The sequence below is a fragment of the Mesorhizobium sp. L-8-10 genome (genome assembly GCF_016756635.1).
Lineage (GTDB): Bacteria > Pseudomonadota > Alphaproteobacteria > Rhizobiales > Rhizobiaceae.
In genome coordinates this window covers 2,775,344-2,832,431 of the sequence record NZ_AP023263.1, presented here as the reverse complement: position 1 = coordinate 2,832,431, position 57,088 = coordinate 2,775,344, and the positions used below count along the sequence as shown (strand labels likewise).

At 62.9% G+C, this 57,088-nt stretch carries 51 protein-coding genes and 1 pseudogene (1 of these 52 only partly in view); 25 read left to right on the top strand and 27 right to left on the bottom strand.

All coding sequences use genetic code 11. The features are described 5' to 3' along the window. Positions 1-122 precede the first annotated feature (122 nt). Positions 123-794 carry a GntR family transcriptional regulator gene (locus JN280_RS13200; protein ID WP_202312749.1) on the bottom strand — a complete coding sequence of 224 codons (672 nt, stop codon included), beginning with the start codon at positions 792-794 and terminating at the stop codon, positions 123-125. Between the two features lie 87 nt (positions 795-881). Here JN280_RS13200 and JN280_RS13195 point away from each other — a divergent pair, with 87 nt between their 5' ends. From JN280_RS13195 to JN280_RS39410, 3 genes and pseudogenes are all read left to right on the top strand, one after another. After that, entirely contained in the window at positions 882-2,045 is a 1,164-nt protein-coding gene (locus JN280_RS13195; RefSeq protein ID WP_244743277.1) for a pyridoxal phosphate-dependent aminotransferase, read from the top strand. A gap of 26 nt (positions 2,046-2,071) precedes the next feature. Beyond that, positions 2,072-3,079, top strand: a complete 1,008-nt coding sequence (locus JN280_RS13190; protein WP_202312748.1) for a dipeptidase — start codon at positions 2,072-2,074, stop codon at positions 3,077-3,079. A 126-nt stretch (positions 3,080-3,205) separates the two neighbouring features. Further along, positions 3,206-3,448, top strand: a pseudogene (locus tag JN280_RS39410) (aldo/keto reductase); the annotation flags it as partial. A 181-nt stretch (positions 3,449-3,629) separates the two neighbouring features. On the opposite strand, the gene JN280_RS13185 reads toward JN280_RS39410, so the two are convergent. Then, positions 3,630-4,226, bottom strand: coding sequence for a TetR/AcrR family transcriptional regulator (locus tag JN280_RS13185; protein WP_202312747.1), 597 nt, complete (start codon positions 4,224-4,226; stop codon positions 3,630-3,632). 155 nt (positions 4,227-4,381) lie between these two features. Between JN280_RS13185 and JN280_RS13180 the strand changes: the two genes are divergently transcribed. Both JN280_RS13180 and JN280_RS13175 read left to right on the top strand, forming a co-directional pair. Continuing rightward, positions 4,382-5,239, top strand: coding sequence for a class I SAM-dependent methyltransferase (locus JN280_RS13180; RefSeq protein ID WP_202312746.1), 858 nt, complete (start codon positions 4,382-4,384; stop codon positions 5,237-5,239). Between the two features lie 160 nt (positions 5,240-5,399). Then, positions 5,400-6,596 (top strand): MFS transporter, encoded by a 1,197-nt coding sequence (locus tag JN280_RS13175; RefSeq protein WP_202312744.1) that lies wholly within the window; start codon positions 5,400-5,402, stop codon positions 6,594-6,596. A 430-nt stretch (positions 6,597-7,026) separates the two neighbouring features. Here JN280_RS13175 and acuI read toward each other — a convergent pair whose 3' ends face one another. From acuI to JN280_RS13145, 6 genes are all read right to left on the bottom strand, one after another. Further along, complete coding sequence (acuI, locus tag JN280_RS13170) at positions 7,027-8,019, bottom strand: acrylyl-CoA reductase (NADPH) (protein ID WP_202312742.1); 993 nt, start codon at positions 8,017-8,019, stop codon at positions 7,027-7,029. A gap of 34 nt (positions 8,020-8,053) precedes the next feature. Further along, positions 8,054-9,133 carry a quaternary amine ABC transporter ATP-binding protein gene (locus tag JN280_RS13165; RefSeq protein WP_202312741.1) on the bottom strand — a complete coding sequence of 360 codons (1,080 nt, stop codon included), beginning with the start codon at positions 9,131-9,133 and terminating at the stop codon, positions 8,054-8,056. Next, on the bottom strand, positions 9,126-10,013 hold the full coding sequence (locus tag JN280_RS13160) for an ABC transporter permease (RefSeq protein ID WP_202312740.1): 888 nt from the start codon (positions 10,011-10,013) through the stop codon (positions 9,126-9,128). Before JN280_RS13160 ends, JN280_RS13165 begins: the two co-directional genes overlap by 8 nt. A gap of 88 nt (positions 10,014-10,101) precedes the next feature. Continuing rightward, the gene (locus tag JN280_RS13155) at positions 10,102-11,103 is read right to left on the bottom strand and encodes an ABC transporter substrate-binding protein (RefSeq protein ID WP_202312739.1); all 1,002 of its coding nucleotides are present in this window, start codon (positions 11,101-11,103) and stop codon (positions 10,102-10,104) included. Between the two features lie 117 nt (positions 11,104-11,220). Continuing rightward, on the bottom strand, positions 11,221-13,734 hold the full coding sequence (locus JN280_RS13150; RefSeq protein ID WP_202312738.1) for a CoA transferase: 2,514 nt from the start codon (positions 13,732-13,734) through the stop codon (positions 11,221-11,223). Positions 13,735-13,758: 24 nt separating this feature from the next. Then, positions 13,759-15,447: a GMC family oxidoreductase gene (locus JN280_RS13145; RefSeq protein WP_202312737.1), complete on the bottom strand. Its 1,689-nt coding sequence runs from the start codon at positions 15,445-15,447 to the stop codon at positions 13,759-13,761. A 161-nt stretch (positions 15,448-15,608) separates the two neighbouring features. Between JN280_RS13145 and JN280_RS13140 the strand changes: the two genes are divergently transcribed. Next, positions 15,609-16,535 (top strand): LysR family transcriptional regulator, encoded by a 927-nt coding sequence (locus JN280_RS13140; RefSeq protein WP_202312736.1) that lies wholly within the window; start codon positions 15,609-15,611, stop codon positions 16,533-16,535. Positions 16,536-17,038: 503 nt separating this feature from the next. Here JN280_RS13140 and JN280_RS13135 read toward each other — a convergent pair. Beyond that, positions 17,039-18,220: a Fic family protein gene (locus tag JN280_RS13135; RefSeq protein ID WP_202312735.1), complete on the bottom strand. Its 1,182-nt coding sequence runs from the start codon at positions 18,218-18,220 to the stop codon at positions 17,039-17,041. A gap of 790 nt (positions 18,221-19,010) precedes the next feature. Between JN280_RS13135 and JN280_RS13130 the strand changes: the two genes are divergently transcribed. Together JN280_RS13130 and JN280_RS13125 are read left to right on the top strand one after the other, a co-directional pair. Continuing rightward, positions 19,011-20,393: an aspartate aminotransferase family protein gene (locus JN280_RS13130; protein WP_202312734.1), complete on the top strand. Its 1,383-nt coding sequence runs from the start codon at positions 19,011-19,013 to the stop codon at positions 20,391-20,393. A 38-nt stretch (positions 20,394-20,431) separates the two neighbouring features. Continuing rightward, a complete protein-coding gene (locus tag JN280_RS13125; RefSeq protein ID WP_202312733.1) occupies positions 20,432-21,817 on the top strand; it encodes a glutamine synthetase family protein in 1,386 nt (461 codons plus the stop codon). A 20-nt stretch (positions 21,818-21,837) separates the two neighbouring features. Here JN280_RS13125 and JN280_RS13120 read toward each other — a convergent pair whose 3' ends face one another. From JN280_RS13120 to JN280_RS13105, 4 genes are all read right to left on the bottom strand, one after another. Further along, positions 21,838-23,115, bottom strand: a complete 1,278-nt coding sequence (locus JN280_RS13120) for a glycerate kinase type-2 family protein (RefSeq protein WP_202312732.1) — start codon at positions 23,113-23,115, stop codon at positions 21,838-21,840. 400 nt (positions 23,116-23,515) lie between these two features. Then, positions 23,516-24,019, bottom strand: a complete 504-nt coding sequence (locus JN280_RS13115) for a heme-degrading domain-containing protein (protein ID WP_202312731.1) — start codon at positions 24,017-24,019, stop codon at positions 23,516-23,518. Between the two features lie 132 nt (positions 24,020-24,151). Continuing rightward, positions 24,152-25,474, bottom strand: a complete 1,323-nt coding sequence (gene guaD / locus JN280_RS13110; protein WP_202312730.1) for a guanine deaminase — start codon at positions 25,472-25,474, stop codon at positions 24,152-24,154. A 141-nt stretch (positions 25,475-25,615) separates the two neighbouring features. Further along, positions 25,616-26,836 carry a urate hydroxylase PuuD gene (locus tag JN280_RS13105; protein WP_202312729.1) on the bottom strand — a complete coding sequence of 407 codons (1,221 nt, stop codon included), beginning with the start codon at positions 26,834-26,836 and terminating at the stop codon, positions 25,616-25,618. A gap of 136 nt (positions 26,837-26,972) precedes the next feature. On the opposite strand from JN280_RS13105, the gene JN280_RS13100 reads away from it, so the two are divergent. After that, a complete protein-coding gene (locus tag JN280_RS13100; RefSeq protein ID WP_202312728.1) occupies positions 26,973-27,893 on the top strand; it encodes a LysR family transcriptional regulator in 921 nt (306 codons plus the stop codon). Between the two features lie 12 nt (positions 27,894-27,905). On the opposite strand, the gene JN280_RS13095 is transcribed toward JN280_RS13100, so the two are convergent. Beyond that, positions 27,906-28,826 (bottom strand): methylenetetrahydrofolate reductase, encoded by a 921-nt coding sequence (locus JN280_RS13095; RefSeq protein WP_202312726.1) that lies wholly within the window; start codon positions 28,824-28,826, stop codon positions 27,906-27,908. Positions 28,827-29,337: 511 nt separating this feature from the next. Between JN280_RS13095 and JN280_RS13090 the strand changes: the two genes are divergently transcribed. Genes JN280_RS13090 through JN280_RS13065 form a run of 6 tightly spaced genes read left to right on the top strand, consistent with a single transcriptional unit; the run spans position 29,338 to position 34,524 of the window. Beyond that, positions 29,338-30,297, top strand: a complete 960-nt coding sequence (locus JN280_RS13090; RefSeq protein ID WP_202312725.1) for a VOC family protein — start codon at positions 29,338-29,340, stop codon at positions 30,295-30,297. A gap of 4 nt (positions 30,298-30,301) precedes the next feature. After that, positions 30,302-31,030 carry a PIG-L deacetylase family protein gene (locus tag JN280_RS13085; protein WP_202312724.1) on the top strand — a complete coding sequence of 243 codons (729 nt, stop codon included), beginning with the start codon at positions 30,302-30,304 and terminating at the stop codon, positions 31,028-31,030. Further along, on the top strand, positions 31,030-31,701 hold the full coding sequence (locus JN280_RS13080; protein WP_202312723.1) for a 4-carboxy-4-hydroxy-2-oxoadipate aldolase/oxaloacetate decarboxylase: 672 nt from the start codon (positions 31,030-31,032) through the stop codon (positions 31,699-31,701). Before JN280_RS13085 ends, JN280_RS13080 begins: the two co-directional genes overlap by 1 nt. Then, positions 31,694-32,767, top strand: coding sequence for a 4-oxalomesaconate tautomerase (locus JN280_RS13075; protein ID WP_202312722.1), 1,074 nt, complete (start codon positions 31,694-31,696; stop codon positions 32,765-32,767). Before JN280_RS13080 ends, JN280_RS13075 begins: the two co-directional genes overlap by 8 nt. A gap of 36 nt (positions 32,768-32,803) precedes the next feature. Beyond that, on the top strand, positions 32,804-33,652 hold the full coding sequence (purU, locus tag JN280_RS13070; RefSeq protein WP_202312721.1) for a formyltetrahydrofolate deformylase: 849 nt from the start codon (positions 32,804-32,806) through the stop codon (positions 33,650-33,652). Between the two features lie 8 nt (positions 33,653-33,660). Further along, entirely contained in the window at positions 33,661-34,524 is an 864-nt protein-coding gene (locus JN280_RS13065) for an NAD(P)-dependent oxidoreductase (protein ID WP_202312720.1), read from the top strand. 54 nt (positions 34,525-34,578) lie between these two features. Here the strand turns inward: JN280_RS13065 and JN280_RS13060 are convergent, their stop codons facing one another. The 4 genes from JN280_RS13060 to JN280_RS13045 are packed head-to-tail and all read right to left on the bottom strand — an operon-like array spanning position 34,579 to position 36,826. Next, on the bottom strand, positions 34,579-34,902 hold the full coding sequence (locus JN280_RS13060; protein WP_202312719.1) for a YciI family protein: 324 nt from the start codon (positions 34,900-34,902) through the stop codon (positions 34,579-34,581). A 5-nt stretch (positions 34,903-34,907) separates the two neighbouring features. Further along, positions 34,908-35,750 (bottom strand): class III extradiol dioxygenase family protein, encoded by an 843-nt coding sequence (locus tag JN280_RS13055; RefSeq protein WP_202312718.1) that lies wholly within the window; start codon positions 35,748-35,750, stop codon positions 34,908-34,910. Further along, on the bottom strand, positions 35,743-36,096 hold the full coding sequence (locus JN280_RS13050; RefSeq protein ID WP_202312717.1) for an extradiol ring-cleavage dioxygenase: 354 nt from the start codon (positions 36,094-36,096) through the stop codon (positions 35,743-35,745). The genes JN280_RS13055 and JN280_RS13050 overlap by 8 nt, the downstream gene beginning before the upstream one ends. Next, positions 36,089-36,826, bottom strand: a complete 738-nt coding sequence (locus JN280_RS13045; protein WP_244743275.1) for an alpha/beta fold hydrolase — start codon at positions 36,824-36,826, stop codon at positions 36,089-36,091. Before JN280_RS13045 ends, JN280_RS13050 begins: the two co-directional genes overlap by 8 nt. A gap of 178 nt (positions 36,827-37,004) precedes the next feature. Between JN280_RS13045 and JN280_RS13040 the strand changes: the two genes are divergently transcribed. Further along, positions 37,005-37,739 (top strand): GntR family transcriptional regulator, encoded by a 735-nt coding sequence (locus JN280_RS13040; RefSeq protein ID WP_202312716.1) that lies wholly within the window; start codon positions 37,005-37,007, stop codon positions 37,737-37,739. Positions 37,740-37,894: 155 nt separating this feature from the next. Beyond that, positions 37,895-39,310: a vanillate/3-O-methylgallate O-demethylase gene (gene ligM / locus JN280_RS13035; RefSeq protein WP_202312715.1), complete on the top strand. Its 1,416-nt coding sequence runs from the start codon at positions 37,895-37,897 to the stop codon at positions 39,308-39,310. A 93-nt stretch (positions 39,311-39,403) separates the two neighbouring features. On the opposite strand, the gene JN280_RS13030 is transcribed toward ligM, so the two are convergent. The 9 genes from JN280_RS13030 to uraH all read right to left on the bottom strand — a co-directional run bounded on the left by JN280_RS13030 (position 39,404) and on the right by uraH (position 49,948). Continuing rightward, positions 39,404-40,102, bottom strand: coding sequence for an ABC transporter ATP-binding protein (locus JN280_RS13030; RefSeq protein WP_202312714.1), 699 nt, complete (start codon positions 40,100-40,102; stop codon positions 39,404-39,406). Next, the gene (locus tag JN280_RS13025) at positions 40,102-40,848 is read right to left on the bottom strand and encodes an ABC transporter ATP-binding protein (RefSeq protein WP_202312713.1); all 747 of its coding nucleotides are present in this window, start codon (positions 40,846-40,848) and stop codon (positions 40,102-40,104) included. The genes JN280_RS13030 and JN280_RS13025 overlap by 1 nt, the downstream gene beginning before the upstream one ends. After that, on the bottom strand, positions 40,845-41,876 hold the full coding sequence (locus JN280_RS13020; protein WP_202312712.1) for a branched-chain amino acid ABC transporter permease: 1,032 nt from the start codon (positions 41,874-41,876) through the stop codon (positions 40,845-40,847). The genes JN280_RS13025 and JN280_RS13020 overlap by 4 nt, the downstream gene beginning before the upstream one ends. Next, positions 41,873-42,733: a branched-chain amino acid ABC transporter permease gene (locus JN280_RS13015; RefSeq protein ID WP_202312711.1), complete on the bottom strand. Its 861-nt coding sequence runs from the start codon at positions 42,731-42,733 to the stop codon at positions 41,873-41,875. Before JN280_RS13015 ends, JN280_RS13020 begins: the two co-directional genes overlap by 4 nt. Positions 42,734-42,808: 75 nt before the next feature. Continuing rightward, positions 42,809-43,978 carry an ABC transporter substrate-binding protein gene (locus JN280_RS13010; RefSeq protein WP_202312709.1) on the bottom strand — a complete coding sequence of 390 codons (1,170 nt, stop codon included), beginning with the start codon at positions 43,976-43,978 and terminating at the stop codon, positions 42,809-42,811. Between the two features lie 605 nt (positions 43,979-44,583). Then, positions 44,584-45,564 (bottom strand): xanthine dehydrogenase accessory protein XdhC, encoded by a 981-nt coding sequence (xdhC, locus tag JN280_RS13005; RefSeq protein ID WP_202312707.1) that lies wholly within the window; start codon positions 45,562-45,564, stop codon positions 44,584-44,586. A gap of 177 nt (positions 45,565-45,741) precedes the next feature. After that, positions 45,742-48,087, bottom strand: coding sequence for a xanthine dehydrogenase molybdopterin binding subunit (gene xdhB, locus JN280_RS13000; RefSeq protein WP_202312706.1), 2,346 nt, complete (start codon positions 48,085-48,087; stop codon positions 45,742-45,744). An 11-nt stretch (positions 48,088-48,098) separates the two neighbouring features. Then, positions 48,099-49,580, bottom strand: a complete 1,482-nt coding sequence (xdhA, locus tag JN280_RS12995) for a xanthine dehydrogenase small subunit (RefSeq protein WP_202312705.1) — start codon at positions 49,578-49,580, stop codon at positions 48,099-48,101. A 2-nt stretch (positions 49,581-49,582) separates the two neighbouring features. Further along, the gene (gene uraH, locus JN280_RS12990) at positions 49,583-49,948 is read right to left on the bottom strand and encodes a hydroxyisourate hydrolase (RefSeq protein WP_202312704.1); all 366 of its coding nucleotides are present in this window, start codon (positions 49,946-49,948) and stop codon (positions 49,583-49,585) included. A 184-nt stretch (positions 49,949-50,132) separates the two neighbouring features. On the opposite strand from uraH, the gene puuE reads away from it, so the two are divergent. The 8 genes from puuE to JN280_RS12950 all read left to right on the top strand — a co-directional run. Continuing rightward, positions 50,133-51,566 carry an allantoinase PuuE gene (gene puuE / locus JN280_RS12985; RefSeq protein ID WP_202312703.1) on the top strand — a complete coding sequence of 478 codons (1,434 nt, stop codon included), beginning with the start codon at positions 50,133-50,135 and terminating at the stop codon, positions 51,564-51,566. An 11-nt stretch (positions 51,567-51,577) separates the two neighbouring features. Continuing rightward, positions 51,578-52,411 (top strand): bifunctional allantoicase/(S)-ureidoglycine aminohydrolase, encoded by an 834-nt coding sequence (locus JN280_RS12980; protein ID WP_202312702.1) that lies wholly within the window; start codon positions 51,578-51,580, stop codon positions 52,409-52,411. Positions 52,412-52,494: 83 nt separating this feature from the next. After that, positions 52,495-52,995, top strand: coding sequence for an ureidoglycolate lyase (locus tag JN280_RS12975; RefSeq protein ID WP_202312701.1), 501 nt, complete (start codon positions 52,495-52,497; stop codon positions 52,993-52,995). 3 nt (positions 52,996-52,998) lie between these two features. After that, entirely contained in the window at positions 52,999-53,592 is a 594-nt protein-coding gene (locus tag JN280_RS12970) for a nucleoside deaminase (protein ID WP_202312700.1), read from the top strand. Between the two features lie 47 nt (positions 53,593-53,639). Then, positions 53,640-53,945, top strand: coding sequence for a type II toxin-antitoxin system MqsR family toxin (locus JN280_RS12965; RefSeq protein WP_202312698.1), 306 nt, complete (start codon positions 53,640-53,642; stop codon positions 53,943-53,945). 2 nt (positions 53,946-53,947) lie between these two features. Further along, complete coding sequence (locus tag JN280_RS12960; RefSeq protein ID WP_202312696.1) at positions 53,948-54,370, top strand: type II toxin-antitoxin system MqsA family antitoxin; 423 nt, start codon at positions 53,948-53,950, stop codon at positions 54,368-54,370. 482 nt (positions 54,371-54,852) lie between these two features. Next, entirely contained in the window at positions 54,853-56,442 is a 1,590-nt protein-coding gene (locus tag JN280_RS12955) for an ABC transporter substrate-binding protein (RefSeq protein WP_202312694.1), read from the top strand. Positions 56,443-56,456: 14 nt separating this feature from the next. Beyond that, positions 56,457-57,088, top strand: partial view of an ABC transporter permease gene (locus JN280_RS12950; protein WP_202312692.1) — the 5' portion only. It continues 328 nt past the right edge of the window; only the first 632 of its 960 coding nucleotides appear in the window; the start codon lies at positions 56,457-56,459; its stop codon lies off the right edge, out of view.

Sequence of the window (57,088 nt, the reverse complement as noted above, 5' to 3'; positions counted from 1 at the left end):
CCGTCCCGGGACCTTGCCATGCTCCCGCGCATGGAGGCCGCAGGAGGGATTTCGGCTCTCCCTGGATCACACCTCGACCATGGAGCTTTCATGCCCCCTGGAGCTCTGACGCGGGGCTACGATCAGGAGGACCGGAGCCGTGTCCCCAGGTGCTCGCGCAAGTAGCTCTCCAGCGTCCTGCCGGCTTCGAGAATATGGGTCGATGTCAGACGCATCGCCACCTCGATATCGCGTCGGTAGCAGGCGTCGAGGATGGCTTCGTGCTCGCTCGACGAGCGATCAATGTAATCGAGGTGCAGCAGGGTGAAGCGCAGGTAGCGGTCGGCGATGTCGTGCAGGCTGCCGATATGAGCGATCAGACGCGGCCGGCCGGCCGGTGCGTAGAGTGTGCAGTGAAATGCTTTGTTCAAGGGCCCGAAGTCCTGGATCGGAGCGGTGTCGATCTGCTTCTGGATGGACGCTGCCTGATCGATCTGCGCATTCGACAGATGCGGCACCGCGAGCCGGATCGCCAGAACTTCGGCGGCTTCGCGCATCTCGAAATTCTCGCGCAATTCCTCGATATCGATCGGCGCGACGATGGCACCTCGGTTTGGAATGAGCTGCACGAGACCTTCGGCGCTCAGCGTGCGCAACGCCTCCCGGATCGGCATGCGACTGGAAGCATAGTTCGCGGCCAGTTCCTCCTGGCGCAGCGCGCTCCCCGGAGCCAGCGCACCGGTGATGATCGCCTCACGAATCTGATTGACGACATGCTGGGCGCGGTCGCCGCGCTGGAGCGGTTTCGTGGTCATGGCGCGTCATTAGCAAATGGAGTGTTGACGGGCAATGATAAGGATTGTTATCTGTTTTAACTATTTGGATCCAATATGGAGAATAAGATGACAGCATCCCGCCTTGCCGCGATCCCAGGGATCGGCGTGGACAAGATGGGCAATGCCGCGGATGCGGATGGCCGGCCCGAGATGCTGCGGCTGGAGAACCTCGATACCGACATCGCTCCGCCGAGGGCGGCCATCGAGGCCACGCTGGAGGCAGTCGGCCGCGATGATGCCAACAGCTACCTGCCGTTTCTTGGTATCCACGCGTTGCGCGGCGCGGCAGCCGAACGCGTGTCGCGAACGACGGGGGTGGACTACGACCCCGATGCGCAATGCATCGTTTCGGCCGGCGGGCTGTCGGGCGTGCTGAACACGTTGCTGGCCCTGATCGAACCCGGGGACGAGGTGGTTATCACCGATCCCGCCTATGCGGGGCTGCTGAACCGGATCCGCCTGTCCGGGGGCGTGCCGCGTCTGGTGCGGTTGGTTGTGACCCACGATCGCTGGCGGCTCGATCTCGATGCGCTGCGCGATGCGGTCTCACCCAGGACAAAAGTCATCCTGACGATGAGTCCCTCAATGCCGAGCGGGATCGTCCATACACGGGCGGAATGGCAGGCCATAACCGAAGCCGCCGAGCGCGCCGACGCCTGGATCCTGCACGACGCGGCGATGGAGCGCATCCTGTTCACCGACGATCCGGTGCTGCACCCTGCCTCATTCGACGGCATGTCCGAACGAGTGATCACCGTGGGGGCAGTGTCCAAGGAATACCGGATGATCGGCTGGCGGGTCGGCTGGATCGTCGGACCGAAGCGGATTATGAACGACATCGGTTTGGTCAGTCTCACCAACGTCGTGTGTCAAGTCGGCATCGCCATGCCTGGGGCCGCCGCCGCACTGATCGCCGAGGATGACGGGGTTGCGGCGGCGACGGCCGAGTGGAAAACCCGTCGCGACATCATCGTGAAAGAGATGCGTGACCTTCCGGTTGTCGTCCCCGATGGGGGTTGGTCGCTGCTGATCGACACGGTGGCACTGGGGATGCGGCCCGATTTGGCCGCAGAGCGGCTGTTCCGCCATGGCGCGATCGCCGCCACGCCGATGATCGGCTGGGGACAGGAGGATTGCGCCGGGCGCTATCTGCGCTTTGTCTTCGCCAATGAGCCGGTCGCGCGGCTGGAGGGTCTGCGCGAACGCATCCGACAGTCCTGGTCTCTGTAGGCGCAGGAATGAAGGGAAAACCTCATATGAGCAAAACCCTTGACGAGCGCTTCCCCTGGCTTGCCGGGCAGCCCGTCATCGACGGGCTCTGGCCCTGGTCGCGGCCCTTCCTGCCGGCGGGCGCCGATTTCGCGCAACAGATCGCGCGCTATCGTGCAGCGGGTTTTGCCCATGTCTCGCTGACCATCGCCAGCGGACAGGAGAACGAGCAGGACGCGCTGGCAAACCTTGGCGAGCTTTCGCGCCTTTTGCGCGCTGCGGACATTCCTCTTGCGCGATCGGCCGAGGCCATCCGGGCTTGCCACGCCGTGGGGCAGATCTCGGCGTCGTTCCATTTCCAGTCGGCAACGCCCTTCTCGCGCGGGCTGGATCTGGTCGATGCCTTCTTCACCGCCGGGATCGACCGCGCCATCCTGGCCTATAACGAGGCGAACATCTTCGCCGATGGCTGCCACGAGCCGCGCAACGCGGGGCTGAGCGCCCGCGGCGCCGAGCTGGTGCGGCGGATGGACAGGGTGGGGATGCGGGTCGACCTCACCCATTGCGGCGAGCGGACGACCTGGGACGTGCTGGAGCTGGACCTGTCCCGCCCGCCGATCTTTTCGCATTCCAACGCCCGGGCGATCTACGAGCACGAGCGCAACATCACCGATGCACAGATCCGCGCCATGGCCGAAGTCGGGGGGTATATCGGCGTGAACGGCGTCGGCTTCTTCCTCGGGGTCAAGGGGTGGGCAATCCTGCCCGAGATCGCACGTCATCTGGCCCACATCGCCGGGATCGCCGGGGCCGATCGTCTCGGTCTCGGATTCGATTTCATGTATCTGGAAGGCAGCGACTACGGCTTCTACCACAGCCAGAAGGCGCGCTGGCCGCGCGGCTATCCGACCCCGCCCTGGAGTTTCTTCGAACCCGATCAACTGGGTGAGCTGGTTGGCGAATTGGAACGGACGGGTTTTTCGCAGGCCGAGATCCGCGGAATCCTTGGCGAGAACTACCTTCGGTTGGCCATGCCCGCAGGGCTCGCGTCATGAGCGGCAAAAGCACCGCTCGCGTCGCAGAGGCGGCCCGCACCGCGGCTCTCGCGATCGAGATCCTGGCGATGCCCGCGAGCACCTGCACTACCGAAGAGGCGACACGGGTCTGCGGTTGCGTCGTCTGGCAAGGTGCTGGGGCTTGGCCTTTCCGGAGCGGGAACTGACATCATCCGCCGCGCCCACCCCGTCCATCCGATTTCCGCTCTCCGGAGCGAATATTCGCTCTGGACCCGCGATCCCGAAGGCGAAAGCCTCGACACCGCCGTGAACTCGGCATCGGTTTTGCGCCGTTCAGCCCGCTCGGCCGCGGCTTCCTGATGGGCAAGATCCAGAACCCGGAAGATTTCGGCCGCCGACGACTTCCGCTGAACGCTTCCTCGTTCCAGCGCCGAGAACATCGGCGCTGACCTGAACAGTTGCGGTGCTTGATAGTCTCGGTTTCGCCTCTGATGACTTGACGAGCACCCCTCCTCCCGCGCCAGGCTTTTTCGCGAATGTGTGTGCACTCTTCCGTTCATTTCGATGGGCGCTTGCGACCTATTGCCGTTTAACGGCCGGCGTCATCGGGTGGGGCGAGCGCCGTACGTACCCCATCGAAGGCCAAATTCTGGAACACCCGATCGACCTCTTGCGGAGGGAACCTGGTATCTCCGTCAAGCCACCAATGCATGACCTCGAAGAACGCCCCGGTAACGAAGCGCGTGGCGATCTCAAGCCTCACTCCATCTTTGCCACCGTCTGCGATACCGACCAGTTCGCGGCGTATTTGCGCGCTGATCCAGTCGCGGATCTCTTTCGGTATTTCGCGCTTTGTCCCGCCCATCAGACCCCGATGCATCTCCCGCGTTGCATGCGCATGCGCAAAAGCCGGGCCACTGAAGGAGAAGCCCTCGGTGTTTTGCATCGAATCACGCGTGGCGCCGCGCGCCTGCAGGCTCGTCATATGCTCGTCGATCGTTGCCCTTCTCAGGCACTCCTTGTCGGGATAATGCGTGTAGAAGGTCGAGCGTCCGACATCGGCCTCCCTGCAGATATCCTCGACGGTGACCGCTCCGTATCCCTTCTCGGCAGCCAGTTTAAGCAGTGCCTGTTGCAGGCGGCTGCGGGTCCTGGCGACACGACGATCGATCGAGCCGGCGGTCACTGACGGGGTCCTTTTTTGGTCACAAGACACCAGCCTGTCCAGTACTGGGCACCGTGGTGCGAAACGGCCAGTAAAATGGATACTGGACACGCCGTCCAGTATCTTATGCTGCTGCTGACAGTTCGAAGCGGGACTGGCCAACGGGAGACAATGCAATGCACCAAGGCCCTTTCGAGAAATTTCACGGAAGGCGTCCGCTGTGGACGGTCGTCGTTCTCAAATTGGTTCTGGTAATCACGGCACTTGCCCTGCTGGGCCAGGCAAATGCGATCTTCTCCCTGGGAATTCCTGTTCTGGTGCTTCATGTCGGCGCACTCGCCGCCATCGCCATCTTGGTGATTTGGCCCCGTGCCCACGGTTCACTGGCCGTCGCAACCGAAAAATCGATCCCCGGAGCGGCGAAGACACCGCATATTGGCATCCTGCTCCACTCCGCCGCCCTCTATGACACTCTGGCCTGGATTCTCACCTACGGTCGCGAGCGCGCTTTCCGCGAAAAGATGCTGAGTTTCGCAAGGCTGAAGCCAGGAGAAGCAGTCCTCGATGTCGGCTGCGGCACAGGCACCGCGGCGCTGCTCGCCAAGCAGAGGGTTGGACCGGCGGGACGCGTGGACGGGGTCGATGCGTCAGCCGAAATGGTCGCGCGCGCCACGGCAAAATCCCGTCGAGCTGGGCTCTCGGTCAGCTTCACGAACGCGACCGCCCAGCAACTGCCTTACGAGGACGGGGAATTCGACGTCGTCCTCAGTACCCTGATGTTGCATCATCTGCCGAAGACAGGCCGCGCGGAATTCGGCAGGGAAGCGTTCCGGGTTCTGAAGCCGGGCGGCCGCATGCTGATCGTCGATTTTGCAAAGCCACCGCGCCAGAAACGCATTTTCCGCCTCCACCGACACGGCCACGTCGACCTGGACAAGGTCGCGGCCGATCTTGGCCAGCACGGCTTCAAGATCGTCGAGCAAGGTGACGTCGGAGCCAAGCGGCTCCGTTACCTGGTCGCGCAGCCGAGGTGAGGCGCGATCCCGAGTTTGAGATAGCAAAGAACGGACAGAAAGAGGGTCAGCTTGAAAACCGGAAGGGCGTTCCCGATCCGATCGGTGCTGCAGGTCGGCCCCTGAAGCGCTTGACAGCGCCGGGCAAAGGAAGACGCTGGCGAGAAGGAAGTGAGAGCCAGTGCAAAGCGGCCATCCCGCCACATATCTCTTCGCAGCCCGCGCTTTGCGTGACTTCGGCGATGGCTTCGTGGCCATCCTGTTGCCGGTCTATTTGCTCACTCTCGGATTTTCCCCGCTGCAAGTCGGCATCATCGCGACAGTATCTCTCCTTGGCTCTGCGCTGTTGACGATTGCGGTAGGGTTTCTCGGCGCGCGCTACGATCTCCGCTGGTTGCTTCTGGCCGGCGCGAGCCTGATGACTGCCACGGGCGTCGCCGTCTCCCTGGTCCACGATTACTTGCTGCTGCTGGTGATCGCATTTGCCGGCACAATCAATCCATCGGCCGGCAGCGTTAGTGTCTTCGTGCCGCTGGAACACGCCGCGCTCGCCCGCGAAGTCACCGATGCGGAGCGAACGAGGATGTTTGCGCGCTACAGCCTCATCGGAGCGTTCGCCGGTGCCGCCGGCGCGCTCGCGGCGGCCCTGCCCGATCTAACAAGCACCATAGGGCTCGGACGCCTGACCGCGATCAAGCTTATGTTCGTGCTATACGCGTTCTTGGGCATCGCCGGTGGCCATCTTTATGCTCGCATACCGATGCGTATGGTCGGTTCCGAAGCCGCCAACGCAGTCGCCCTCGGTCCCTCGCGCGCCATCGTCTTGAGGCTGGCGGCACTCTTCAGCCTCGACGCCTTCGCCGGCGGCTTCGTCGTCCAGTCGCTGCTCGCCCTGTGGCTGTTCGAGCGTTTCAATCTGTCGCTCGCGCAAGCCGGGGTGTTCTTCTTCTGGTCGGGCGTGCTGTCGGCGTTCTCGTTTCCTGTCGCCGCATGGCTGTCACGGCACATCGGCCTCATCAACACCATGGTGTTCACCCACATTCCATCGAGCATTGCCCTTCTACTGGCGGCATTCGCGCCCAACTTGCCCCTGGCACTCGCCCTGCTGCTGATCCGGGCGGCGCTCTCGCAGATGGATGTGCCGACACGCTCGTCCTATGTGATGGCCGTTGTCACGGAGGCGGAGCGGGCTGCGGCCGCGAGCTTCACATCCGTGCCACGCAGTCTGGCCGCAGCGGCCAGCCCCGCTCTGGCGGGGGCCCTCTTTGCCGCCTCATATCGATCGTGGCCCCTCGTCATCTGCGCCACGCTGAAGATCGCCTACGACCTTCTGCTGTTGCTGCAGTTCCGGCAACTTAAACCACCTGAGGAACGCTGATCAAAGGCCCTTCACCACCTGTGGCCGGCCAGAAGTTTCGAAGCTGTATTCTCGAGTCAGCATGTGATTTGAACATATCGAATCTTCATCGCAACGCTTCGTACAGGATCGTGGTTTCCGCGGCTGTGGCGTGCTGTGGAGTGGTTGCGGGGGCAGGATTTAATCATTACTTGCGCCCACCCCAAACATCTAATGATATACTGAAATTTCTCCCCGCCGGTAACCGCAGTGGACTATTTCGCACGGCGGCGTAGCGTAAATGCCTTCCAGAAGGAGTGGCCGCTTTGGGACCGAACGTGGAAATTACTACCATTTAGATGTCCCGTGACTTTGTCCCTTTCGGCTGCCTCTCGGTGCCGTTCTATCGCGGCCGACGCGCTGGCCCTTAGAGCAATTCATCGCTTTTCGGAATTGACTTTGCCTATGGTTCTCAACCAAGCTGCGGATTGACCGGCACTAAAATGCGACCGCGCACCTTGCCCTCAAGGAATCGCGGTGCCATTGCGATAACATCGGCGAGCTGGACTTCCGTTGTCATAGCGTCAAGTCTTGCCATGTCGAGTTCCTGCGCGAGTCGTTGCCAGGCGATCAGCCTCTCGGGCTTTGGACACATGACGCTGTCGATCCCGATCAGCGTCACAGCGCGCAAGATGAAGGGCGCGACCGTGGTGGGCAGCTCCATCCCGCCAACCAGTCCGCATGCGGCGACGACACCGCGATAGCGCATCGAAGCCAGCACATTGGCGAGCACCACTCCCCCTGCCACGTCAATCGCTCCCGCCCAACGCTCCTTCGACAAAGGTCGACCGACCTGCGTGAACTCAGCCCGGTCTATGATGGTCGTGGCGCCAAGGCCGGTGAGATAATCCGCCTCGGCCATCCGTCCGGTAACGGCAGCAACACTGTAGCCACGCGCGGCCAAAAGCATGGTTGCAATACTGCCGACACCACCGGCCGCGCCGGTTACCACCACCTCTCCGCCGTCCGGCATCACACCGTTGCGTTCCAGCGCCATGACACACAGCATTGCCGTGTAGCCAGCGGTCCCTATCGCCATGGCGTTCCGGAGGCTGACCCCTTCTGGTAAAGGCACCAGCCAGTCTCCACTCACGCGCGCCCTTGCCGCCAGTCCACCCCAATGCCGTTCGCCAACACCCCAGCCGTTCAGCACGACCCAATCGCCCAGTTCAAAGGCGGAATGGGAACTTTCGGCGATGACGCCCGCAAAATCGATCCCAGGCACCATCGGAAAACTGCGCACCACCGGCGACGCGCCGGTGATCGCGAGAGCGTCCTTGTAGTTCAGGGTCGACCACGCGACCTCCACCAGCACGTCGCCCTGGGGCAGTTGCGGGGTATCAATTGCAGAAAGACCTGCGACCTGCCCGCTGTCGGACTTTTCGATAAGGACGGCGTCAAACATCTGAGACTCCCATTCTTGGATTTCCCTGTTTTGCCTACGCGACTTTCTTCGCGTCGGGCGTTGAGCAGGCCACTTGCGAATTGACCATGGCGTTAACCGCCTGAGGGAGCGTCAAGACACCTATGGCCTGACCGGCGGCGTCGACAACGGCAATCTCGTTTTCCCCAGCCGAAGTCATCGCCCTTGCCGCATCCTCCAACTTCGCACCAGTTGGCACCGAAATCTTCAGCTCACGGGACGAAGCATTCAGCGCGGTGGCGACTGTCTCGACATTGATGACGCGGGCGCGGTTCACTTCCCGAACGAAGCTGGCGATGTAATCGTCGGCCGGGTTCATCACGATGTCCTGCCCTGTGCCCTGCTGCACGACTTCCCCATCCCGCAAAATCGCAATGCGGTCACCGAGCCTCAGCGCCTCGTCAAGATCGTGGGTGATGAACACGATCGTCTTCTTGATCTCCTTCTGCAGGTCGAGGAGCACGGTCTGCATGTCGACGCGAATGAGCGGGTCCAGCGCGGAAAACGCCTCGTCCATCAGCAGGATCGGCGCATCGTTCGCCAGCGCACGGGCAAGACCGACACGCTGTTGCATGCCGCCCGACAACTGATTGGGATATTTGCTCTCGAAACCCTTGAGTCCGACACGTTCGATCCATCGCATGGCGCAGTCGACCTGCCGGCTACGAGGTGCCCCTTGTATCTCCAGGCCATAGAGGGCGTTTTCGAGAACAGTGCGGTGCGGAAGAAGCGCAAACTTCTGGAACACCATGGCGGTTTGATGCCGACGGAACTCACGCAACTGCACGGCGTCCATCTTGACCACATCCTCGCCGCCGATGACGACTTCACCTGATGTTGGATCAATAAGGCGATTGATGTGACGGATAAGAGTGGACTTTCCCGATCCAGAAAGGCCCATGATCACCTGAATACCGCCAGCAGGCATGGAGATGTTGATGTCTTTCAGGCCAAGGACATGGCCATGTTTTGCGTTCAGTTCCGTCTTCGTAACACCTTGCTCAACGAGCTTGACGTAATCCGGACCGTTGGGGCCAAAGATTTTGTAGAGTTTTTTGATTTCGATGCCGGAGCCACCGATTTTTTTGTTACCCATGTACAACCTCCCGGTGCTTTTGCAGGCGCGCGCCGAAAGCCTGGCTGACGCGGTCGAAGATGATCGCGATGCCGACGATGGCAAGGCCGTTGAAGATGCCGAGCGTGAAATACTGATTGGAGATCGCCTTCAGAACCGGCTGGCCGAGGCCCTGCACGCCGATCATCGAGGCGATGACCACCATGGCGAGCGCCATCATGATCGTCTGGTTGATTCCAGCCATGATGGTCGGCAGGGCAAGCGGCATCTGAACATTCTTCAGTTTCTGCCAGCTCGACGAGCCGAAGGCGTCGGCCGCTTCCAGCACGTCTTTGTCGACGAGGCGGATACCGAGATTGGTGAGACGGATCATCGGCGGGATGGCGTAGATGACGACAGCGATGAGGCCGGGCACCTTTCCGATGCCGAGCAGCATCACGACCGGGATCAGATAGACGAAACTCGGCATGGTCTGCATGACGTCGAGGATCGGGTTGATCACGTTCTGCACCCTGTTCGACCGGGACATTGCGATACCGATGGGAATACCGACAACAATCGACAGTACCGTGCAGACGAAGATCATCGAAACCGTCTTCATCGTATCGTCCCACATATCGAAATAGCCGATCATGAGCAGCGTCGCGACTGTACCGGCAACGATCTTCCAATTGCGGCTGGCGAACCAGGCGACAGCAGCGATCAATAGGAGGATAATCGGCCAGGGCGTCTTCGTCATGAAGCGTTCCGACCAGATCAGGAAGTGCTGTAGCGGCTCGAACATTGCTTCAAGACCATCACCATAGGCACGCGTGAAGCCGCGGAACCCTTCGTCGATCGCCTTCTTGAGATCGCGCAAAGACGCATCATTCATGTGCGGAAAGCTGAATAGCCAATCCAAAATCTATCCTCCTCGATAACGGCAAGCGCATCCTTTGACGCGCTGTTCATTGCCGGCGCGATACGCGCCAGCAACGTCTTGAACGAGATCAGAGCGCCGCCTTGATCTTCTCGGCTGCCTCAGGCGACACCCACTCCTTCCACATGGCCTCGTTCTCTTCGAGGAAGTGCTTTGCGCCGTCGTCGCCGCTTGCCTGGTTGTCGGTCATCCAGGCCATGAGCTTGTTGACCGTATCGTTCGACCAGGCGCGCTTGTTGAGGTAGCCCATGACATCCTCGCCGGCGCGTTCGGAGAACGCCTTGGTGACGAGCGTCTGGACCGTATCCTTCGGCCAGTCGTTTTTCTTCGGGTCCGGGCAATCGGCGACCGTATTGCAGCGCTTCCACTCGGTAGCGTCGTAAGGCACGCCGTATTCGACCTTCACCATCTCGTACTTGCCAAGAAGCGCGGTCGGTGCCCAGTAGTAGCCGACCCAGCCTTCCTTGCGCTCGTAGGCCTTGGCGATGGAGCCGTCTAGACCGGCCGCCGAACCGATATCGACCAGCGTGAAGTTAGCCGCCTCGCCGCCATAGGCTTTGTAGAGCTGCGAGGTGACGACCGTGCCGCCCCAGCCCTGCGGGCCATTGTGAATGGCACCCTTCGATTTGTCTTCGGGATCCGGGAACAGTTCCGGATGCTTGAGGACATCATCGATCGTCTTGATGTCCGGATGAGCGTCAGCAAGGTATTTGGGCATCCACCAGCCCTGCACCGCACCATCGGTCAGGACGGTCGACGCGACGACGAGCTTTCCATCCGTAACGCCGGCGTTGACGACTTCAGGCAGGAGATCGACCCATCCCTCGGGCGCGATGTCAGGCTGCCCCTTCTCGGTCATGGATGTGATTGTCGGGACCGTGTCGCCCTGTATGACTTCCGCGTTGCATCCGTAACCTTCGTTCAGGATGAACTTGTCCAGACTGGCGAGCACTTCCGCGCTCTGCCAGTTCATGCTCGCGATCGTCACGTCGCCGCAATCCGCTGCCTGCGCCGAATTACCGAGGGTCAGCATCGCCGCTGCAAGGCATGTCGAGGCAAAGAGTTCTTTCATGGCACTTCCTCCCTATGTGTGATGTTGAAATTCCAAGCCAGCCAACGCCATCGCGTACCTCGGCGGGCAGCGGGCGGCTCCGGTATCCTCCTCAGAACCCGAAGCCGCCGTTTCCTGTTAGCTCGGCAGATACTCCGCACTCCATGTCTCGCTGACCGTGCCGGAAGCAATCAGCCGGTCGATCTCGGCATCGGTGTAGTTCAACGACCGGAGGACGGCGCGCGTGCATGTTCCGTACTTCTCCGCTGGTGCGACAGCGGTGACCTTGCCGACAGACGGACGGATGGCGAAGGGATCGAGCTGGGTGATGGTGTGCCCGCTCGGATGGTCCGGGAAAATCGAGAAGGAATAGCTGCCACGGTCGGTCCCGGGCGTACCGTCGGCAATGCGGGCACTCTGGCTCCTGATCGTTTCGATATTCTCGCAGAGCGATACGCCGATATCAGCTTCCTGTAGCCGCTGTTGCCAGGTTTCCGCGGGCGCGGTCATGAAGGCCCTCGAGAGATAGGCCTCGCGATCGGATGCCGCCATCTCCGGTATTCCCCTCAGACCCTCGACCTTGGCGAAGCGCGGCAGGTCGGCTTCCGAAGCGCACAGCAGCAGATGATCGCCGGACGACGTTTCGTAGAGCCGCGACAGGGCATCATACCCCTTGGTTTCACGCCCGGACGGCTCGTCGAAGGGGCCGCGCCCAGCATAGTCGTAGCAGAACGGTATCTGCGCGAGGCCGGTCAGCGCCGAAAGCGAGGTGCGCGGTCGACCAACAACCCCGGTTCTGGATTTTTGATAGAGAGCCGCGGCAACGCCGAGCGCCGCACCGAAGCCGCACATGACATCGATGGTGCCGACATGGGCATGCTCCTCCGGCGTTTCCATCGAGCCGCCGAAGCGCAACATGATGCCGGTCGCCGACTGCACAAGGTCGTCATAGCCAAGATAGTCGGTGCGCGGGCCGGTACGCACGCCACCGAAGCAATCGAGCTGGCAGAAGATCGCCCGCGGATTGAGCGCCTTAAGGCCTTCGGCATCGAGTCCCATCGTCTTGACCTGACGGTCGGTAGCGTTCCAGACGACGACGTCGACCGAGCGCACCAGTTCCTCGAAGACAACACGGCCATCGGGCGAACCGATATTCAGCAGCACGGACTGCTTGCCACGCATGTGCGACATGCCGAAGATCACCGTGTTCCAGCAATCGTAGAGCGGCTTGGCCGGATCGATCTTGATCACTTCCGCCCCAAAGCGGGCGAGATAGGCGACGGAATGCGGACCGGCGATCACGTTGCAGAGATCGAGCACCCTGACACCGTCCAGCCAGCCGCCGGGCGCTTCGGCCGTGGGAGCCGGCAAGGGAGGGCGCTCCATACCGGCGAGCAGCATCAGCGCGTCCTTGGCCGTTCCCCAGCGCCGTGGACTTGGCGTCAGCGTGGCTTCGGCGCTTTCCTGCAGCCATGTCATCGGCCCTGGCTGCGTCATGCGGCCGAGAAATGGATCGTCCACCTCGATCATCAGGCCGGCGGCCTTGGCATGATCGTCGGCGATCCACTCCTTCAGCCAGCGCTGCGGCGCGCCCGGAAACAGTCCTTCCCCGAAGATGCGTTCCCATTCATCCGCCGTCTTCGTCAGGAAGACCTCCTTCATGCGCGCCGCGATCTTGTCGGCCCAGAATTTCGGAAGCGGATAGACGCCGAGCGATACATCCGACGACCACTCAGAAACCGGCAGATAGGTGTCTTCCTCCTCGCGCAGCCCTTCGGCCACCAGTTCATCGTAAAGGCCGAGCGCTTTCAGGCAGCGCTTTGCATGGTTCTTGTGGCTGGGGCAAACGACGTAAAACATCCGCCTGTCGGCACACATATAGCTTCGATAGAAAGGATCGAGGAACTCCTGAAGATCGTCGTAGGACATATCCATCGACAGGCCCTCACTGCGCCGCCGCTCGATTTCCCGTTCGCGCTGGGTCTGGTAGCGCAGCGGATAGCCGTCGATCAGGATTGAGTTGTAGGAAAGACCCTCCATGACGGCGCTTGCCAGCGGCACCTCGATGTGGTCGCCGTGCCCGGTGCGCTCACGCGCCTGAAGCGCCAGCACCGTCGCGGACGCCGCAAGCATGGTGCCGTAGGCGGAAGAGAGCGGTAGCGGCGAGAAGGACGGATTGATTCCCATCAGGACGCGGTTGAGGCCCATATCCGTGAAGACGCCGGAGGAGGCTGCGATCACCGTCTCAAAAGCACGCCAATCCCGTCGAAGTTGGTCGTTGGAAGCAAAGCCAGGGATCGACAGGGTAATCAAAGCCGGCCGTGCCTTGCGCAACGCCGCGAAATCGATTCCAAGCCGGGCAAGCACACCGGGCCGGAAATTCTCGATGACGATATCGGCCTCGGCCACCAGCGCCTTGGCCTGCTCCACCCCTTCGTCGGTCTTGAGGTCGATTGCGACGATCAGCTTGTTGCGATTGAGGATCGCATTGGCGGGATTGTCCCAGAGTGGACCGTCGGGCGGATCGACATGCACGACAGTCGCGCCGAGATCGCCGAGGATCATGGCGACGGCCGGGCCGGCAATATATTGCCCGAAATCAACCACCCGGACGCCGGAAAGCGGAAGCGCGGAACGCGCGATCGATGTCATTGCTGTTATCTCCCCAAGAATTTTCTATGCGCGCGCATCGGCGACGATCCAGCCGGCCGCTTTTTCCGCGATCATCAGGGTTGGTGCATTTGTGTTGCCACTGGTTATTTTCGGCATGATGCCCGCATCGACAACGCGCAGGCCTTCGATGCCCCGTACCCTGAGCCGGCTGTCCACCACGGCCATGGGGTCGTCGTCACAGCCCATCTTCGTCGTCCCGACGGGGTGAAAGATGGTGTTGGCGATATCGCCCGCGAGCCGCGCCAGCTCCTCATCGCTCTGGAATTGAAGACCAGGCTTCCATTCCTCCGGTCGGTACTTCGCCAGTGCCGGCTGCGACACGATCTTGCGCACCTGCCGCAAGCTTTCGGCGGCGATGCGGCGATCCTCTTCCGTGCTGAGATAGTTCGGCGCAATCGCCGGAGCGTCCGCGGCCTTGTTGGAGCGAATGCGCACGCTTCCGACGCTGGTCGGGTTGAGATTGCAGACGCTCGCGGTGAAGGCGGGTATGCTATGCAGCGGCTCGCCGAAGGCGTCGAGACTGAGCGGCTGAACGTGATATTCCAGATTGGCATGGGCCTGGCTGTCGTCCGAACGGGTAATAGCGCCGAGCTGCGAGGGCGACATGCTCATCGGGCCGCTGCGTTTCAACACATATTCAAGCCCGATCATCGCCTTGCCGAAAAGGCTGTTGGCTAGCGTGTTCAACGTCTTCGCATTGCCGACCTTGAAGACCGCGCGGATTTGTAGATGGTCCTGAAGATTTTCCCCGACGCCAGGCAGGTCGTGAGCGACCTCGACACCATGACGCTTCAGGAGGCCGCCCGGTCCGATGCCCGACAATTGCAGGATCTGCGGCGAGCCGATCGCACCGGCGGAAAGAATGACTTCCCTGCGCGCACGGACCTGGACACCCCGCCCCTGCCGCTGAAGCATAACGCCAACGCAACGCTTGCGACCGGAACCCTCGGTTTCAAGAACCAGCCGTTCGACATGCGATTGCGTCCAAATCGTCAGGTTCGGACGTCTCTTTACCGGGCGAAGGAAAGCCTTCGACGTATTCCAGCGCCAGCCGGAACGCTGGTTGACTTCGAAGTAGCCGACGCCCTCATTGTCGCCACTGTTGAAATCGTCGGTGCGTGGAATGCCCGCCTCGAGGGCGGCCTCGGCGAAGGACTCCAGAATCTCCCATTTGAGTCGCTGCTTCTCGATGCGCCATTCGCCGGCATGACCGTGCATGTCGGAGAAGCGGCTGTTGCCGCCGGTCTTCGGATCCGCACCGTTGTCCAGTCGGTAATGGTTCTCATGCGCCTTGAAATCAGGAACGCAGTTCTGCCAGGTCCAGGCATCGTCCCCGGTCGCAGCCGCCCAACCATCGAAGTCGCGCGCCTGGCCGCGCATGTAGATCATACCATTGATGGAGGAGCAGCCACCGAGCGTCTTGCCTCGCGGATAGCGAAGCGAACGTCCGTTCAGCCCGGCATCGGGCTCTGTCTTAAACAGCCAGTCGGTACGCGGATTGCCGATGCAATAGAGATAGCCGACAGGGATGTGAATCCACGGATAGTCGTCCTTCCGTCCAGCCTCCAGCAGCAGTACGCGCATCGCCGGATCGCGGCTAAGGCGGTTGGCGAGCAGGCAGCCGGCGGAGCCACCGCCGACGATGACGTAATCGAAGGAATTGCCAGACGGGTGGGAAGTCAGACGCGTCATCGGCTTCCCCACCGATTGCAGTGGGACAGCGCACAATCATAAGAATCAATGACTTGTTGTGGCATCCTAACCTCCTCTTCACCTCTGTTTTCGAGGAATAGCGGAAGTTCTGAGGAAAAATCCAATGACAAATGAAGCAACACATTATAAATAAAACTAATATGCTAAAGCCGATCGACCTGAGAACATTGAAGGCGTTCGTCACCGTTGCCCGCGAAGGCAATGTCACGCGCGCCGCCGAACAATTGCGCATCACGCAGCCGGCTGTGACCCTGCAACTGAAGCGTCTTGCCGCCGACACGGGGCTCGCCTTGTTCCGGCGTACTTCAACCGGCCTGGAACTCACACAGGAAGGAGCCTTGCTTGCCGCCAAGGCGGAACAGGTACTCGCCGCGCTTACGGATTTCGGCCAGACGGCCGGACATCTGGCGACACGCGTGCGAGGTAAGTTGCGGATCGGCACCATCATCGACCCGGAGTTCACGCGGCTGGGGGCGTTTCTGAAGGCACTGATCGAAAGCGGGCCGGGCATAGAAACCACCCTGCGCCATGGCATGAGCGGCGACGTGCCAGAAAGGCTGAAGCGAAACGAACTCGATGCCGGCTTCTACCTCGGTGATCCAAGAGACTATGACCCTTCCGTCGAGATTTCAGGAGAAGGCGCAGCACCGCTTTTTCACGCACGCGAGTTAGCGCAATTGACCTATCGCGTCGTCGCCCCGCCATCGCTCGCCGGTTTCGTGCGCGGTGCGGACTGGGCACAGCTCGCGTCCCTGCCGTGGATCGGCACGCCGCAGGCCTCGGTACACAATCGACTGCTGGCGCGCCTGTTTACAGATCTGGGCGTCCGACAAAATGTCGTTGCCCAAGTGGATCAGGAGACGTCTATGGTCGCCATGGTCCGCACGGGCGTGGGATTAAGCCTTTGCCGAGAGTCGATCGCCCTGCATGAGCAACAGGCGCACGGGCTTGTGATCGCAGATAACGTGAAGATATCGACGACTCTGAGCTTTCTCTACCTAGAAGCGCGCGTTGGCGATCCTGCCATCGTTGTCGCCCTCGATGCTATCAGGAGAGTTTGGGGTTAGGAGAGGCTGAGCGGCATTGTCCCGCTCATCAAACAGTAGCGGCAACCACCTCGACGGCCGATATTGGGTGCAAGGCTACCATCGCTACGTCGCCGCCACCGCTTGTCACTCGCGCGCCCCTCACGCGCATATGGTCTGCCAGTTGACGGCACGAAAGGCACACCAGAGTCGGCTGCCGCTCAGAAGCGGTCGAACCTAATTTGAACCTATCGATTCAAGGGGATAACTTGTCGTAGAGGATCGCAGATTAGAATGGTTTAGCGTGCTGTAGCGTGGTTGCGGGGGCCTGCAATCATCTTTTACTTGCGACCTGCCTCTCCTCTTCAAGTCATGATGCTCCAGATGGACACAGCGCTCCTTGGAGAATTATTTCGCACAGCAGCGTAGGGTGTACGAACCCAATCCAGATACGGCTTCCGCACGTTGCCTTGTGCTTCTGTCTGTGTGGCTCATTTGCGAACACGATAGCTGCCGAGCGAGAGTTGGGGCATCCGACGGAAACTTCAGCTGTCGGCAGGCAACGGATCGGTCCCCTCGCTGAGGATCGCAAGATAGCGATGGTAGCCGAACACCCTACCCCGCTTGCGTCCCGTAATCTCTTCAACGATGCCCATCTTCTCCAGGTCGGCCAAGGCTGCATTGACTGTCGGAGCTGACAGGCCCGTCTGCTGGACAAGTTGGTTGGAGGTCAGGAACGGATTCTGCTGGAAGAGGTCGTGGATGCGGAGTGCCGAGCCTGCACGGTCGCTTTCATTCGTGATCCGCTCACGATCCTCCTTGAAGAGGTCGACAATCCGGATGGCGGCTTCGAAAGCCTGGTTTGCGGTCTCAGCCACTCCGGCGAGGAAGAAATCAAGCCAAGCCTCCCAATTGCCGTGCTCTCGCACTTCCTGCAGTAGCCGATAGTAGTCGGCACGATGCGTCTTCAGGTAAAGGCTGAGGTAGAGCAGCGGCTTGCGGAGCACCCCGTTGACGCAAAGATGCAGTGTCACCAGAAGGCGGCCGATGCGGCCGTTGCCATCAAGGAACGGGTGGATGGTCTCGAACTGGACATGCAGCAGCCCGGCCTTGATCAGCGCCGGCAATTGCGATCCGTCTTCATGAATGAAGCGCTCCAGAGCATCGAGGCAGGCATCGAGTTCGGTGACGGGCGGTGGTATATATAGCGCGTTGCCGGGGCGCGAGCCGCCGATCCAGTTCTGCGAACGGCGAAACTCGCCAGGGCTTTTGGTGCCGCCGCGTCCGCTTTGCAGCAGCCGGGCGTGCATCTCGCGGATCAGGCGTAACGACAATGGCAGTTCTTCCAGCCGCTCCAGCCCGTACATCATAGCATCCACGTAGTTCGACACTTCGCGGATGTCGTCGATCGGCTCCCCGGCCTGAGCCTCGTTCTCGAAGCGCAAAAGATCGGTCAGTGTGGATTGCGTCCCCTCGATCTGGGACGAGAGCACCGCCTCCTTGCGCACATACATATAGAGGAAGAGTTCTTGGCGCGGCAGCAGCATGGTGATGCCGTCCAGTCGCCCGAGCGCGCGCTCGGCGAGGCTTAGCCGGTCCAGAAGCGCCAGGACGCCGATCTGCGGCTTCGGCGGCAGAGGCGGCGGAACGAAGGCGCGCACCATCTCGCCCGCGACGGGCGTTTCGACATATCGGCCAAGGCGCTGATCTGCGTCGGAATAGGTCATAGCGCCATCTTGGCAGCGTGGCGCTATTTAAACAATCCCATCGATACTTAAATAACGGAGATGCTAACGTAAGCGCGCTTAATTAGGCTCGTCGCTCTCGGCCTACTCTATCAGACGCATAAAGCCGTCCGATCGGCAGTGCTAGCGAATTGGCAAGGAGATTGGGCATCCGATGCAACGAATCGGATAGGACCGCGACCTTCGTCAATCACCGCACAGAATCTTCATAGCCTACCCACATGCCTGACCTTCCGCATACCAAACTGCTTGCCCGCAAGATCTCCGACTTCTGCCGCCTCCGTGTCGATCCCGCATTGCCCCCGCAGGAAAGCACACGGATCAAAGAATTTCTCCTCTGTCTGATCGCCCAGTCGCAAACACCGCCTCGCAGGGCGCGCGGCTACGATTGGGACGAGATCGCCCTTCAATGCGGCCTCGACAGGGATGCTCTTCGGGGAGCGGGGGCGGTGATTGAACCGGCTCTGGATGCAATCGTAAAGCCCAACCAATCGCCCTTCCGCCAAGGTCCGACAGACCTTCATTCGCTTGAACGAGGCGGGCTACGGTTTCCTGCCATGGCAACGCGACATGTACGCCCTGGTTGAAGACTGCGAACATGCGCTGGATTCCGATACGGCGGCGTTGTTCGACCGCGAAGCGGGCGTGTTTGCCTCCGAAGTGCTGTTTCAGCTCGATACCTTCATTGAGGATGCGCGAAGCCGGGAAGGAGCGATTGCCGGCCGGTCATCTCGCTGGCTAGAGTGGCGCCGCAAAATAGGGGCGTCATGGAATGAACATCGTCGACATGTCCGCATCCCAACAGGGCGGGATCGTGCTGTCGCGCATCGCCGAGTTGCGCGAGCGCGAAGCCGAGGTCTTCCGCAAGGCGCGGCCGAAAGCGGCTGCGGCGGTCGGCAAGGGCGCGGAGGGCTATTTCGGCGGCGTGCCCATGCACTGGATGAGGGACTGGCCGACGCCCTTCCCCATCCTGGTCGAGCAGGCCAGGGGCGCCACCATCACCGATGTCGACGGCAACACGCTCGCCGATTTCTGCCTGGGCGACACCGGCTCGATGTTCGGCCATTCGCCCGCCCCCGTGGCGCGCGCCATTCGCCGGCAGTCCTCCAGGGGCCTGACCTATATGCTGCCGAGCGAGGATGCGCTGGCCGTCGGCCTTCTCTTGCGCGAACGTTTCGGCCTGCCGCACTGGCAGATCGCCACGACCGCCACCGACGCCAACCGCTTCGCGCTGCGCATCGCCCGCGCGGTCACCGGCCGGCCGAAAATCCTCGTCTTCAACGGCTGCTATCACGGCTCGGTCGACGAGACGATGGTGCGGCTGAAGGATGGCAGGCCAGTCAACCGGCCGGGCCTCGCCGGAGAATTCCGCGACCTGACGCAGGCCACGCGCATCGTCGAGTTCAACGATCTGCCGGCGCTGGAGGCGGCGCTCAGCGACCGCGACGTCGCCTGCGTCATCACCGAACCCGTGCTCACCAATTGCTGCATGGTGCTGCCCGATCCCGGCTTCCACGACGCCCTGCGCAAGCTTACCCGCGACACAGGCACCTTGCTGCTGATCGACGAGACACACACCATTTCGACCGGCCTCGGCGCCTATACGTCGAGTCACGGTCTGGAGCCCGACCTTTTCGTTCTCGGCAAGCCCGTCGCCGGCGGCGTGCCGGCCAGCATCTGGGGCATGAGCGACGCGGTGGCAGCGCGCTACGAGGAATACAACAGCACGAAGGAGCCGGGTTATTCCGGCATGGGCACCACCCTGTCGGCGAACCCGCTGCAGTTCGCCGCGATGCGGGCGACGCTCGAGGAGGTGATGACCGAGAAGAACTACGCGCATGTGGAGCGGCTCGCCGGCCGGCTCGAGGCGGGGCTGCGGCGCGAGATCGCCAGACATGACTTGCCCTGGCATGCGGTTCGGGTCGGGGCGCGCGTCGAATTCATCTGCGCGCCGGGGCCGCTGAGGAACGGCGGCGACGCCGAGGATGCGCATGCGCCGGAACTGGAAGCGGCGATCCATGTCGCGCTCGTCAATCGCGGCGTGCTGATCGCGCCCTTCCACAATATGATGCTGGTTTCTCCGCCGACCACGGCAAAACAAGTCGACCTGCTGATCTCGGCCTTCGGCGATATTGCTGCAAAGCTTGCGGCATGAGACAAGCGCGCCGTATTCCAGTTGCTTAAAGGCTTTCCATGACTTCACCGTCCGGATCGACGATCGACGAGGCCCAGGCGTTTCTCGATGCCCATCCCGAGATCGAGGCTTTCGATATCGTGCTCACCGATGCCAACGGTGTCGGCCGGGGCAAGATCATCCGGCGCCACGAGTTGGAAGGCCTCTACAAAAACGGCCGGCATCTGCCGATATCGATCCTCGGCCTCGACATCACCGGCGAAGACGTCCACGAGACCGGCCTGATCTGGGATTCGGGCGATGGCGACCTGCGCGCCTGGCCCATCTCAGGCACGCTTGTGCCGCTCCACGGCACCAGCCCCGCACGCGGCCAGCTCCTGATGTCGATGTATCATCTCGACGGCCAGCCGATGACTTCGGATCCGCGCCATGCGCTTGCCCGACAGGTCGAAGCGTTCGCCCGGCGCGGCTTGCATCCGGCCGGCGCCTTCGAGCTGGAGTTCTTCCTGCTCGCCAACGAACGCGACGGCGAGGGCCGCGTCCAGCCGGCACGCGCCATCGTCGACGGCAGGCACAGCGGCAAGACCGAAGTCTATTCGGTCGATCATCTGCACGGCATGGAGCCGCTTTTCTCCGACATCTACGCGGCCGCCAAGGTGCAGGGCATTCCGGCCGAGACGGTCATCTCCGAATATGCGCCGGGCCAGTACGAGCTGACGCTGGATTACCGCAAGGATGTCATGCGCGCGGCCGACGACCTGCTGATGCTGAAGCGCCTGGTGCGGGCGCAGGCGCGACGCCACGGCGTGACCGCCTGTTTCATGGCCAAGCCGATCGAGAAATATGCCGGCTCCGGCATGCATTTCCACGTCTCGCTGCTCGACGACACCGGCGCCAACATCTTCACCGAAAAGCGGGAGGGAAGCTGGTCGCCGTTGCTGCTCCATGCGCTTGGCGGCCTTGCCGAAACCATGGGCGAATCGATGCTCGTCTTCGCCCCACACGCCAATTCCTGGCGCCGCTTTGTCTCGCAATCCTATGCGCCGGTCGCGCCGACCTGGGGCGTCAACAACCGTTCGGTGGCGCTGCGCGTGCCGGCAGGCGATGCGAAGAACCGCCGCATCGAGCATCGTCCTTCCGGCGTCGACGCGAACCCGTATCTCGTCGCCGCCACCGTCCTGGCCGGCATCGCCAAGGGGCTGGAAGAGAAGCTCGATCCGGGTCCCGAGACCACAGGCAACGGCTATGAGGCGGCATCATCCAAGGGCGCGATGCCGGGAGACTGGCGAACCGCGATCGAGGCCGCCAAGGCCTCGGCTTTCCTGAGGCAGGCGCTGGGCGACGACCTGCACCGCACCTTCACGGCAATCAAGGAAGCCGAGTATCTGCGCGTCGCGCGCACCGTGAGCGAGCTCGACTACCACCTCTACCTCCACGAGGTGTAGCCGCTACCACGGATCGGCGGTCAGAAGGCCGCCGGTTCTCCAATCAAGATCGCCCTGAGATCATTCACGTTCGTGCCGGTCGGGCCCGGCACGAACAGATCGCTCGTGGCATTGAAGGCAGTCCAGGCATCGTTGCCCGCCAGCATGGCCTTGGCATCGACGCCATGAGCCCGCATGCGCGACACGCTGCCGCCGTCGGCGAAGGCGCCGGCATTGTCCTCCGATCCGTCGATGCCGTCGGTGTCGGCGGCGAGCGCATGGATGCCCGCGACGCCGTCGATCCCGATGGCGAAGGAAAGCAGGAACTCGCTGTTGCGGCCGCCCTTGCCCTTGGCCCGTAAGGTGACGGTCGTCTCCCCGCCTGACAGGATCAGCACCGGCTTGTTGAACGGACGGTCCCGCGTCGCCACCTCGCGGGCGAGGGCCGCATGGACCGAGCCCACGTCGCGTGCCTCGCCTTCGATGGAATCGGAGAGAATGACGGCCTCCATCCCATGGCGCCGGGCCTCTGCGGCTGCTGCCTCAAGCGAGACCGCCGCCGAGGCGATGACATGCACCTCGTTGCGCGAGAACCTGGCATCGGCGGGCGCAGGCGCATCGGCGGCGGCTGATTTCAAATGCGCCATCACCGCCTCCGGAAGGTTCATGCCGTAGGTTTCGACGATGCGCAGCGCGTCGGCGCGGCTCGCCGCGTCGGGCACGGTCGGCCCTGACGCCACGAGGGCCGGATGGTCTCCCGGTATGTCCGAAACTACCAACGAGACGACGCGCGCCGGGAAGGCAGCCGCCGCAAGCCGCCCGCCTTTGATCAGCGAGACATGCTTGCGCACCGTGTTCATCGCCGCGATCGGCGCGCCGGAGGCAAGCAGCGCCTGGTTGACCGCGATCTCGTCGGCGAGTGTGAGGCCGTCGGGCGGCGCGGGAAGCAAGGCCGATCCACCGCCGGAGACCAGCGCGACGACGAGGTCGTCCGACGTCAGGCCGCTCACCTTGTCCAGCAGGCGACGGGCGGCACCGAGCCCGGCTTCGTCAGGCACGGGATGTGCCGCCTCGATCACCTCGATCCGCCGGCATGGCGCGCCATAGCCGTAGCGGGTCACCACCAACCCTTCCAGCGGCCCATCCCAGGCCTTCTCGAAGGCGGCCGCCATCTGGGCCGACCCCTTGCCCGCGCCGATGACGATCGTGCGTCCCTTCGGCTTTTGCGGGAGGTGTTTGCGGATGGTCAGTTCGGGATCGGCCGCTGCGACGGCCGCACGGAAGATGGAAGTGAGGAGTTCCCTCGGATCGATGCTCATGAGTTCAGCCGTCCTCCGCTTCATCCCTTCATTCGATGTCGCGCTGCCCCTCATCCGGCTGCTGCCAACTCGCCCGCAGGCGGCTAAGGCACGCGTACATCGCGAAAGTACCCCTCATCCGACCTCGCCCCGGCGGGCGAGGCCACCTTCTCCCACAAGGGGAGAAGGCCGGAGCCCAGCTTTACCGTGGCGGCAAAATCACCACGCTTGCGATTGGCCGAAACTTCAGTGCAGGCGTTCCCTTCTCCCCTTGTGGGAGAAGGTGGCCGCGCCCACGGGTCTTGCCTTCGGCAAGCCCGAGGACAGGCTCCGCGCGGTCGGATGAGGGGTATTTTCGCGATGTGTGCCTGCCGCAGTCGGTTGCGGGATGCCGGCAGGCGGATGAGGGGCTGGCGCGACATCAATTTTCCACCGGCCCGAGCGCCAGAGCGGCCGCATCCAGCCCGAAATGCTTGCAGAGCGCGGCCACGATCACCTCATGGTCCTGCCGTTCGGGCAGGCCCGACACGCAGATTGCGCCGACGACGCCGACGCCTTTGACCGTCACGGGGAAACCGCCGCCCGCGAGCACATAGTCGGCTGGGTCCAGCCCCTCGCCGACCGGAAAGGTCCGGTCGGGTCGGGCCTTTTCGAGCACCATGCGATAGCTGCTCTTCAGGAACATCCTGACGACATTGTGCTTCCGCCGCGCCCAGTTCCGGTTTGAGTCGGTCGAGCCGGGAAGTGCGGCGTAGAACAGCGGACGGTCCCAGGTCCTGATGTCGACCACGATGGGCAGCTTGCCGGCGAGCCCCGCGTCGCGGACCAGCGAACCGATGGCGAAGGCCGTCGCTTCGTCGAAGCTCTCGAAGACAAGGCTGGCCTCCTGCTCAGCGATTTTCCTGATGTCGTCCGCGGCCGCCATGTCTCCCTCCATTGGAGCGCCACGTGCACGATTTGGGCCGATGCTGTAGCGCGTCTGTGTCCTGACGGCTTGGCGCGAACGCGACGCCGGGTCAACAGCGGGAGGCCGATTTTCTCCGCTCATTGCCCCCAATCAGGGGTCGACCGTGACCATCGTCGTCTTTGCCGCCCTGCCCGAGACATAGACTTCCGCGATCGCACGGTCGTCGCCCAGCGTCTGGAGCAGGAACAGTTCCTCGGCAAGCGAGGAGACCGTCTCCATCCTCAGCCGCATGACCGGCGTCGCGCGCGCGTCGAGCACCACGAGGTCGGCATCCGTGCCTGGCTCCAGCGTACCGATCCTGTCGGCCAGCGACAGCGCCTCGGCATTGCCCCTCGTGACCTGCCAGAAGGAAGCGAAAGGATTGAGCTTCTCGCCGTTGAGCGCGATGACCTTGTAGGCCTCGTCCATGGTGCGAAGCATGGAATAGTTGGTGCCGCCGCCGACATCGGTCGCGGCTGCGATCCGCAGCGGGTTCTCGCGTTGCCGGAAACGCTGATAGTCGAACAGGCCCGAGCCGAGGAAGAGGTTCGACGTCGGACAGAACACGGCAACCGAACCGCTGGCCGAAAGCGCGTCCGCTTCGCGCTCCGACAGGTGGATGCAGTGGCCGAACAGGCTTCTCTTGCCGAGCAGGCCGTAGCGTTCATAGACGTCGGTATAGTCGGTCGACCAGGGATAAAGCTCCTGGGTGAAGGCGATCTCGGCGTGGTTCTCCGACAGATGGGTCTGCATATGGAGATCGGGGTGCTCGCGCATCAACGCCTGCGCCATCTCCATCTGCTCGGGCGACGAGGTGATCGCGAAACGCGGCGTGATCGCGTAATGCTGCCGGCCGCGCCCGTGCCAGGCATCGATCAGCGCCTTGGTGTCGTCATAGCCGGACTGCGGCGTGTCGAGGACCCCTTCGGGCGCGTTGCGGTCCATCATCACCTTGCCGGCGATGTTGAGCATGTCGCGGTCGTGCGACTCGGCGAAAAAGGCCTCGGCGGATTCCTTGTGCACCGAGCAGAAGGCGACCACGCTTGTCGTGCCCTGGCGGACCATCTCGTCGAGGAACAGCCGGGCGATGCGGCGGCCGTGCTGGGCGTTACGGAACTTGGTCTCTTCCGGGAACGTATAGGTATTCAGCCAGTCGAGCAGCTCGGCGCCGTAGGAGGCGATGATCTGCATCTGCGGCATGTGGACGTGGCAGTCGATGAAACCCGGCAGCAGCAGATGCGGCCGATGGTCGACCGTTTCGACGTCAGGTCCGGCCTCGGCCGTGACATCAACATAGGCGCCCGACGCCACGATCTTGCCGTCACGCACCAGCACCGCGCCATCCTCCTCGTAACGGTAAGCGGCAATATCGTCGATGCTGTCGGGCCAGCGGTGGAAGCTCAGTGTGCGTCCGCGGATGAGGGTCGTGGTCATGACAGGCTCGCAATCTTTCCGTTCGGTTCGGGCCTGGCCCGTCTCCCCATGTTTGGGGAGGAAATCGGCGTGGCCGTTTGGCCTTCCTCCGGCAGCCGGAGGAAGGTCAGGCAGGCGGATCAGGGGCGTTCTCCGAGCCTTCTACTTCTTCCGTGCTTCCTCGAACCAGGCGACCAGAAGGTCGCGCTCCTGGGGCGTGATCTGGGTCACGTTACCCGGAGGCATGGCATGGCTGCGCCCCGCCTGCAGATATATCTCGCGGGCATGGTCGGCGATCGCGGCGTCGCTGTCGAGCACCACGCCCTTCGGCGCATGATAGATGCCTTCATAGGAGGGCTCGACCGCATGGCACATGGCGCAACGGCCCATCACCGTGTCGCGCACCGCGGGGAAATGGGCCGAGGCGGTGTAGACCGCGTTGACGGCCGCCGCCTTCGGCTCGCCGGTCAGCACCTTCGGCACGGTCGAGAGCCAGATGATCACGATGAACAGCACGCCGGCGGCAATCCAGGTCCACAGCGGGTCGCCCTTCCGCGCATGGGTCGTGTTGAAATAGTGCCGGATCAGTACGCCGATGATGAACACCAGCGACGCGATGACCCAGTTGTACTGGGTGCCGAACGCCAGCGGATAATGGTTCGACAGCATCAGGAACAGGACGGGCAGCGTCAGGTAGTTGTTGTGCAGCGAGCGCTGCTTGGCCTGGGCGCCGAGCGCGGGGTCGGGCTTGCGGCCGGCGATCAGATCGGCCACCACCTTCTTCTGGTTCGGGATGATGATGAAGAAGACGTTCGCCGACATGATGGTGGCGGTGAAGGCGCCCAGATGCAGGAAGGCCGCGCGCCCCGTGAAGAGCTGCGTATATCCCCAACTCATGAATACCAGCACCACGAAGAGGCACAGCATCAGGCCGGTGTCGCTCCTGCCGAGCGGCGACTTGCACAGGAGGTCGTAGACGATCCAGCCGACCGCGATCGAGGCCATCGAGATGCCGATCGCCACCGGCGCCGAGACATCGAGAACATTGCGGTCGATGAGGAAGAGGTCAGCGCCGGCGTAGTAGACCACGCAGAGCAGCGCGAAGCCGGTCATCCAGGTGGAATAGGCTTCCCATTTGAACCAGGTCAGATGCTCGGGCATGTTGGCCGGCGCGACCAGATATTTCTGGATGTGGTAGAAGCCGCCGCCATGCACCTGCCACTCTTCGCCATAGGCGCCCACCGGAAGGTCGGGACGCCTGCGCAGGCCGAGATCGAGCGCCACGAAATAGAAGGACGAGCCGATCCAGGCGATGCCGGTGACGACATGCAGCCAGCGCACGCCGAAACTCAGCCAGTCCCAGAAGATCGCCAGATCCAGCATGCGTTGGTCCTCACCTCGCTCGATTTCAGGACTTTACGTGCCGTGCCGCAAACGGAAAGACCGAAGCTGCGCGATGACTTTCAAAAAAAAATAAAAAATACTACCTTGCCGGCACGCGAAACGCAGCCGGGAACACATGGCCTATCTCGACAACATCGCCGTCTTTGTCCGCGTCGTGGAACTTGGCAATCTCTCGGCCGCCGGCCGCGACATGCGCATATCGCCGGCGGTCGCCTCCAACCGCATCAAGGAGCTGGAGAAACATCTCGGCGTGCGCCTCTTCAACCGTACCACGCGGCAATTGATGCCGACCGAGCACGGCACGGTTTTCTATTCCGGCGCCAAGCAGGTGCTGGAGGCGATCGTCGAGGCGGAAGCCGCGGTCAGCGCCCTGTCGGGCCAGCCGCGCGGCGCGATCCGCGTCACCGCTCCCCTCGGCCTCGGCCGCCGTTTCATCGCCTCGGGCATTCCCGACTTCCACGACAAATATCCCGATATCGAGGTCAGGCTTCGGCTTTCCGACCACAATGTCGACATCCTCAAGGAGGGCATCGACGTGGCTTTCCGGTTGGGCGTGATCGAGGACTCCAGCCTCAGGATGCGCGGCATCATGGAATGCGAGCGCGTGCTGGTCGCCTCCCCCAAATATCTGGAGGCACGCGGCGTGCCTTCCGACCCGGCCGAGCTGATCTCCAAGAAACACGATTGTCTCATGCTGCGCTTTCCCGGATCGAAGGAATTCTATTGGACACTGAGGACATCAAACGGTTCGGCGAAATTCGAGGTGCATGGCCCCTTCGATTCCGACGACGGCGACGTTCTCACGGGCTGGGCGCTCGCCGGGCGCGGCATCGTCAACAAGCCCCGCTTCGAGGTGGAACCCTTCATCCGCGACCGGCGCCTCAAGGTCATCCTGGAGGAGACCCCGCCGACCCCGGTGCAACTCGCCGCCGTCTATCCGCACAAGAAGCTGCAGGACCCGAAGGTTCGCCTGCTGCTCGACTTCATGGCCGACCGCTGCCAGAGGCTGATCCGGGACATATTGGCGGGGAAGTGATGTGTCCCCGGCTCAGGCGAAGACTGTGTTGTTCTCGGCCGGGGCGTGGTTTCCCATCCATTCGGCACTCTTCTTGATGCCGCCCAGCGGGAAGACATGAAGTTTCCGGATCAAACCGCCTGGGTTGCGGGCAGTGTAATCCGCCAGGTCGGCGACGACCTCTGTCGGTTCATATGGAAGCAGAAGCCGCGTGACGTCGAGGGCTCGCTTCTGCAGCACCTTCAGCGAGGGCCCTACGCCGCAGGAGATTGCGTATTTGATCAGCGTCTGCAGCTTGGCAGGCCCGGCAATGCCGACATGGATCGGCAGTGTGACGCCGGCCGCCTGAATTCGCTCCGCCCAGGTCGCCACGGAGCGTCCGTCGAAAGCGAACTGCGTCAATATGGCCATCTCAGCATCGGTCCTGGCTGAAAAATCCTCTTTCCAGAACAAGGCATTATCCACGTTCGCCGTCGACCCGTCGGAATCGATGTCGCGATTGCCTTCCGGGTGGCCGGCAATGTGCAAATGCGTGAAGCCATGACGGTCGAACAATCCACTCTCCATAAGCTGGATCGAACTGTTGAAAGCGCCTGAAGGCGTCGATGCGCCACCGCCCAGGAGCAGTGCCTGTTTCACGTCGGCTTCACCGCGGTAGCGATGGAGCCAGTCCTCCAGTGTGTATGCGTTGGGGATGCTGCGCGCGGGGAAGTGCGGCATCACGGGAAAACCTTCGGCGTTGAGCCGCCTTGCGGTCGCAACCATGTCCTCGATCGGCGTACCTTCCAGGTGCGCGATGTACACTCGGGTGCCGGCGGGCAGAATGCCCCTGAAGTCGTCGATCTTGGCCGCCGTTCTGGGCGTCACTTCGATCGACCAGCCGTCGATCAGATCCGAAAAGGCCGGATTGGGGCTTCGCGCGTTGGACCTGGCGGTGAAATTCAGCAAAGCCATTCGCATCCTCCTGCGACAATCCTCAAAGCCGCAGAATGTATACATGACTCCAAAATGATTTTTCAAGCCAGCCTTAGGTTTCTGCAAAAATAGCCAAAATTCGCGCCTCTACGCATTGCACCGCTTCGGCGGATGCCGCATAAAGAATACATCTGGAAGCCATCGAATGAGGCAGACAGCGGGCACAATCGCCGATTGGGAGGAAGAAGGAAGCGTGGAAACGGCTCAACGGGACGGCTCTGCGATGGCCGCCCACAGCGGCTACGCCGAACCAGGCCCAAGGCATCCGGAACTGCGGTTTGTCTCTCGCAGCGGAACGAAATTGCCCGCGAGCAGGAACCTTGCCACTAGTCGACAGTCGGGAGTTTAGGCATGCTCTGCGGGCACGCCAATGCAGTGCGAACCGACATCCATCCTGGATCGGCAACACGGCGTCGGGGCTTCGAACGCATGTCTGACCGACGAAACATGATCCAGCCCGCAGTGACCTCATTTACGCAAGGATGGCGCCATGACGGAGCCTTGTTATGATGTGGCCCATCTTGGCCATGTCGAACTCTATACCGACAGGTTCGAGCAGAGCCTGGACTTCTTCACAAGGGTCTATGGACTTAGCGCGAGCCTTGTCGAAGACGGCTGCGCCTATCTGCGCGCCTTCGACGACTACGAGTTCCACACCCTTAAGCTGACACGCCATCACACGACCGGTGTTGGGCATGTGGCATACCGGGCCGCATCACCGGAGGCGCTGGAGCGGCGCGTGGCAGTCATCGAGCAAATGGGCTGCGGCATCGGCTGGGTGGAAGGCGACGCCGGCCATGGTCGTGCCTATCGATTCACCGACCCGGATGGCCACATCTTCGAGCTCTACTACGATACCCGGGTTTACGAGGCGCCGGACAACGAACGTCCCGCGCTGAAGAACATTGCCCAGCGCTACCATGGCCGCGGCGCCTGCCCGCGCAGGCTGGACCATCTCAACCTGCTCGCAGCAGACGTCTCCGCGATCCGCGATTTCATGACCCGGGCATTGGGCAGCCGGGTGACAGAACAAATCCAGCTCGACAATGGGCGACTTGGCGGGTGCTGGTTCACTGTCAACAACAAAAGCTACGACATTGCCTATTCCGAGGATCACACCGGAACGAAAGGCCGCTTTCACCACGTCACCTATGCTGTCGACCAGCGCGAGGACATACTTCGGGCGGCCGACATCTTTCTCGAGAACGGCGTTCATATCGAAACCGGCCCCCACAAGCATGCGATCCAGGGCACGTTCTTCCTCTATGTCTGGGAGCCGGCCGGCAATCGGGTGGAACTTGCCAATGCCGGGGCGCGCCTGATCCTGCGGCCCGACTGGCCGACGGTGACCTGGACGGAGACCGAGCGGAAGAAAGGTCAGGCCTGGGGCCTGAAGACTATCGAAACATTTCATACCCATGGTACGCCCCCCGTGGGCAGGAAGGACTGAACTCATGGCAAAGACGGCACTCGTCATCAGCGCCCATTCCGCCGATTTCGTCTGGCGCTGCGGCGGCGCGATCGCCCTGCATCAGCAAAAGGGTTACGAGGTCACCGTGCTCTGCCTCTCTTATGGTGAGCGGGGCGAGAGCGCCAAGCTGTGGAAGAACCCGGGCATGACGCTCGAGAAAGTGAAGGCCGCACGGCGTGTGGAAGCGGAGAACGCGGCAAAGGCTCTGGAAGTCCATGACATCCAGTTCTTCGACCTCGGCGACTATCCGCTGGAAGTGGACCGCGAGGCGAAATACCGGATCGTCGACGTGATCCGCAAGGTTCAGCCCGAATTCATGTTGAGCCATTCGAAATGGGACCCCTACAACACCGACCACATGTATGCGACGCAGATCGCCATCGAGGCGCGCATGATCGCGCAGGCCTGGGGGCACAATCCTGGAGAAAAGGTGCTGGGCGCCCCGCAGCTCTATCTCTTTGAGCCGCATCAGACCGAGCAGATGGAGTGGAAGCCCGACGTCTTCCTGGACATCTCCAGCGTCTGGAACAAGAAATGGGCCGCCATCCAGTGCATGGAGGGCCAGGAACACCTCTGGCACTACTACAAGAACGTCGCCGAGAACCGCGGCAATCATTTCATGCGCAATTCCGGCGGCCAGTCCGGCGGCCGCAAGGCCACCCATGCCGAAGGCTTCCAGTCGGTGTTCCCGCGCACGGTGGATGGACTCTGATGGGCGTCGTGGTTCAGCATATCGCACGCGCCGAACAGCCCGTCATCGACCGGTTGGCAGCCTGTGGCGTTGCCACTGTTCATGAGGCGCAAGGGCGCAAGGGGCTTTTGGCGAGCTATATGCGGCCGATTTATCCGGGTGCGCGCCTGGCTGCGAGCGCCGTTACCATCTCAGCTCCTCCAGGAGACAACTGGATGGTTCATGTTGCCATCGAGCAGTTGATGGCCGGTGACATTCTGTTGCTCGCGCCGACGAGCCCCTGCGAGGATGGCTATTTTGGCGACCTTCTGGCGACTTCGGCACGGGCACGCGGTTGCCGCGGCCTGATCATCGACGCAGGTGTACGCGACATTGCCGATCTGAGGGCGATGAACTTCCCGGTATGGTCGAAGGCCGTCTTTGCGCAGGGAACCGTGAAGGAGACGCTTGGATCGGTCAATGTGACGGTCGTCTGCGCCGGCGCATTGGTCAACCCGGGCGACGTCATCGTCGCCGACGATGACGGCGTCTGCGTCGTTCGCCGCGAGGAAGCCGAGAGCGTCGCCGGGAAGGCCGAGGCCCGTGTCGCGGCGGAAGAGGCCAAGCGGGTCAGGCTGGCGGCTGGAGAACTTGGCCTGGACATCTACAAGATGCGCGAGCGGCTGGCTGAGAAAGGGCTGAAATATGTCTGATCCTGCGCGGCGCGTGGTCGATCCGGCCGCCGGCGTACCCTGCATGTGGATGCGCGGCGGCACCTCCAAGGGCGGCTATTTCCTGGCGCACGAACTGCCTGAGGACCGTGATGGATTCTTGCTGCGCGCATTGGGGTCTCCCGACCCCCGCCAGATCGACGGCATGGGTGGAGCCGACCCGCTGACGTCCAAAGTCGCCGTGGTGAAAAGATCGCAAAGGCCCGGTGTCGACGTCGACTACCTGTTTCTGCAGATATTCGTGGACCAGCCTGTCGTTACGGATGGCCAGAACTGCGGCAACATCCTTGCGGGCGTTGGGCCGTTCGCGATCGAGCGTGGATTGGTGACCGCGAGGGAAGGCCAGACCGAAGTCCGTATCTACATGGAAAATACCGGCCAGGTCGCCACGGTACGGATCGAGACGCCCGGCGGACGCGTGAGCTATCAAGGGGATGCGCGTATCGACGGGGTTGCAGGCACAGCAGCACCCGTGCCGATCACCTTCGCCGATACGGCCGGTTCGAGCTGTGGCGCATTGCTTCCGACAGGCCATGCATCGGATGTCATCGACGGCATCGAATGCACCCTGATCGATAATGGCATGCCCTGCGTCGTCATGCGCGCATCCGACCTTGGTATCTCCGGCATCGAGACGCCCAAGGCATTGGAAGCCGACGGGATACTTCGCGCCAGGCTCGAAACGATCCGCCTGGCGGCGGGGCCACGGATGAACCTCGGCGACGTGACCAGGAAATCGGTACCGAAGATGACGATGGTTTCGTCGCCACGGGGCGGCGGCGCCATCGCAACGCGCACCTACACTCCCCACCGCTGTCATGACGCGATCGGGGTTTTGGGCGCGGTCAGCGTCGCCACGGCATGCCTGTTGCCCGAAGGCCCGGCCGCCGAACTTGCAACTGTGCCGGAAGGCGGCGAAAAGCTCCTCTCCGTTGAACATCCCACCGGCGAGATGAGCGTGATTGCCACGGTTCGCGACGGGGTGGTCACGAATGCGGCGGTCTTGCGCACCGCCCGCAAGCTTTTCGACGGACACATATTTGGATGACACAGCGAGGATGCATCCCCGCGACAGAGAGGATTTATGGCCGACTACATATTGACCCTGCGCTGCATCAACAGACGTGGCATCGTCGCCGCCGTCGCCGGGCGCATCGCGAGCCACGGTGGCGACATTACTGAAGCAAATCAATTCGACGATCCCGAAACAGGCATGTTCTTCATGCGTGTCGCCTTCTCCATGGACGGGCCGGAGCAGGACTTCCGGGCGGCAATCGCCGAGGAGGAGAAGGCTTTCGGTCTCGATCTGGCGCTGCGGCCAGCCGGCCTGAAGCGCAAGGTCCTGCTGCTGGTTTCCAGGTTCGACCACTGTCTCGGCGATCTACTCTACCGGATGCGGATTGGCGAGCTCAACATGGAAGTGGTCGGCATCGTCGGCAACCATCCGCGCGAAGCACTGAACCTGACGCTGATGGAGGGCATTCCCTACCACCATCTGCCCATCACCAAGGACACCAAGCCGCAGCAGGAAGCGCAGATTCGCGCGTTGATCGAGCAGAACGGGGTCGAGCTGGTGGTGCTGGCGCGCTACATGCAGGTGCTGTCCGACGAGTTCTCGGCCTACCTTTCGGGACGCTGCATCAATATCCATCACAGCTTCCTGCCGGGTTTCAAGGGCGCAAAGCCCTACCACCAGGCGCATGAGCGCGGCGTCAAGATGATCGGCGCCACGGCGCATTACGTGACCGGCGACCTCGATGAGGGGCCGATCATCTGCCAGGACGTGGAAGCAGTGAGCCATACCGATACGCCCGACGCTCTTGTGCGCAAGGGCCGCGACATCGAGCGGCGTGTGCTGGCGCGCGCTGTTGGCTGGCATCTCGAAGACCGCGTCCTGCTCAACAAGCGCAAGACCGTCGTGTTCATGAATTAGGACGTACCATGAAGATCGGGTTCCTGGGTTATGGCGAGGCGGCGCGCGCCTTTCACGAGGGATTGAAAGATGCCGCCGCAGTCGTGCTGGCGCATGACATTCTGCTTCTTTCCGGCGACGAAGCGATGCGTGAGGCGATGTCCGTGCGCGGCGCCCAGATCGCGGAAACGGCGGCAGCGCTTGGCGCTGCCGACCTGATCTTCAGCGCCGTGACCGCTGACCAGAGCCTGCTCGCCGTCCAGCCGCTCCTGCCGCATCTTGGGCCGGGGCACGTTTTCGTCGACATCAACTCCGTATCCCCGGAGCGCAAGCGCCAGACGGCAGCAGCCGTGGAGGCCGCCGGCGCGAACTATATCGATATGGCGGTGATGGCGCCTGTGCTCCCACGCAAGCACCGGACACCGGTACTGCTCGCCGGGCCTGCCGCCTCGCAGATGCTGCCGGAGTTTCTGGCGCTCGGTTTCACGGCAGAGATCGCCGGCGATGCGCCAGGTGCCGCGACCGCGATCAAGATGGTGCGTTCGGTCTTTGTCAAGGGGCTGGAAGCCATCACCGTCGAGGCCTTGCTTGCCGCTCGAGCCTCTGGCTGCTTCGACGAGATTCTCGCGTCGCTGTCGAGTTCGTATCCTGGCCTCGACTGGCCGCACTTCGCCGAATACCAGATGGAGCGCACGACGCGGCATGGACGCCGCCGGGCAGCGGAGATGCACGAGAGTGCGGCGACGCTGGACGCACTCGGCCTTCATGGGGGCCTGGCGGTGGCGATTGCCGCGGTCCAGGAACGGATGGGTGCCTGCGGCGTCACGTCGGAGCAGGGATTGAAGCCGACTGTCGATCACGTGCTCGCGCGCCGGCTGGCCAGGTCGCCGTAGGAGATTCCGTCTCCTGCCGATTTGCAGCGAGCCGCTGTGGCGGCTCGCCTTCGTTCAGCGCCGGATCGTCGTCATCGGGTCGGCGATGCGCGCCGCCTGGAAAGTGTCGGGAAGCGGGGTCAATTCGATAAATTGGACGACGCCGGCCCGGTGCAACGGATCTCCCTCGGCGAAGGCTTTCGCATCCTGGAGGCTCTCGGCCTCCAGGATTCCGAAATTGCCTATCTGCGCCCCACCTTCGTCGAGCAGGGCCGAGCCGATCAGGACCGATGCAAGACCTTCTCCGCCCGACTGCACCCAGGCACGATGTGCCGGCCGGTGTGTGTCGCGGGAGACATCCTGGCCCGGATGATGCAGACAACGCATGAGAAAGAACATACGCGTCAGCCCGCGTTTTCCAACACGACCATTCCAGCGCCCGTCATCGAGGCGGGGGCGTGGTAATGTTTGTGGATCAGGTCGACCTGCGGGTTCATTGCCGCCCGCATTACCAGCCACATGATCAGTTCGGCGCCCTCGGAGCCGAATTGCTCGACATAGTCTTCCCGAGTCATGGTGCGGTAGGGTTCCGGATCGGCAGCGATGCCATCCAGCCAGGCGCGGTCGGCGGCCTGGTTGATGAAGCCGGCCCTCGCGCCTTGAAGCTGATGCGACAGCCCTCCCGTGCCAAGGATCACGACGCGTTCGTCGCCGGGCCAGCTCTCGATCGCCTCGCGGAGCACTCCCCCCATCTCCCAGCAGCGTTGCGGGGTCGGGATGGGGTACTGGATCGTGTTGACCCAGATCGGCAGCACTTTCACCGGCCACGTCTGCGGACGGCCGAAGAACAGTTCCATCGGCACCTGCAGACCGTGGTCGACTTCAATCTCCCGGCAGACCATCGGATCGAAATGGCGCTCGACCAGCAGGTCGACGAAGTGCCAGGAGAAGTCGACAGCGCCTTCGAAAGTCGGGATGGCGCGTGGACCCCAGCCCTCGTCCACGGGCTGGTAGGTGTCGGCAACGCCCACAGCGAAGGTCGGAACGCGATCAAGGAAGAAAGTGTTGCCATGGTCATTGAAGATGACAACGGCAATGTCGGGTTTGGCCTCGCGCATCCATTCCTTGCCCGCTTCGTAGCCGTCGAAGAACGGCTTCCAGTCGGGCGTATCGCGCAGGCCCTTGTCCAGTGCCGCGCCGATAGAGGGAACATGGCTCGTTCCGATGCCGCCGATGATCTTAGCCATTGCGCCTTCTTCCCAGTCGTTCGTAGAGAAAATCGTCATGCGACATGCTTGCCTGCGCCGCGCCGATCTGGGTGATGGCAGTGGGGTCGACGGCCGAAATCTTCAAGATGAAGAACAGGTTGCCCCCCAGGCGCACCATTTCATGCCAGTCGCGCGACAGGACGGCCGTTTTTTCCTGGGCATTCAGGCCGAACCGGTCGAGATAGGCTTCCTCGTCCGCCTCGAAGGCGGCGCGGTTCTCCGCTCGACCGAGCCCCATGGCCATCTTGTTGATCCTGTAGCCGCGGATCGACCCTGCCCGGTCGAATAGCGGCGTGTCGGGAATCGCTGTCTTCTGCTCAGGCATTTGCCTCTCCAAATCTGCGATCGAGCCAGTCGGTGATGGCGGCTGTCACCTCGGCGGGACGCTCTACCGGCGCAAAATGACCAGCGTTTTCGATGACGGCTAGTTCCGCATCTGGCGCGATTTCGGCGATCTGCTGGTGCTGAGCGATCGGGCTCCAGCCGTCCTGGCGCGCCGCAACGAGCAGGATGGGACAGGTTATCTCGGCCAGATACGCGCTGGCGTCCGGTCGACCGAGGAGCGCGCGGATATGGCGCTCATGGATATGCGCGTCGGCACGGAGCACCATCGCTTTCAATTTGGAGACGAGCGCCGTGTCTGTGACGCGCGCCCGGTTGAGCATGGGAGGTAGCCAGGAATCCGCGAGAGCTTCCATGCTGCGATGCCCGAGCTCGATCATCTGCCGACGTTTGATCTCTTCACCTTCGCGCCGAGGATGGTGGCCGGTGTTGGCGAGGACCAGTCCGCGGACGCGAGCGGGAGCCAGACGCGCCATTTCCATAGCGATACGGCCGCCCATGGAATGCCCCACGGCGATGATGTCGCCTGAGGTCTCTCCAAGAAATTGCTCGGCCATCCCGGAGATGGAGGCGCCCGTCGATAGGTCCGCCGCGTGGGCGTGCATTCTTGCGGCGACGGCGTCGGCCAGGGACGCCCAGACAAGGGCGTCTGAAACAAGTCCCGGAATGAGTACGAGCGTTGTCACTTTGGTGGCCTCCAGCCCCAGCCACATCATAATGTATACATAGTGTCAACAAACGGCTACAATATTTCTCGCAGATACGCGTTTTCTGGTGTTCTCCGGGACAGAGATGGATACATGATTGGCTGGGATTGGCTGACTGCCTTAGGGGGCTTCGCTCGCTCCGGGGCCGGTGCTATAGCTGCATGCAGGGGAAAAGGGACTGCCGATGAAGATTAGCGAAGTCGCAACACATGGCCGTCGCGCGGTGATCGAGTTGCGGGAAAAGATCATCAGCGGCGAATTGCCGGGCGGCATGCGTCTTTTCGAGGTTCCTCTCGCCGAAACGCTCGACATTTCGCGTACACCTGTCCGCGAGGCGCTGTCGCGCCTTGCCGAGGAGGGCCTGCTGGACCGCCTGCCGAACGGCGGCTTTGTGGTGCGCAAATTCGGCTATGCCGATGTCGTCGACTCGATCGAACTGCGTGGCGTGATGGAGGGCACGGCGGCGCGACTTGCTGCGGAGCGCGGCGTTTCGCCGGAGGCGCTGGCGCGGATCAACGATATCGTTGTCCAGCTCGATTCCTGTTTCGGCCCCGGCCAGGACGAGGTCGATTTTGATACTTATTCCGACCTCAACGAGCGCTTCCATCTGGAACTCGCGGCATTGCCCGGCAGCGAGATCATTCGGCGCGAGGTGGAGCGCGCCAGCGCCCTCCCCTTTGCCTCGCCGTCGGCGTTCCTGCCGAACAAGACGGAGATCGTCGCCTTCCGCCGCTCCTTGTGGTCGGCACAGGAACAGCACCGGGCGCTTGTCCAGGCAATAGCCGCAAGGGAGGGTGCGCGTGCCGAAGCAATCGCACGCGAGCACGCGCGCACCGCTCGACACAACCTTGAATACATCTTCGCCAAGGACCCGGGCCTTCTCACAAAGATTCCGGGCCTCGCCCTGATCCACAGATAGAACGTCGATCATGAATACATGAGCGAGGCGACCTTGGTCGCCGCGTTCTCCTTTTGCCCCCCCAAAGTTGGCGTTGCGGGAAGAAAGGCACTTGCATTCTCCGCCCCTATCGGCATGAATGTATACACTACGCTGATCCCAAGGGAGGAATCGATATGTCGTCACAAAGCCTTTCCCAGGTTTTGGAAAAGAATCGGAACATCGTGGAGCTTTTGCGCAGCTCCCAGACCGGCATGTATGTATACCCGGTGGTGACGGCGGAATTCTCGAACTGGCGCACGGAACAGGCAGCGTGGCGGAACTCCGCGGTCCTTTTCGATCAGTCGCACCACATGGATGAACTGATCGTCGAAGGCCCGGACGCGGAGAAATTCCTCGCCTATCACGGCGTCAACTCGTTTTCGAACTTCGGTCTCAACCGCGCAAAGCACTTCGTGCCGGTTACGCCGAACGGCCACGTCATCGGCGACCACATCATCTTCCGCGAGCGCGAGGACAAGTTCGTCCTCGTCGGCCGCGCGCCGACCTCGAACTGGCTGATGTTCTGCGCCGCCTACGGCAAGTGGAACGTTCGCATCAGGCATGACCCCCGCTCGCCCTCGCGGCCGGAAGGCGAGCGCGTGCTGCGCACCCACTATCGTTACCAGATCCAGGGCCCGGACGCGCCGAAGATCCTCGAGAAGATGAATGGTGGTCCCATCCCGGAGATCAAGTTCTTTCACGTCGACCGGATCAACATCGGCTCCAGGAAGGTGCAGGCACTGCGCCACGGCATGTCGGGCGCGCCGGGCCTGGAAATCTGGGGCCCTTACGAGGACAAGAGCTACATCCTGTCCTGCATATTGGAGGCGGCCAAGGATGCCGGCGTCGATCTCGTCCGCTGCGGCAGTCGCGCCTACTCGACCAATACGCTGGAATCGGGCTGGATCCCCTCGCCGCTGCCGGGCATCTACACCGGTGACGGCATGCTCAAGGATTACCGCGACTGGCTCGGCGCGGACTCCTACGAGGCTATCGGGGCCATCGGCGGCAGCTTCGTCTCCGACAACATCGAGGACTATTACGTCAATCCGTTCGAGCTCGGCTACGACTTCTATATCGGCTGGAAGAAGGATGACTTCGTCGGCAAGGCCGCGCTCGAAAAGATGAAGGGCCAGAAGAATCGCAAGAAGGTGACGTTCGAGTGGAACGCCGAGGACGTCGTCGAGGTCATCGCCTCGGCTTTCCGTCCAGGCGAGGAACACTACAAATGGATCGACTTCCCGCAGCCGAACTACGCCTCCACCAGCGCCGATATGGTGCTGCACGACGGCAAGATGGTCGGCATGTCGATGTTCAACGGCTATAGCTACAACGAGCGCTGCATGCTGTCTCTGGGCATTGTCGATCAGGACGTCCGGGAAGGCGACGTGCTGACGCTGGTCTGGGGCGAACCGAACGGTGGTTCGAGCAAGGCTTCGATCGAGCGTCCGCACAAGCAGGCGGAGATCCGCGTCCGCGTTTCGCCGACGCCTTACGCCCGCGAAGCGCGCGAAAACTATGCCGACAGCTGGCGCACCAAGAAGGGTTGATCCTTCCAGGCCGGACAAGAAAATGGCGCCCTCGGGCGCCATTTTTCGTACGATTGCCAGCCGTTGGGGCGCGCCCCGCGCCGCTTCGACGCGTCAAACGCTCAGATGCGCATCCAGCGTTTCCGGTGAAGCCAGCAACGCCGCGGCGGTGTTGCGGTAGACGACGATGCCGCGCTCGAGCACGATCACATCGTCGGTCAAGGGCAGTACCTTGCGCGCCTTCTGTTCGACGATGATCGCGGACATGCCTTCGCCCGTGACGACGCCCCGCAGGGCGGCCAGAAGCTCATCGACGATGATTGGCGCGAGGCCTTCCAGCGGCTCGTCCAGCAGCAGGATCTTCGGGTTCAGCATCAGCGCGCGGCCGACGGCCAGCATCTGCTGTTCGCCGCCCGAAAGCTGGTTGCCAAGATTGCGCCTCCGCTCCTTCAGGCGCGGGAACATCCCGTACACGCGCCCGAGGTCCCAGCCCCCCGGCCGGGCCGTGGCAGTGAGGTTTTCCTCGACGGTGAGCGACCTGAAGATGTTGCGCTCCTGCGGCACCCAGCCAATGCCCAACGGCGCGCGCCGCTCCGCCGACAGGCGGCTGACGTCGCGCCCATGGAGCCTGATCGTGCCCGCGTGATAGGTCGTCACGCCGACGATCGTGTCGAGCAGTGTCGTCTTTCCCGCGCCGTTCCTGCCGAGAAGGGCGAGCGACTTGCCTTCCTCGAGCGTCAGGTCGACCTTGGCAAGAACTTGTGCCTCCCCGTATCCGGCGACCAGGCGCTCGATGCGCAGAAGTTCCGGCATCACGCATCCTCCCCGAGATAGATGGCCTTGACCTGGGCGTCCTTCGAAATCTCGCCGACGGTCCCTTCCGCGAACAGGGCTCCCGCGACCAGCACCGAGATGCGGTCCGCAAACGAAAAGACGAGGTCCATGTCATGCTCGATGAGCACCACGGTCACATCGGCCGGCAATTCCCTCACTATCCCCAGCACCTCGTGCCGCTCCTCTTCCGGCACGCCGGCGGCGGGTTCGTCGAGAAGCAGGACTTTGGGGCGCGTGGCGATCGCGAGCGCGATCTCGAGCAGGCGCTGCTTGCCATAGGGAAGAAGCGTGGTGGCCGTGGCCATCACGTCGGCTAGCCGGAAGCGCTCCAGCAAGGCGGCTGCCTCGTCGGCAACCTCGCGGTCGGCCGACAGGGGGCGCCAAGCAATCCGGCCATGCCCCTTGCGCTCGCCGATCGCCAGCATCATCGAGTCGAGCGGCGTGAAGTCACCGAACAGCTGGTTGATCTGAAAGGTACGCGAAAGGCCGCGTCCCACGCGTGCGTGGGCGGGCAAGGCGGTGATGTCCTCTCCGCCGAGCAGGACCTGGCCGCCATTGGGCGCAAGCACGCCAGTCAGCAGGTTGATGAGCGTCGTCTTGCCGGCGCCGTTCGGGCCGATCAGGGCATGACGCGCGCCTTGCGTGATGCTGAGCGAAACATCGTTGGTGGCGACGAAGCCGCCAAAGCGCTTGACCAGGTTGAGGGTTTCCAGCGCCGGTATCATTTGTTCTTCCCCACGGCCGCCCGGACATTGACCAAACGGCTGACGGCAGAACCTGGCAGGAAGGTCTGCCAGCGGCTGACGCGCTCGCGCCCGACCAGCACGATGATGACCAGGATCAGGCCGATCCAGAACATCCAGTATTGCGGCGTGACGACCGACAGCCAGTCGCGCAGGACCGAGAAGAGGACCGCGCCGAGTACACCGCCATACAGATAGCCGACACCGCCGATCACCAGAACCAGCAGCACGTCCGCCGAGCGGGAGAAGGCGAGCACGTCGGGGGAGACGAAACTTGTCGTATGGGTGAGCAACGCACCGGCGATGCCGGCGTAGGCCGCCGCGATCGTATAGATCACAACGATACGCCGCGTCGGCGAAACGCCAAGCATCGAAGCGCGCATCGGATTGCGCTTGATGGCCTTCAGCGACAAGCCAAAGGGGGAATGCACGATGCGACGGGCGACCAGGGTCAGGACCATGAGTACGACGAGGGCATAGATATAGGCGTTGCGCCCCCACAGGTCGAACTCGAACACGCCCAGGATCGGCGTGATCATGACTCCGCTGAGGCCATTGGCGCCGCCGGTCAGCCACGCGACCTGATTCGCCACTTCGGCCAGCATCATGGCGACGCCAAAGGTTGTCATGAGCCTTGTCAGATCCGAGCCGCGCAACACGAGGAAGCTGGTGGCGAATCCAAAGGCACCGCTGGCCAATCCTGCCACAAGCAAGCCGGTTACGGGCTCGGAGAAACAATGCTTGGCAAACAGGCCCGCGACATAGGCGCCGAGACCAAAGAACGCAGCGTGGCCGAGGGAGACGATGCCGGCATAGCCAAGGATCAGGTCGAGCGACACCGCAAACAACGCCAGGATCGCTATTTCCGTGAGGATCAGCGACTTCGACGGGAGAATGAATATCATCGCTATGGCCGCGAGCCACAGAGCGACTTCCCAGATCTGCCAACGACCGGAGCGTTGAAGCAGGGCGATCGCCTCCCTGCCAGGGTTCATATTGTCGCCGCTCATCGTCCTCCCTCCCGGGAAAACAGTCCATGCGGCCTGAGGATCAGGACCAGGACCATGACGGCATAGATGATGAAGGCGCCGAGCTGGGGCACGTAATATTTGCCGGCGACATCGGCGATGCCCAGAAGCAGCGCGGCGACGAACGGCCCGGTGATCGAGGAAGTGCCCCCTACGGTAACGACAATCATGAAATAGATCAGGAACTTGAGCGGGAAATTGGGATCGAGACCGAGAATCTCGGTGCCGAGCGCGCCACCCAGGCCGGCAAGGCCCGAGCCGAGTGCGAAAGTCAGTGTGAAGATGACCGAGACGTTGATGCCGAGACCCCGGGCCACCCGGCCGTCATCGACGGCGGCACGGAGCTGGCTGCCCAGGCGGGTCCGCGTCAGGGCAAGCTGCAACACCGCCGCAAGAATCGCGCAGATGAGGATGATGAACAGCCGGTAGCGGCCGATGCCGACGCCGAACAGTTCGAAGCGGCCCCTCAGTTCGGGGGGCAGGTTGATCAGTTGCTGCTGGCCGCCGACGAAATAGTCGATCGCCGCGATCGACATGAAGACCAGTCCGATCGAGAACAGCACCTGATCGAGATGCGAGGCCTTGTAGAGTCTGCGGTACAGCGTGCGCTCGAGCGCTGCGCCAATCGCGGCAACGGCGAGGAACGCCACCGGCAGGCACCAGTAGAACGAGATGCCGAAATGGTTCATCATGATCACGGTGATGTAGCCGCCGGCCATGGCGAAGGCGCCGTGCGCCAGGTTGACGAAATTCATCAAGCCCAGCGTGATCGACAATCCGCAGGCAAGAACAAACAGAAGCATCCCGTAGGCGATGCCGTCGAACAGGATTGTCAGCATGGCTTCCAACTTCCTCGTGCGCGGCGGAAGCATGTTCCGCCGCGCATCTCCCGCAATGTGGCTTGTCGAATTGCCTCACTGGGCGGGAGCGTTGGGATCCCTGACCTTCTCGTAGGTCGCAAACTCGACGTTATATAGCTCGCCGTCCACTTCCTTGACCTCACGGATGTAGATGTCCTGCACCACGTCGCGGGTCGCCGGATCGATCGACATCGGGCCACGCGGGCTGGTCCAGGACGTGCCTTTCATCGCCTCGACCAGCTTCGTTCCGTCGGTATCTCCGCCGGTGGCCTTGAGCGCCTCATAGGCCAGATGCATGGCATCGTAGCCGCCCACGGACATGAAGTTGGGGCGCATATTGTTATTGGCCCTGCGGACTTCTGCAACATAGGCCTTGTTTTCGGGGCTGTCGTGGTTGGCGGAATAGAAATGCCCTGTGATGACGCCAACGGCCGGCTCGCCGATCGCGTTGAGCAGATCGTCGTCCGTTACATCGCCCGTGGCGATCAGCTTGATCCCGGCTTCGGCCAGGTTGCGGTCCGCGAACTGCTTCATGAACAGCGAGCCAACGCCCGATGGCACGAAAACGAAGATGGCGTCCGGCTTGGCGTCGCGTACGCGCTGCAGAAAGGGTGCGAAATCAGGGTTCTGCAACGGCACTCGGACGGCTTCGACGATCTCGCCGCCTTCCTTCTTGAACTGGTCAGTGAAACCCTTCTCGATATCGTGGCCCGGGCCGTAGTCCGTCACAAGCGTCACCACCCGCTTGAGCCCGTTCTGGGCGGCCCAGATGGCCACCGGCACGGCCGACTGTGGTCCGGCCATGCTTGCGCGGACAAAATAGTCCGACTGCGCCATGATCGCCGAGGTCGTGGCCGACGTGATGATTGCCGGGACCTTCGCCTGGTTGAGCACGGGGGCAACCGACATTGCCAGCGGCGTCAGCCCGAAGCCAACGAGCATCTTCGCATCCTCATTGACCACCAGTTCCTGAGCGATGCGGCGGGTCTGGTCGGCCGTGCCTGCATCGTCACGCAACACGAGCTCGATCTTCTTGCCGGCTACCTCGTCGCCATGCAGCGCCATATAGGCGCGTACGCCGGCCTCGACCTGACGGCCAGTCGACGCGAAGGGTCCCGTCATGGGCAAGATCAAGCCGATCTTGACTGTTTCCTGCGCATAGGCAGGCGCGCTCGCCAGCAGCGACAACATCGTGCCGGCGACAAATAACCTTCTGGAAATCATGTATACTCCTCCCTTTGATTGGACCCACATCTTCGTTCCGGAGATGTGCCCGAAATTTCCTTGCTTCTCCTAACTCTCAAGAGAAAATTGGCGGAAATGCGAAAACCGAACCGTGAACAGGATGTATACATATATCTCGCATCCGCACAAGTGACGAGGCCATCCTCATCAGCCTGAAAAGCGTGAGCGGTACCCGGTAGGCAGTCATGTGCCATTCTTGAGGGCCAGCCGAGCCAGCAATCGACCAAGAACCCTGGTGCCCTTGGCTTCAGGCAAAGTGGCTTCGGCAGCGGGAGCGGTACCGATCACCTTTTTCACTCCAACGGTCGACGAGATCAACCTTTGGAGTGAAAACGCGGCCCGGAGGGACTGCGCCGCCGTTTGAGGCCGCGTGGGCGGCAGCACCCACGCCCACTGCATGTATCAACATCCAGTGCCATTGATATCAGTCGTCCGTGCGAAGTCTGGCTGGATCAACGCGGGGATGCCGGACTGAGCATGAGAACTCGAAATGCGCCGCAGCGGAGTATCTGGCTGGATCTATGGTTTGGCCTTTGTTTGCCATTTGGCCGCCATGATGGTCTGCATCAGCGGTCAATCAAATGTCACAGCGACGGAATTTGAGCCGCCGCCTTGCCCGACAGCAGCGCCGTCATGATCTCGGCCGCCGCGAGAGCGGCGATCACGGCGGGGCGCTTGTCCTTCACTATTTCGCCGCCGATCGGCGAGACCAGCCGGGCAAGGCCTTTTTCGGTGCCGCCGGCCGTCTTCAGATACCAGCTCTTGAAGGTCGCCTTCTTGGTCTTCGAGCCGATCATGCCGACATAGGCCGCGTCGTCGCGTTTCAACGCCTCGGCCACGATCAGGAAGTCGAGCGCATGGTCATGCGTGAGCACCACAAAAGCCGCACCCGCCGGCGCCTCGCGCACCATCTCTTCGGGCATCGGCGTGAGCCGTGTCGTCACCGGGTCGGGCATCGACTCCAGAGCGTCGGCCCGCGTTTCGACCACGATCGTCTCGACCGGTAGGAGAGCGAAGGCGGAGGCGAGCGCCAGGCCGACATGGCCGCCGCCGAAGACATAGACATGCGGCCGGCGTGCGTCTTCGGCCTCGGCGTCCCGGATCAGTTCCTGTCGCAGCGCATCGTCGATCGGCCGGATGCCAACCGCCACGCGCCCGCCGCAGCATTGTCCGATCTCGGGACCGAGCGGGATGTCGAGCGTGATGCCGGCCGTTCCAACTTGACGCTGCCCCTCATCCGCCCTTCGGGCACCTTCTCCCCGTGAACGGGGGGAAGGACCGGGCGGAGACGCCTCCCCGCTGACGGCGAGAGCGTCTGAAGCGGCGTCGATACCCGCTTCGGCGGCGAGCATGGGAGCTCGCCCCTTCAGCATCGCCCGAGCCTTGTCGATGGCCATGAATTCGAGCTGGCCGCCGCCGATGGTGCCGAAGATGGCCACGGGCGACACCAGCATCCAGGCGCCCTTCTCGCGCGGCGTCGAGCCCCTCGCCTCCGCCACCTCGACCAGCGCCGCCTCCGGCGAGGCGGCGAGGAAAGCAATGAGGCTGCGGGTGGTAGCGGTCATGACGAGGCCACCACACGACTATGGCGATTGGCGGCGCGGTCGCCGCAAGCAGTCTCTCCCCGTCCTTCACGGAGAGAAGACCGACGGCCGCAACCACTCGGCCAATCACCGGCAGGCCAGAGGGGGATCTCCACGAGCATCGCCATCTCCAATAGATAGTACGGCGATCGGACCTTGCTACTTCGCAGCTTCGGCGCGCAGCTCTTCTATCGCCATCAGCACACGTTCCGGCGTCGCCGGCGCGTCAAGCCGGGGACAGATCCTGTGGTCGGCCACGCTCGCCACCGCGTCGGACAGCGCATGCAGCACCGACATGCCCAGCATGAGGGGCGGCTCGCCCACGGCCTTCGAGCGGTGGATGGTCGGCTCGTGATTTTCCGGCCAGTCGGCAAGGGTCACGTTGAACACCTTGGGCCGGTCCGAGGCGAGCGGGATCTTGTAGGTCGAGGGCGCATGCGTCCTGAGCCGGCCCTTGTCGTCCCACCACAATTCCTCCGTGGTCAGCCAGCCCACGCCCTGGACGAAGCCGCCTTCGATCTGACCGAGATCGATCGCCCGGTTCAGCGAGCGCCCGGTCTCGTGCAGTATGTCGGTGCGCTCGATCATATATTCGCCTGTCAGCGTGTCGACCGAGACCTCCGAGCAGGACGCGCCATAGGCGAAATAATAGAAGGGATGCCCCTCGCCCTTGTCGCGGTTCCAATGGATTTTCGGCGTCTTGTAGAAGCCGGCCGCCGAGAGCTGGATGCGGGCGAAATAGGCCTGCCTCACCAGTTCGGCGAAGGGAATCTCCTGGTTGCCGATCCGCACCCGGTTGGGCAGGAACACGACCTGATCGGCCGGCACCTGGAACTTGTCGGCGGCGAAATCGGCGAGCCGCTTGCGGATCTGCCGCGCCGCGTTCTGCGCGGCCATGCCGTTGAGATCGGAACCGGACGAAGCAGCCGTGGCCGATGTGTTCGGCACCTTGCCCGTCGTCGTGGCGGTGATCTTGACCTTGTCGAGATCGATCTGGAACTCTTCGGCCACCACCTGCGCGACCTTGAGATAGAGCCCCTGCCCCATCTCGGTGCCGCCATGGTTGAGATGCACCGATCCGTCCGTATAGACGTGCACCAGCGCGCCGGCCTGGTTGTAGTGGGTGGCGGTGAAGGAGATGCCGAACTTGACGGGCGTCAGCGCCAGGCCCCGCTTGACGATGCGGCTGTTGTTGTTGAAGGCCGCGATCTCCCGCCGGCGTCGCGTATAGTTCGAGCTCTCCTCGAGTTCGGCGACGATGCGGTGGATGATGTTGTCCTCGACCTTCTGGTGATACGGCGTCACGTTGCGGTCGGTGGTGCCGTAGAAATTCCGCTTGCGGATGTCGAGCGCATCCTTGCCCGTGGCGAATGCAATCTCGTCGATGACACGTTCGGCCGCGACCATACCCTGCGGGCCGCCGAAACCGCGGAAGGCGGTGTTCGACACGGTGTTGGTGTAGAGCGGCGCCGAGCGCGCATGGACGTTCGGATAGAAATAGGCGTTGTCGCAGTGGAACAGCGCCCGGTCGGTCACCGGGCCCGACAGATCCGAGGAGAAGCCGCAGCGCGCCGCATAGCTGTAGTCGACGCCGAGGATGTTGCCTTCGTCGTCGAAGCCGACCTCGTAGTCGACCAGGAAATCGTGCCGCTTGCCTGTTGCGGTCATGTCGTCGTCGCGGTCCGGCCGGATCTTCACGGCGCGGCCGAGCTTCTTGGCGGCGATCGCGGCGAGCGCGGCGAACTGGTTCGACTGGGTCTCCTTGCCGCCGAAGCCGCCGCCCATGCGCCGGATCTCGACGGTGACCGCATGGCTCGGCACGCCGAGCGCATGCGCCACCATATGCTGGACCTCGCTCGGATGCTGGGTCGAGGAATAGACGGTGACGTCGTGGTCCTCGCCGGGAATAGCGAGCGCGATATGGCCTTCGAGATAGAAATGGTCCTGGCCGCCGATCCGCATCTTGCCGTTCACGCGGCGCGGCGCCTTGGCGATGGCCTCGCCGGCGTCGCCGCGCTTCAGCGTGAGCGGCGGAGTGACCAGCTTGTCCTTGTCAGGATCGAGCCCGCCGATGTCGATGATGGCGGGCAACTCCCTGTATTCGACAACAGCCAGCCGGCAGGCGCGGCGCGCCTCCTCGCGGGTCCCGGCGATGACCGCAAAGATCGGCTGGCCGTGGAACTGCACCTTGCCGTCGGCCAGCACGGGCTCGTCATGGCGTCCGGTCGGCGAAATGTCGTTTTCGCCCGGCACGTCCTTCGCCGTCAGCACGCAGACGACGCCGGGCGCGGCTCGCACCGCGGCGAGGTCCATCTTGCGGATGGTGCCATGCGCGACGGTCGCTAGACCGAGGCAGCCGTGGAGCGTGCCGGAAGGCTCGGGCATGTCGTCGATATAGACGGCTTCTCCGGACACGTGCTTGTGGGCCGAGTCGTGGCGCTGGTCGTTACCGACCCCGCCGGTGATCTTCGCCGCTTTCAGGTCGACTGTCGCGTGCCTGTTCATCGCCATTCCCCTCAAGCCGCTTCGTAGCGGGTAACCTGGATCGGTCCGGGCGTGCCGCTGGTTTCGGCGAAGAAACGCCGCAGCAGGTTCTTCGAGGCGAGCGCCCGGTAATCGGCCGAGGCGCGCATGTCGGTGAGCGGCGTGAAGTCCTTGTCGAAGGCGGCAATGGCCGCCTCGACCGTGGCCCCGGTCCACGGCCTGCCCATGAGCGCCGCCTCGACCGCCGCCGCGCGTTTCGGCGTGGCGGCCATGCCGCCATAAGCGATGCGGATGCTGCCGACCGTTCCATCCCTGGCGAGCGTCAGATGGAACGCGCCAAGCGTCGAAGTGATGTCCTCGTCGCGGCGCTTGGACACCTTGTAGACGGCGAAGCGACTCTGTTTCGCGGGCACGGGAACACGCACCGACTCGACGAATTCGCCGGGCCTGCGGTCCTGCTTGCCATAGGCGACGAAGAAGCTCTCGAGCGGGATCGTGCGCCGTTTCTTGCCCTTGCGCAGCGTGAGTTCCGCCCCGAGCGCGATCAGCGGCGGCGGCGTGTCGCCGATCGGCGAACCGTTGGCGATGTTGCCGCCGATCGTGCCCATGTTGCGGACCTGCTCGCCGCCGAGGCGATCGATGAGGGGCCCGAGCGCCGGGATATTTTTGGACAAGGACGCGAAGGCTTCGGTGTAGGTCACGCCTGCGCCGATCGTGATCGCCCCCTTCTCTTCCGTGATCGTGCGTAGCTCGTCGAGCCCGCCTATGAAGACGACGGGCGAGATCTCGCGCATGAACTTTGTCACCCACAGGCCGACATCGGTCGCGCCGGCCACGACGGTCGCCTCGGGTTCTGCCTCGAGCACCCTGGCGAAATCGTCGACATCGGCGGGCACCACCAGGCGCTTCCGCCCTTCGCCGATCTCGACCCGGGCCCCGTCGGCGAGCGCCGCCAGGCGCGCCGCCACGGCCTTGCGCTCGGCCGCCAGCGGGTCTTTCGCGGCCTTGCCGTAGTTCGATACGGCGCGTGCGGCGCGCATGATCGCCTCATAGCCGGTGCAGCGGCAGAGATTGCCCTGCAGGGCCTTCTCGATCGCCGCGTCGGAGGGCTGCGGGTTCTGCATCCACAGACCGTAGAGCGACATGACGAAACCCGGCGTGCAGAAGCCGCATTGCGAACCGTGGAAGTCGACCATCGCCTGCTGGACGGGGTGGAGCTGGCCGTCGCTTCCCTTGAGATGTTCGATGGTCACGACATGGGTTCGTTCGAGCGATCCGAGGAAGCGGATGCAGGCGTTGACGCTTTCATAGACGAGCCGGCCGTCGACCAGCTTGCCGATCAGCACGGTGCAGGCGCCGCAGTCGCCCTCGGCGCAGCCTTCCTTGCTGCCGCGCAGCGCACGGCGCAGCCTCAGATAGTCGAGCAGGGTCTCGTCGGGCGCGACGTCGGCCAGCGAGACGTCCTCGCCGTTGAGGATGAAGCGGAGCGTGTTTCGGGTCTTCACCTTGGCCATGCTCAGCTCCCGCGATAGGTCGAATAGCCATAGGGCGAGATCAGCAGCGGCACATGGTAATGCGCGGCCTCCGCCATGCCGAAGCGGATCGGCACGATGTCCAGGAATGCCGGCTGAGGCAGCGCGGCGCCCTCCCGGCGCAGATAGTCGCCGGCGGAAAAGACCAGCTCGTATTCGCCGGCCGCGAACTCCGCTCCCTGCAGCAGCGGGGCATCGCAGCGTCCGTCGTCATTGGTCGTGACGGTCTTCAGATGCGTGCGGGTCTCGCCGCTCAGGCGGTAGAGCGAGATGGATAGGCCCGCGGCGGGCTTGCCGGATGCCGTATCAAGTACGTGGGTCGTCAGACGCCCGGTTTTCTCAATCGACATTCGGCCTCCCATTGCCGGTACATTCGAACGCGAACGGTAATCTATGCCCGAATTGAGGGCTATGCATTAGAGGCCAAGGATAAAACCCGGTGAAGCGGAGCGTCACAAAAAGACTTTCAAAAATTTTCGAGGGAATGAAGCCCCGGCCCTTTGATATCCTGCCTTTGGCAATTCGGAGAGTTCGATGCGTTACGTCAGAGACATGCGCGGCTACGGCGCCAATCCCCCCGATCCGAAGTGGCCGGGCGGCGCCTATATCGCGGTTCAGTTCGTCGTCAACTACGAGGAAGGCGGCGAGAATTGCGTGCTCCACGGCGACGCCGCATCCGAAGCCTTCCTGTCGGAGATCGTTGGCGCACAGCCGTGGTCCGGCCTCCGTCATTGGAACATGGAATCGATCTACGAATATGGTGCGCGGGCCGGCTTTTGGCGGCTGCATCGCATGTTCGTGGAAACCGGCGTGCCGGTCACCTGCTACGGTGTAGCCACGGCGCTCGCCCGCTCTCCCGACCAGGTCGCGGCCATGCAGGAAGCCGGCTGGGAAATGGCCTCGCACGGCCTGAAGTGGATCGACTACCGCGACTACGGCGCCGAGGACGAGCGCCGTGACCTGGCCGAAGCGGTCCGGCTGCACGCCGAGGTCACCGGCGGGCGGCCGACAGGCTGGTATACGGGACGCACATCCGCCAACACCGTCCGGCTGGTGGCGGAAGAAGGCGGCTTCGACTACGTCTCCGACACCTATGACGACGAACTGCCCTACTGGCTCGATCACGACGGCCACGGCAACCCGATCCGGCCGCAACTCGTCATTCCCTATACGCTCGACGCCAACGACATGCGTTTCGCGACACCCCAGGGCTTCAACTCGGGCGACCAGTTCTTCGCCTATCTGAAGGATGCCTTCGATACCCACTATGCCGAAGGCAAGGCCGGCCGGCCGCGCATGATGAATATCGGCCTGCACTGCCGGCTTGTCGGCAGGCCAGGCCGCGCCGCCGCACTCCGCCGTTTCATTGACTATGTGAAGAGCCACGACAAGGTCTGGCTCGCCCGGCGCATCGATATCGCCCGCCATTGGCATGAGCATCATCCCTACAGCGCGCCGGCGCTGCGTCCCTCGCGCCTCGGGCGCGACGAGTTCGTCGCGAAGTTCGGCGGCATCTTCGAGCATTCGCCCTGGATCGCCGAGCGCGCCTTCGATCTCGAACTCGGCCCGGCCCATGACAGCGCCGGCGGGCTGCACAATGCGCTGTGCCGGGTGTTCCGCTCAGCCAGCGAAGCCGAAAGGCTCGGCGTGCTGACGGCGCATCCGGATCTCGCGGGCAAGCTCGCCCAGGCGAAGCGCCTGACAGCGGAATCGACGAGCGAGCAGGCTTCGGCGGGGCTCGACGCCCTCACCGATGCTGAACGCGAGCGTTTCACCAGGCTGAACGCCAACTATGTCGCCAGCTTCGGCTTCCCGTTCATCATCGCGGTGCGCGGCAAGACCAAGGCCGAGATCCTGGCTGCCTTCGAGACCCGGATCGGCAACGACCGCGCCACCGAATTCGCCACAGCCTGCCGGCAGGTCGAGCGCATCGCCCTGCTCAGGCTGAAAGACATTCTGCCCGCCTAGGAAACGTGCCCATGGTCGACCGCACCTATTACGCCCCCCGGGGCGGACATCCCCCGCAGAGCCAGCTCCTGACCGGCCGCGCCGTGTTCACCGAAGCCTATGCGATCATCCCGAAAGGGGTGATGCAGGACATCGTCACGAGTTTCCTGCCGCACTGGGAAGGCACGCGGCTCTGGGTGTTGTCGCGCCCCCTGTCGGGCTTTGCGGAAACCTTCTCGCAATACATCATGGAAGTTGCCCCCGGCGGCGGCAGCGACAGCCCCGAGCCCGACAGCACCGCGGAAGGCGTGCTGTTCGTCGTCGAGGGCGAGATCGCCGTCACGGTCGCGGGAAGGAAGCACATCGTCGAAAAGGGCGGGTTCGGCTTCCTGCCTCCCGCGAGCCGCTGGTCGCTGCGCAACGAGAGCGGCGGCACGGCCCGTTTCCACTGGATCCGCAAGAGCTACGAATTCGTCGACGGCATCGACATTCCCGAGGCCTTCTTCGCCAACGAGGCCGGGATCGAGCCGAGTGCGATGCCCGGCACCGACGGCGGCTGGGCCACGACCCGCTTCGTCGACCCGGCCGACCTGCGCCACGACATGCATGTCACCATCGTGACGCTGAAGCCGGGCGCGGTCATCCCCTTCGCCGAGACCCATGTCATGGAGCACGGGCTCTATGTGCTCGAAGGCAAGGCCGTCTACAGGCTCAACCAGGATTGGGTCGAGGTCGAGGCCGGCGACTTCATGTGGCTGCGCGCCTTCTGCCCGCAGGCCTGCTATGCCGGCGGCCCCGACAATTTCCGCTACCTGCTCTACAAGGACGTCAACCGACACATGAAGCTCGGCGCAGGCCGGCGATAGAGCATCGGATTTGCCCCGAAACCGGGTCCACTTTCGTGTCCGATGCTCCAAGCGCGGCTGACGCCAGACTGGAGGAAAATGCCATGCAGCGGATCGTCGCCAGGATCCTGACGCGGGAGAATTTCGCCGAGTTCGGCGACGTGATCGACACCGCGACGGACAATCACTATCCGATCAACGGCGGCAAGGCCGAGCGCTACCATGCCCTGGCCCGGGCCGAGGCGGCCGGGCCGAACGGCCATGTACTGATCAATCTGTTCAGGGGCACCCCTTACGATTTTCCCTTGACGCTTTCGATGGTCGAGCGCCATCCCTTCGGCAGCCAGGCCTTCATCCCGCTGTCGCCGCACCCCTTCGTCGTGGTGGTCTGTCATGACGGCGAGGACGGCCCGGCGACGCCGCATGCCTTCCTGACCAGGCCCGGCCAGGGCGTGAACTATCCGCGAAATCTCTGGCATGGCGTGCTGACGCCGGTCGGCGAGCCGCAGGATTTCGTCGTCGTCGATCGCGGCGGCGACGGCTCCAACCTCGAGGAGTTCCACTTCGCGCATCCCTATGAGATCCATCTCCCCGTGGAGGACTGACCCATGACCGACGTCTCGCTGATCGACCGGCTGTTCGATGTGATCGAGCACGACATCGTGCCGAAAACGGCCGAAGGTGTGGCCCACGGGAACAAGCTGTTCGGCGCCGCCATCCTCAGGAAGGATGATCTCTCGCTCGTGCTCGCCGAGACCAACAACGAGACGGAGAATCCCCTCTGGCACGGCGAGGTGCACTGCCTGAAGCGTTTCTACGAGATGCCGAAGGCGGACCGGCCCGACACGAAGGATTGCGTGTTCCTGGCCACGCACGAACCCTGCTCGCTCTGCCTGTCGGCGATCACCTGGACCGGCTTCGACAATTTCTACTACCTCTTCAGCCACGAGGATTCGCGCGACTCCTTCGCTATTCCCCACGACCTGAGGATCCTCAAGGAGGTCTTCACGCTCGAACCCGGCGGCTACAACGCCGAGAACGCCTATTGGAAGAGCTTTTCGCTGCGCAAGCTGATGCGTCAGTTGCCCGAGGCCGAGCGCGCCCGGCTGGAAGCGCGCGCCGGAGCAATCGCGGCCCGCTATGATGAATTGTCCGACACCTATCAGTCCGGCAAGCAGGACAACGACATTCCGCTGAACTGACTGCGCCTGGCTTGATTTGCCACCTTTAAGGTGGCAAATATCACGCGGTGGAGAAGCGTCGGCCGACATACGATCTCAATGCGATCAAGGCAGCGATCGGATCGGTCGAGACGCTGGCCATAACGACGTCTGCGTTGCGAAGCGCGGTCGCACTCGGTTTCGATCGAGCGGGCATCGCCGAAACGATCAATGCCATCGATCGCCGGATGTTCGTCAAATCGATGACGACATTTGCGGACCATCGGATGTGGCAGGATGTGTACCATGTGCCAGCTCGCGGGTTCATTCTCTATGTGAAGTTTCAGGCGGATGTGATGACGGAATTCGCCGTCATCTCGTTCAAGGAGCAGTGACGATGGCGACGAAAGCGGAACCGCATCGGACGATGATTTCTCCGGAATCCGGAGAAACACTGACTCGCGGCGTAAGGCCATTCGCTGTCGTCTACAAAGGCGAGAGCGTCGTCGTCGATCTGCCCGGATATTACCCGGCCGGGGAAGGCGAAGGCATTCATGTCGGTGACGACATGAATGTCGTCGACGAGGCCCTGCGTATTCTCAAGGAAAAGTTGGACGGCGTACCTACGCCCGCAACCATCCGCCGCCTTCGCATGAAGCTCAAGCTCTCGCAACGGCAGGCAGGGAGTCTCTTCCGAGTGGGGGAGAATGCGTTCGACAAATATGAGCGCGGATTGGTGGAGCCCAGCGGCCCGACGATCCAGTTGATGGTGCTCCTTGACAAGCATCCGGAGCTCGCAGGCGAACTGCGGCAAGAATAGTCTTCGCCGATCGCGATCACCGATCCCGACGCCGCATCAGTGAAAACCGTCACCGAATTCCTGCCCAGTTGATCATGGGCCCTGCACCGGCAGCCTCGTGTGTGCGAAAGATGGACCATCAACCCCGACAATCCCCTGTCGGCGCGTGGCGCGACGCATTGGACACAGACGCTGTCGCGAAAGGAATGGTCCGTACGCACGGAAACCTTCAGCCTCATGCGGTCCGGCGCGGAGATTTTCCATCTGACCAGGCGCATCGGAGCTTGTGAGGGCGAAAGTCTGGTCTTCGAGTGCGATTTCGAAGAGACGATCCCGTCGCGACCATCTCTGACCGGGAGCGCCTTGGTCCAGCATGCATTGCCAATTACGCCACCGAATGTCGCATTCGGCCTTGCGGCATGGTTTCCGTTGCGGCCAATATTCCCTACACAAAAATCATAAAAAATACCCTTGGTCAGTACCAACGGAGTGAGGAGCACTCGATGTCCAATGAGCTGGAATTCCTGAGCAGACGCGTTGCCGCCGGCAAGATGAGCCGGCGTGATTTTCTCGGCCGCGCCGCAGCGCTCGGCGTCGCCGCATCTTTCGCCAACACGCTTCTTGGCAGTGCAGCCAGGGCTGCAGGCCCGGTCAAGGGCGGTACCTTGAAGGCCGGCTTGGTCGGCGGCGAGGCCACCAACAGCCTCGATCCGGCAAGTTTCCTGAGCCAGGTGCCTTTCAATTTCGGCAAATGCTGGGGCGAGTATCTCGTGCGGTTGAACCGTGACGGCTCCCTGGAGAACCGCATCGCCGAGGAGATCGGCGCCTCCGACGACGGCAAGACCTGGACGATGAAGATCCGCGACGGGATCGAGTTCCACAACGGCAAGACGGTGACGGCGCAGGATGTCGCTGCGACGCTCGAGCGACATTCGGACGCGAACTCGAAGTCCGGCGCGCTCGGCGTCATGAAGGGCCTCTCCGCCATAAAGGCCGACGGCAAGGAGGTGATCGTCACGCTCTCCGAGCCGGATGCCGACTTCCCCTATCTGATGGCCGATTATCACCTCATCATCCAGCCCAATGGCGGCAAGGACAATCCGAGCGAGGGCGTCAGCGCAGGCCCCTACAAGGTCACCGTCAATGAGCCGGGTGTCCGCCAGGGCGGCGAGCGCTTCGAGAATTTCTGGGGCGGCGACAAGATGGGGCATGCCGACCAGGTCGAGATCATCGTCATCAACGACGCCACTGCGCGCACGGCCGCGCTTCAGAGCGGCCAGGTGCATCTGATCAACCGCGTCGAGCCGAAGATCGTCGACCTGATCAAGAACATTCCCGGCGTCACGATCCAGAACGTCGCCGGGCGTGGGTTCTATCCGTTCAACATGTTCTGCGACACGCCTCCGTTCGACAACAACGACGTGCGCATGGCGCTGAAGCTCGCGATGGATCGCGAGGAGATGCTTGAGAAGATCCTGCGTGGCTACGGTTCGGTCGGCAATGACTTCCCGATCAACAAGGCCTACCCGCTTTTCTCGGACGACATCGAGCAGCGCAAGTTCGATCCGGAGAAGGCCGCGTTCCACTACAAGAAGTCCGGCCACAGCGGCCCGATCCTCCTCAGGACATCCGACGTCGCCTTCCCCGGCGCGGTCGATGCCGCCCAGCTCTACCAGCAGAGCTGCGCCAAGGCCGGCATCACCATCGAGGTCAAGCGCGAGCCGGGCGACGGCTACTGGTCGGAGGTCTGGAACAAGCAGCCCTTCTCGCTCTCCTATTGGGGCGGCCGCTCGACGCAGAACCAGATGTACTCCACCGCCTATCTCTCCGGCGCCGACTGGAACGACACGCGCTGGAAACGGCCTGAATTCGACAAGATGGTGCTGGCCGCGCGCGCGGAACTCGACGAGGCCAAGCGCAAGGCCATGTATCGCGACATCGCCATCGTCATGCGCGACGAAGGCGGGCTGATCGTCCCCTTCTTCAACGAGTTCATCGACGCGTCGAACGACAAGGTGGCCGGCTACGAGAAGCACCCCGCCGCCGAACTGATGGACGGTTACGCGCTCGCCGAGTGCTGGGTCGCGGCCTGAGTCCAGGCTGCCCGATGCGCTCTCCCATCGTGAAACTGGTTGCCCAGCGCATAGCGCTGGGCATCCTCTTGCTCCTGGCCGTTTCGGTCCTGATTTTCGCCGGCACGCAGATCCTGCCCGGCGACGTCGCGCAATCCATCCTTGGCCAGTCGGCCACGCCGCAGGCGCTGGCCAATCTGCGCGAGGAACTCGGCCTCAACGATCCCGCCTATGTCAGATATTTCCGCTGGCTCGGCGGCGTGCTGACAGGCGACCTCGGCACCGCGCTCACCAGCCGGCAGGATATCGCCGGATCGCTCGGCGGCCGGCTGTCGAATACGCTGTTCCTGGCCTTCTGGGCCGCGATCCTGTCGATCCCGCTGGCAATCGCGGCGGGGCTGATCGCCGTGCGCTACCGCAACGGGCCGGTCGACAAGACGATATCAGGCATCGCGCTCGCCTCGACCTCGCTGCCGGAGTTCTTCATCGGCTACCTGCTCGTCTATTTCGTCGCGGTGAAGCTGCAATGGCTGCCCAGCGTCTCGACGGTCTATGACGGAATGCCCTTCCTCGACCGGATGAGAGCCATCGCGCTCCCCGCATTGGCGCTGACCTTCGTGGTCTTCGCCCATATGATGCGCATGACGCGCGCGGCGATCCTCAACGT

Excerpts from the sequence above, each read along its gene's own strand:
- JN280_RS13030 (WP_202312714.1), bottom strand. The coding sequence starts at position 40,102 with ATGCCGGAACTTCTGCGCATCGAGCGCCTGGTCGCCGGATACGGGGAG.
- JN280_RS13100 (WP_202312728.1), top strand. The coding sequence starts at position 26,973 with ATGGCCTATCTCGACAACATCGCCGTCTTTGTCCGCGTCGTGGAACTT.
- JN280_RS13195 (WP_244743277.1), top strand. The coding sequence starts at position 882 with ATGACAGCATCCCGCCTTGCCGCGATCCCAGGGATCGGCGTGGACAAG.
- JN280_RS13075 (WP_202312722.1), top strand. The coding sequence starts at position 31,694 with ATGTCTGATCCTGCGCGGCGCGTGGTCGATCCGGCCGCCGGCGTACCC.
- JN280_RS12970 (WP_202312700.1), top strand. The coding sequence starts at position 52,999 with ATGACCGACGTCTCGCTGATCGACCGGCTGTTCGATGTGATCGAGCAC.
- JN280_RS13125 (WP_202312733.1), top strand. The coding sequence starts at position 20,432 with ATGACTTCACCGTCCGGATCGACGATCGACGAGGCCCAGGCGTTTCTC.
- JN280_RS13010 (WP_202312709.1), bottom strand. The coding sequence starts at position 43,978 with ATGATTTCCAGAAGGTTATTTGTCGCCGGCACGATGTTGTCGCTGCTG.
- JN280_RS12975 (WP_202312701.1), top strand. The coding sequence starts at position 52,495 with ATGCAGCGGATCGTCGCCAGGATCCTGACGCGGGAGAATTTCGCCGAG.
- JN280_RS13065 (WP_202312720.1), top strand. The coding sequence starts at position 33,661 with ATGAAGATCGGGTTCCTGGGTTATGGCGAGGCGGCGCGCGCCTTTCAC.
- purU (WP_202312721.1), top strand. The coding sequence starts at position 32,804 with ATGGCCGACTACATATTGACCCTGCGCTGCATCAACAGACGTGGCATC.
- JN280_RS13155 (WP_202312739.1), bottom strand. The coding sequence starts at position 11,103 with ATGAAAGAACTCTTTGCCTCGACATGCCTTGCAGCGGCGATGCTGACC.
- JN280_RS13190 (WP_202312748.1), top strand. The coding sequence starts at position 2,072 with ATGAGCAAAACCCTTGACGAGCGCTTCCCCTGGCTTGCCGGGCAGCCC.
- JN280_RS13135 (WP_202312735.1), bottom strand. The coding sequence starts at position 18,220 with ATGACCTATTCCGACGCAGATCAGCGCCTTGGCCGATATGTCGAAACG.
- JN280_RS13145 (WP_202312737.1), bottom strand. The coding sequence starts at position 15,447 with ATGACGCGTCTGACTTCCCACCCGTCTGGCAATTCCTTCGATTACGTC.
- JN280_RS13025 (WP_202312713.1), bottom strand. The coding sequence starts at position 40,848 with ATGATACCGGCGCTGGAAACCCTCAACCTGGTCAAGCGCTTTGGCGGC.
- JN280_RS13020 (WP_202312712.1), bottom strand. The coding sequence starts at position 41,876 with ATGAGCGGCGACAATATGAACCCTGGCAGGGAGGCGATCGCCCTGCTT.
- JN280_RS13080 (WP_202312723.1), top strand. The coding sequence starts at position 31,030 with ATGGGCGTCGTGGTTCAGCATATCGCACGCGCCGAACAGCCCGTCATC.
- JN280_RS13045 (WP_244743275.1), bottom strand. The coding sequence starts at position 36,826 with ATGTGGCTGGGGCTGGAGGCCACCAAAGTGACAACGCTCGTACTCATT.
- JN280_RS12955 (WP_202312694.1), top strand. The coding sequence starts at position 54,853 with ATGTCCAATGAGCTGGAATTCCTGAGCAGACGCGTTGCCGCCGGCAAG.
- JN280_RS13165 (WP_202312741.1), bottom strand. The coding sequence starts at position 9,133 with ATGGGTAACAAAAAAATCGGTGGCTCCGGCATCGAAATCAAAAAACTC.
- ligM (WP_202312715.1), top strand. The coding sequence starts at position 37,895 with ATGTCGTCACAAAGCCTTTCCCAGGTTTTGGAAAAGAATCGGAACATC.
- JN280_RS12980 (WP_202312702.1), top strand. The coding sequence starts at position 51,578 with ATGGTCGACCGCACCTATTACGCCCCCCGGGGCGGACATCCCCCGCAG.
- JN280_RS13095 (WP_202312726.1), bottom strand. The coding sequence starts at position 28,826 with ATGGCTTTGCTGAATTTCACCGCCAGGTCCAACGCGCGAAGCCCCAAT.
- guaD (WP_202312730.1), bottom strand. The coding sequence starts at position 25,474 with ATGACCACGACCCTCATCCGCGGACGCACACTGAGCTTCCACCGCTGG.
- JN280_RS13120 (WP_202312732.1), bottom strand. The coding sequence starts at position 23,115 with ATGAGCATCGATCCGAGGGAACTCCTCACTTCCATCTTCCGTGCGGCC.
- xdhA (WP_202312705.1), bottom strand. The coding sequence starts at position 49,580 with ATGGCCAAGGTGAAGACCCGAAACACGCTCCGCTTCATCCTCAACGGC.
- JN280_RS13140 (WP_202312736.1), top strand. The coding sequence starts at position 15,609 with ATGCTAAAGCCGATCGACCTGAGAACATTGAAGGCGTTCGTCACCGTT.
- JN280_RS13060 (WP_202312719.1), bottom strand. The coding sequence starts at position 34,902 with ATGTTCTTTCTCATGCGTTGTCTGCATCATCCGGGCCAGGATGTCTCC.
- xdhB (WP_202312706.1), bottom strand. The coding sequence starts at position 48,087 with ATGAACAGGCACGCGACAGTCGACCTGAAAGCGGCGAAGATCACCGGC.
- JN280_RS13105 (WP_202312729.1), bottom strand. The coding sequence starts at position 26,836 with ATGCTGGATCTGGCGATCTTCTGGGACTGGCTGAGTTTCGGCGTGCGC.
- JN280_RS13015 (WP_202312711.1), bottom strand. The coding sequence starts at position 42,733 with ATGCTGACAATCCTGTTCGACGGCATCGCCTACGGGATGCTTCTGTTT.
- JN280_RS13130 (WP_202312734.1), top strand. The coding sequence starts at position 19,011 with ATGAACATCGTCGACATGTCCGCATCCCAACAGGGCGGGATCGTGCTG.
- JN280_RS12960 (WP_202312696.1), top strand. The coding sequence starts at position 53,948 with ATGGCGACGAAAGCGGAACCGCATCGGACGATGATTTCTCCGGAATCC.
- JN280_RS13115 (WP_202312731.1), bottom strand. The coding sequence starts at position 24,019 with ATGGCGGCCGCGGACGACATCAGGAAAATCGCTGAGCAGGAGGCCAGC.
- JN280_RS13200 (WP_202312749.1), bottom strand. The coding sequence starts at position 794 with ATGACCACGAAACCGCTCCAGCGCGGCGACCGCGCCCAGCATGTCGTC.
- JN280_RS13090 (WP_202312725.1), top strand. The coding sequence starts at position 29,338 with ATGACGGAGCCTTGTTATGATGTGGCCCATCTTGGCCATGTCGAACTC.
- JN280_RS13085 (WP_202312724.1), top strand. The coding sequence starts at position 30,302 with ATGGCAAAGACGGCACTCGTCATCAGCGCCCATTCCGCCGATTTCGTC.
- JN280_RS13055 (WP_202312718.1), bottom strand. The coding sequence starts at position 35,750 with ATGGCTAAGATCATCGGCGGCATCGGAACGAGCCATGTTCCCTCTATC.
- uraH (WP_202312704.1), bottom strand. The coding sequence starts at position 49,948 with ATGTCGATTGAGAAAACCGGGCGTCTGACGACCCACGTACTTGATACG.
- xdhC (WP_202312707.1), bottom strand. The coding sequence starts at position 45,564 with ATGACCGCTACCACCCGCAGCCTCATTGCTTTCCTCGCCGCCTCGCCG.
- JN280_RS13150 (WP_202312738.1), bottom strand. The coding sequence starts at position 13,734 with ATGACATCGATCGCGCGTTCCGCGCTTCCGCTTTCCGGCGTCCGGGTG.
- JN280_RS13040 (WP_202312716.1), top strand. The coding sequence starts at position 37,005 with ATGAAGATTAGCGAAGTCGCAACACATGGCCGTCGCGCGGTGATCGAG.
- acuI (WP_202312742.1), bottom strand. The coding sequence starts at position 8,019 with ATGTTTGACGCCGTCCTTATCGAAAAGTCCGACAGCGGGCAGGTCGCA.
- puuE (WP_202312703.1), top strand. The coding sequence starts at position 50,133 with ATGCGTTACGTCAGAGACATGCGCGGCTACGGCGCCAATCCCCCCGAT.
- JN280_RS13180 (WP_202312746.1), top strand. The coding sequence starts at position 4,382 with ATGCACCAAGGCCCTTTCGAGAAATTTCACGGAAGGCGTCCGCTGTGG.
- JN280_RS13050 (WP_202312717.1), bottom strand. The coding sequence starts at position 36,096 with ATGCCTGAGCAGAAGACAGCGATTCCCGACACGCCGCTATTCGACCGG.